Source organism: Sedimenticola hydrogenitrophicus, assembly GCF_025175675.1.
GTDB classification, from domain to species: domain Bacteria; phylum Pseudomonadota; class Gammaproteobacteria; order Chromatiales; family Chromatiaceae; genus Sedimenticola; species Sedimenticola hydrogenitrophicus.
On the sequence record NZ_JANIOA010000026.1, the window covers coordinates 1 to 56608 of the forward strand.

The following is a 56608-nucleotide window of genomic DNA, read 5'->3' on the forward strand; positions in this document are numbered from 1 at the left end:
ATCTACTTATCCACATAATTAGCTTCCCCGTAGTACATTTATTGAAACCATACCTAGGGATATAACTAGAATCCCAGCTCCTACCGATACCAGGAACTGTCCTCCGGCTATGAGTGCAGCTCCAGATACAGCAGCGATCATTGCTGATTTCGTCACTCGCTTATTGGTAATCATAAATCTGTGCGTTTTAATCATTCTGCTACCTCAGTTTATGCAGTATTAGTGACGATTGATTCGACGATATCGAAAGCCAATCGTCACAATTTGTTTGCCGGATTCAACAAGATACGCGTTGAGTTTCCTTTCAATACATTTGTATGTGCCTCGACCAATGACGTTATGAATTTTTTTGCGAGACTTCTTATTGAAATACTTGATTACCCCACCATGATGGTCATGTGTTTCCTCTCCGAATTCATAAAGAAGGTCAACAACCACTGGAGGAATAGCCCTTTGGGTTTGGCGAGTGAAAGAGTGTTTTGTGTGGGTCATCTCTATACTGTCCCTGGCTTTTGATTCCTGCGTTCAGACTCTTTAGACTTCATTTGTTTTATGATCTTTCGGAAATGCTTTCTGTACTTCTTGCTTGTTATTTCACTAACAAGGGACTCGAGCCCACCCCACGAGCTTTCATCGAAATAAGTCATACACGCACGAAAAAATTCTTCTGGAGAGTCAGAATGGAATAACGCATCGTTGCCATAAGGGGAACTAAAATAATATCCATTGATTAGTTCGTTATAGAATTTCACACTTTCATCAATGCTCTTTGCACTGTATCCAGTATTGACACGACAAATCTTTTCTTTGGAGCTTAATGAAGAAAATTCAATGAGGCTTTTCTTGGTAGTATTTCTACGCGCCCAAAAATCTGATCCATAGCAATTGTCCGGAATATTTTGGTGATCGATGCGTATTCCATCTATTGATTCGAAGGTTCCAACGTATAAAGTAATGCCGCTTTTCTCTCCGCTTAATTCTTTAAGCAGCGTGTTAAGGCGGCCTACAACGCGTATTTCTTCACTTGCAGAACTAAATTCATTGGCAAGTAATTCAATGAGCTGGATACAATCTGCCGCTCTTTCAGCAACCTCCTGCTCTGGGTCGAAGTCATATCTAAATTCGGGGTTAGTACCTAAAATCAGTTTTCTCAATTCAACAGCGGAGTTTGTGGATTTCAAATTAACGTTTTTGTGAGATGAGCCAGTCACAGGACCTGGAAGGCTCGCTTGATTATGATCTTCATCCTTAATCTTGAGATCCTCAGGCCGCACAGCTAAGCACGTAACTAATTTTTCGAAATTTTTTGTTGATGGTCCCGACCTACCTACTTCCCAGTCTATATAGCAAGTTCGAGTAACTCCGACTTCATCAGCCAATTCTTCTTGGCTTAGGCTTTTGGAGTTTCTTAACTCTTTCAGTTTGTTTTGAATCAGCTTTATACCTTGTGGCCTTGCCATTTTTGTCTCCTATTCCATCGGCAAATATATTATTTGCCAATTAAATAACTAATAAAAGTTAATTAAACATAATATATACTATAAATAACGTTAATTAAACTGATAATCAGCCTATATTTTATTATAGATGTTTTAAATCAGAAATTGCTCAAGGATAACTGAGTCAGCTGGGGGGGGTTGAGGCTTCGCCGCGAAAATCTTCTCCTGCTTTGGCTTCAGACTCATTTCATATTGGACAAGGCTCGGGCTTGATAATCCACAAATCCCAGTGATATATTAAACATGCATATGTGTATCTTAGACATGGTTAGTAATATCTAATAGTACATTAAAGATATTTACAGCATAAATAATGAGTATTCCCCTATGATTACCTCCGCGCAGATGAAAGCGGCACGCGCCCTGTTGGGCATGGACCAGAAGAAGCTGGCCCAGGCGTGCGGCCTCTCGGTACCCACCATCCAGCGGATGGAAGCGAGCCAGGGCAATGTCCGCGGCAATGTCGAGTCGCTGGTCAAGGTGATCGATGCACTGGAGGCGGCGGGGGCGATATTGATTTCCGAAGGCATGGTCAGTGACACCGGCGGGCGCGGTGTACGTCTCAAATTCTGAATCGGGATGCCGGTGCTATGAGTGAGTTCTCTTCCACCCTGCTGACAGCCGTTTCCTTCGGCCTGCTGTTCGCCGCGGCTCTGGCTTCCATGCTGGTCGGGCGCCGGCGTTTGTGGATTACCTGGCTGGTGTTTCCGCTGATGGGTTTCGCCGGGCTGGCGGCCCTGCTGGCGGCGGGCGTCGTGCTGCTGGGCAATCCGGGGTTCAACGGCACGCTGCCGCTCGGCCTGCCCTGGCTGCCCTGGCATCTGCGCATGGACGGTCTGTCGGCTTTTTTCCTGGCGCTGATCGGCATCGGCACCATCACCAGCAGCCTGTTCGGTCCCGGCTATGTGCGGGAGTATCTGCGTGGCCCCTATCCGCTGGGACTGTTGGGGTTGATGACCTCGCTGTTCATCATCGGCATGCAGCTGGTGGTGCTGGCCGACGATGCGTTCTTCTTCATGATCGCCTGGGAGCTGATGTCGGTCTCCAGTTATTTCCTGGTGGCCTACCAGCACCATCAGCCGGCCAATCGCCGGGCCGCCTTTCTCTACCTGCTGATGGCGCAGATAGGCGCGGTGCTGATACTGCTCAGTTTTGGCATCTTCGCTTCGTTTGGCGGCGCCTTCACCTTCGACGCGTTTCGCGCCATTCAATTGGCGCCGATCTGGGCCAGCGTCGCCTTCGGCCTCGGTCTGCTCGGTTTCGGCATGAAGGCCGGCATGTTCCCGGTGCACGCCTGGCTGCCGGAGGCGCATCCGGTGGCCCCGTCGCATATCTCGGCGTTGATGTCGGGGGTGATGCTGAAGGTGGCGATCTACGGTTTCGTGCGCCTGACCTTTGACCTGATCGGCACCCTGTACTGGAGCTGGGGGGTGGTGTTGCTGATCGTCGGCAGCGTCACCGCCCTGTTCGGGGTGCTCTACGCACTGATGCAGAACGATGTCAAACGGCTGCTCGCCTACTCCTCGGTGGAGAATATCGGCATCATCTTCATCGGCCTGGGGCTGGCGGTGCTATTCATCGGCGCCGGTTATCCCAAGCTGGGGTCACTGGGGCTGATCGCCGCGCTCTATCACGCGCTCAGTCATGCCCTGTTCAAGAGCCTGCTGTTCCTGGGTGCCGGCACCATTCTGCAACAGACGCATGAGCATGACATGGGCAAGATGGGCGGGTTGATCCGGCGCATGCCCTGGACGGCGCTGTTTTTCCTCATCGGCTGTATCAGTATCTCGGCGCTACCGCCGTTCACCGGCTTTGTCTCGGAGTGGCTCACCTTCCAGACCGCGCTGCAGGCTACCATCCTGGAGAGCGGCGTGCTGCGCGCGGTGGTGCCGATCACCGCGGCGATGCTGGCGCTGACCGGGGCCCTGGCGGCCACCTGCTTCGTCAAGCTGTACGGCATCGTGTTTCTTGGCCAGCCCCGCTCGCGGCGGGTCAAGCACGCCCGCGAGGGCACCTCCGGCATGTTGTGGGCTCAGGGCTTGCTGGCCGGGTTGTGCCTGCTCTTCGGCATCCTCGGGGCGCCGACGGTGGCGATCCTGAGCCGCGTGGTGGCGGGACTGACCGGCAGCCATGTCACCTCGGCGACCGCCCACGGCTGGCTCTGGCTGACGCCGGTGGCGCCGGAGGTGGCCAGCTACAGCGGGCCGATGGTGCTGTTCGGCGTCACCCTGGCCCTGCTCGCCTGGGGTGCGGTTTATCTGCTGCTGTGCAAACACCGGCGCCTGAAACCGATCCAGCGCGGACCGGCCTGGGGCTGTGGATTCGGTCGGCTCACCCCCAACATGCAGTACACCGGCACCGCGTTTGTGATGCCGATCCAGCAGATCTTCCGGCCGGTCTGGCGGGTGCAGGAAGAGCAGCAACGTGAGCTGTCCACGGAACTGCGCAGTCATCCCACGCAACTGGGCTACCAGCTGCAGATCGAGGACATTACCTGGCGCTGGCTCTACCAGCCGGTGATGAAACTGATCCAGGCCAGCGCCCGCAAGGTCGGCCTGCTGCAGACCGGTAATCTCCGGCACTATCTTACCTATTCATTCGTGACCCTGGTGGTGTTGTTATGGTTGATTTCCTGAACCCTGCCGACTGGGTATTCGTCTGGCTGCAGACGGCACTGTTCGTGCTCCTGGCGCCGCTGTTCTCGGGCTGGATCAAGTGGCTCAAGTGCCTGCTGCAGAACCGCCGCCCGCCGTCGTTGCTGCAGCCCTACCGGGATCTGCTGCGGCTGGTGCGCAAGGACGTGCTGCTGGCGGACAACGCCTCGGTGCTGTTCCGCGGTGCCCCCTACATCATCTGCGGCTGCACGGTGCTGGCCGCCTCGGTGGTGCCGCTGCTGATCCTGCACCAGCCGATCAGCGCCATGGCCGATGTGATCGTGCTGGTCGGCCTGTTCGCCCTGGCGCGGTTTTTCCTGGCGCTGGCGGGTATGGATGTGGGTACGGCCTTCGGCGGCATGGGCTCCTCCCGGGAGATGACCGTTTCCGCCCTGGCCGAGCCGGCCATGCTGATGGTGGTGTTTACCCTCTCCATGGTGGCCTCCAGCACCAACCTCTCGACCCTGGTCGAGCACGGGCTGCAGCAGCAGTCGGTATTGCGCCCCTCCATCCTGTTCGCGCTGATTGCCCTGATCATGGTCGCGATCGCGGAAAACGCCCGCATACCGGTCGACAACCCCGCCACCCATCTGGAGCTGACCATGATCCACGAGGCGATGATCCTCGAATACAGTGGCCGGCATCTGGCCATGATGGAGCTGGCCTCGCAGCTCAAACTGACCACCTACGCGGTGTTGATTATTGATCTGTTTTTCCCCTGGGGTATCGCCCAGAGCGCCTCCGCTGCCGGTCTCGGAGTGGCCGCGGTGGCGATCGCGGTGAAGCTGTCGCTGCTGGGATTGCTGTTGGCCCTGGGTGAGACGGCGGTGGCCAAGATGCGGCTGTTCAAGGTCCCCACCTTCCTGGCGATGAGTTTCGCGCTGGCGATGATCGGCATGTTGAGCTTTGTCATCCTGGAGTCCTCGAAATGAGCGGCTTTCTCGACACCTATTCCCATCTGACGCTCACCGAACAGGCGATCCTGACCCTGGCCGCCATGGTCCTGGTCTCATCTTTCGCCCTGCTGGCCCAGTCCCGGGTGGTGGCCACGATCAGGCTGTTCGCCCTGCAGGGCTTTCTGCTGGTGGTGGTCACCGCGCTGGTGGCGCTCGACACCCGCGAGTACCACCTGTTCTATTCCGCCGGGCTGACGCTGCTGCTCAAGGTCTGGTTCGTGCCCTGGCTGCTGACCCGCCAGGCGCGACGGCTCGGTATCCTGCGCGACCTCGACAGCCTGCTGCGACCCGGGGTGGTGCTGATCGCGGCGGGGGCGCTGGTGATCTTCTGCTACAGCGTCGCGCTGCCGATCCAGCGTTTTGCCGAATCGATCACCCGCGATGCCATCGCCATCAGTCTGGCGGTGGTCTTGCTGTCGATGTTGATGCTGATCACCCGGCGCAAGGCGATCACCCAGGTGGTCGGCTTCATGTCGATGGAGAACGGCCTCTTTTTTGGCGCCGTGACCGCCACCCAGGGCATGCCGATGGTGGTGGAACTGGGGGTCGCCTTTGACGTGCTGATCGCCGCCGTGGTGTTCGGCGTCTTCTTCTTCCATATCCGTGACAGCATCGAGTCCCTGGACGTGGACATGCTCAACCAGCTGACGGAGGTGGACGAATGAGTGCGCTGTTCTGGACGCTGCTCACGCCGCTGGCCGGCGGCCTGCTGCTGGCGCTGATCCCCGGGACCCGGCTGGCGGCGCGGCTGAATATCCTGATCAGCCTGGCCGGCTTCCTGTTCTCGATCTGGCTGGCCAATGCGGTACTCCGTCAGGGGGCGCTGGACAATCAATATTTCTATATCGATGCCTTCAACGTCTACCTGGTGGCACTGACCAATCTGGTCAGTTTCACCACCTCGGTCTTCTCCCGCACCTACATGCTGCACGAGTTCGAGATCGGCCGGGTCTCGGAACGCCAGATGCGCCTCTATCACGCCAGCTTCCAGGCCTTCATGTTCACCATGCTGCTGGCGCTGACGACCAATAATCTCGGCGTGCTCTGGGTGGCCCTGGAAGGCGCGACCCTGGCCACGGTGCTGCTGGTGAGTCTCTACCGCACCCCGGCCTCGGTGGAGGCGGCCTGGAAGTACTTCATCCTCTGCGGTGTCGGTATCGCCCAGGCGCTGTTCGGTACCGTGCTGATCTACCTGGCGGCCGCCAAGGTGGTGGATGGGCCGGATCAGGCGCTGCTGTGGAGTTCCCTGATCCGCCACGCCACGGAGCTGGAACCCACGGTGATGGGCATCGCCTTTGTCTTTCTGCTGGTCGGCTATGGCACCAAGATCGGCCTGGTGCCGCTGCACAACTGGCTTCCCGACGCCCATTCGGAGGGTCCGACACCGATGTCCGCGGTACTCTCGGGGTTGCTGCTCAACGTCGCGCTCTACGCCGTGATCAGGGTCAAGGTGCTGGTGGACGGGGCTCTCGCGGGGGGTGGCGAGCATGCCCCCCACTTGGCGGGCTATCTGATGATGAGTTTCGGCCTGCTGTCGTTTATCGTCGCCGGCCTGTTCCTGCATCGCCAGCGCGATATCAAACGCCTGTTCAGCTACTCCTCCATCGAGCACATGGGGCTGATGACCTTCGCCTTCGGGCTGGGCGGCCCGCTGGCCACCTTCGGGGCCTTGCTGCACATGACGGTGCACTCGTTGACCAAGTCCGCGATTTTCATCACCGTCGGCCAGGCCAGCCAGCTCTCGGGCACCCAGTCCATCGACCACATCCGCGGCGTGATCCAGACCCAGCCGGCGGTAGGCTGGGGATTGCTGATCGGCACCCTGGCGATTGCCGGTTTTCCGCCGTTCGGCGTGTTCACCAGCGAGTTCCTGCTGCTCAGCGCCACCATGCAGAGCCTGCCCTGGCTGACCATACCCCTGCTGGTCGGTCTCGGGATCGCCTTTGCCGGCCTGTTTCGCCACCTCCATCCCATGGTCTTCGGCAACCGGCCGGAGGGCCTGATGCCGATCAAGGCCACCGTCTGGCCGGTGGTGCTGCATCTGGCCCTGGTGTTGTGGCTGGGCCTCTCGATTCCCGATTTTCTGGCGCACTGGTTTGACCAGGCGACCATCCTGATTTCAGGGAGCGGACTGTTATGAGCGAAGCCTGGCTGAACGAGATACAACAGCAGTTCGCGGCGGCGGGCATCGAAACGGTCGATCACCACCCGGCGCGTCTGTTGCCGGCCCGGCAACTTGAGATCGCGCCGCACGCCTGGGCTCCCGCCACGGCACTCTGCAAGCAGTGCGCCATGCGCTGGGCCGCCTTCTGGGTGCGCGAGGCCGGGGCGGGGATTGAGGCCTTCAGCTGCCTGGAGAAGGGCGGCGGCTACCTGATCCTGTCGACCCGCCTGGGGGAACAGCAACCGCTGGAGTCGATCGCCCACCTCTATCCGGCGGCCGACCGGCCGCAGCGGCATGCCCACGACCTGTTCGGCATTGCGTTCGAGGGGCAGTGCGACAGCCGCCGCTGGACCCGTCACCAGGCATGGCGGGAGGACGAATTCCCCCTACGCGGCGACGGGCAGGCCGCCGAACCCCCGGCCCCGACGCCGCCGGACGACAGCTATCCCTTCATCCAGGCCAGCGGCAGCGCGGTCTACGAGATTGCCGTGGGGCCGGTGCATGCCGGCATCATCGAGCCCGGCCATTTCCGCTTTCAGGCCGTGGGCGAGACGGTGATCAATCTGGAAAAGCATCTGGGTTATGTCCACAAGGGAATCGAAAAACTGGCGCGGGGACGCGACCTGGACGGATTGGCCCGCCTCGCCGGCCGGGTCTCCGGCGATTCCACCGTGGCCCACAGCTGGGCGGCCTGCCAGGCGGCGGAGCGGGCGCTGGCGGTCGAGCCCCCGCCCCGGGCCCAGCTGCTGCGTGCCATCATGGCGGAACGGGAACGGGTGGCCAACCACCTGGGCGACATCGGCGCCATCTGCAATGACGTGGGCTTTGCCTTCCCCCACTATCAACTGAGCCGCCTGAAGGAGCGGCTGGTGCGGGATAACGCCCTGCTGTTCGGCCATCGCCTGATGATGGACCGGATCGTTCCCGGCGGGGTTGCAATCGACATCGACAGTCAGGGGGCGGATCACCTGTTTGCCTGCACCCAGGAGCTGGAATCCGAGGTGGCCAAGCTGATCGAGATCATCGAGCGCTCGGAGTCCCTGGAGGACCGGCTGATGACCACCGGGCGGCTGACCCCGGAGTGGGCCGCCGAGCTGGGCTGCCTGGGTTATGTGGGGCGTGCCTCCGGGTGTGATTTCGATGTCCGCCGGGATGCCCCCTACGCCCCCTACCACCGCGTGACGGTGGCGGTGCCGGGGTACCGCGCTGGCGATGTGGCGGCCAGGGCCAAGATCCGCGCCGACGAGATCGGCATCTCCCTGGGGTTGATGCGGCGTTTTGTCGAGTTGCTGGAGCCGGGCGAACACCGGCTACCGATGCCCCGGGGCCGCGGCGGCGAGGGCTTGGGCATTGTCGATGGCTGGCGTGGCGAGATCATCAGCTACCTGGCGCTGGACACCGACGGGCGGGTGGAACGCTTCTTCCCGCGCGACCCGAGCTGGCTCAACTGGCCGGCGCTGGAGCAGCTGATCCAGGGCAACATCGTCCCCGACTTTCCGGTTTGCAATAAATCGATCAACGGCTCCTACGCGGGGCAGGATCTATAGTGTTCCGTCAACGTGATAATTGCGAGTTCAGTGAGCTTGTCAGCGTTCATGGCAAGGCGCGCCTCGCCGGCAATGGTCGGCTTCCCTTGGCAAGAGGCGCAACGCCGTCCATGGACGCTGACAAGCTCACCCTTCGGGCGTCCCTGTGGCGTCCCGCAGCCGCGTTGCAGCGCTTGACAAGGGAACCAACCATTGCCTGCGCACTGCGCCTTGCTGCGCAACGCCACAGGGACGCTGAATCCGTAATTATCACGTTGACGGAGCACTAATCATGTTGGGTATGTTTAATAAGATTTTCCGCACCGGGCTGGTCACGGAGGAGCCGGCAACCGACGCGGAGATCGAGCAACTGGCCCCGGAGCTGAAACGGATGGTCGACAAGCAGTTTCGCGGCAGCCTGGCGATCCGCATGGTGGACGCCGGCTCCTGCAACGGCTGCGAACTGGAGATTCACGCCCTCAACAACCCCTACTACGCCATCGAACGCTATGGCGTGCACTTCGTCGCCTCGCCCCGCCATGCCGATGCACTGCTGGTGACCGGCCCGGTGTCGCGTCACATGGAGGCGGCGCTGATCGCCACCTACGAGGCGATGGCCAAACCGTGTTACGTCATCGCCAGCGGCGATTGCGCCTGCAACGGTGGCGAGTTCGGGGTCAATTACGCTTCCTGCGGAGCGGTCGAAAATGTACTGCCGGTTGATCTGAAGATCCCCGGCTGCCCCCCTTCGCCGGCCCAGTTGATCCGCGGGCTGTTAATCCTGATGGGACAACGGGAACCGGTGCAGCGCTAATCCTGATACCGCGGCCGGCGTGATTCACGTCACACTTATGGCAATCAGCGGTATATACTGTGCCCCTGCGTTCTTTCCGTCGACGGGTCAAAAACTACCAGTCGCTCGCTAAACGCTTGATTTACAAGCAATAAACAATCAGTAGTGATTGTTTCCGTTCAGGATCAACCGTATGCCAGACCAGACCCAGGACAGCCTCTATTCGGATATCTTTTTTGCCCGGCAACCGATCTTCGACCGTGGCGGTTCGATCTGGGGATACGAGTTGTTGTATCGCAAGAGCGCCGACTGCCGCACGGCGCAGATAGACGACTACGACCTGGCCACCGCCTGTGTCGCCACCGCCGGCCTGGTCTGCCCCGACACCGATTTCAAGCCCTCCAAGCGGATCTTCATCAACTACACCGAAAAACTGTTGCTTAACGGCGCCCCCAAGGGCCTGCCCCCCGGGGTGACCGTGGTCGAGGTGCTGGAATCGGTGACCGCCAGCCCCGAGGTAATCAAGGCGATTATCGAATTGAAACAGGAGGGCTACCTGATCGCCATTGACGATTTCCGCGGTGAAGCCAGCCTGTCGCTGTTGATGGAGTATGCCGATATCATCAAGATCGACCTGCTGGGTCTGGAGTTGGAGCAGATCGCCGCGCTGGTCGCACTGGTGCCGGATCGGGTGCTCACCCTGGCGGAGAAGGTCGAAGACCCGGCCCAAGTCCCCCATCTGCAGGAGATGGGGTTCGATCTGTTTCAGGGCTACTATTTTGCCCATCCCCAGACCATTTCCGGCAAGAAGCTGTCGGCCACCAGTTTCTCCAAGCTCAAGACCCTGACGTTACTGGAACAGCAAAATGCCACCCCCCAGGACTACACCCGGCTGATCGAACGCGATCCCAGTATCGCCTTCCGACTGCTGCGACTGCTCAATTCGGCGGCTTTCTGCTTTTCGGTGAAGATTAAATCGATCCAACACGCCATCTCCCTGCTGGGGATGATGCGACTCAAATACTGGCTGCGGATGGTGGTGTTGTCGGATGTGGGGGCCCGCCAGGTCACCCCGGAGCTGTATCGCATGTCCATCGTGCGGGCACGTTTCTTCGAGCGGTTGCTCGCCGAAGACCCGGAGCGCAAAGCGCTGGAGTCGGACAGCCTGTTCCTGTTCGGCCTGCTGTCGCTGCTGGATGTGATGCTGGATGTCGGCATGGACCAGTTGCTGCCGATTCTGTCGTTGCAAGAACCGCTGGCCCGGGGACTGGAATCCGGCCAGGGGCATTTCGGTCATTATTTGAAGCTGGCAATCGCCATTGAAACGGCCGACAGCGAGGCGATCAGCCGCCAGGCCCAGGTGTTGCGGATCGAGGAACACCTGATCTCAGGCGTCTGGCGCGAAGCGATGCTGTGGGGCAATGAGGTCGAGCAACAGACCGAGGTCTAGGCGGATAGCGTTTGTGAAGCCGCGAATGAACGCGAATGAACGCACATAGCGTAGCTTATCCTGATCGAGGAGTAGCGGCTTTATCCAGCCACGGCACTTGCCGGCGATGTAGGATGCCGGTGAGGCACGAACCGCATCAGGCCATACCGCAAATGATGCGGTTCGCAAGCTCACCGGCATCCTACACCTGTTATTTCTATCTTGGGCATTGTGGTTTGTAGTCCGTAGATGTAAGCCTTGGATTTCAATGGGCGTATCCGCGTTCATTTGCGTTTATTCGCGGCTAAAAATATAAAGAATAGACTCAATTATAAATCACCAGATGAGCCACAAAAATAATCTGGTAAATAAAGCTGTAGTTCACTTGGAGGAAAACAACACATGAGAACCATCATCATCGGTGCGGTACTGCTCGCCCTGAGCCTGAATCTCGCGGCGCAGGAATATACTCCCGCCCAAAACCCCGTCGGCCCCGAAAGCTGGTGGTGGGATGAGCAGTGGTGGGAGGAAGGTCAGATCCCCAATCCCGATAACCACCCGGTGCGGGTCGAATGGAGCGAATACCCCAGCGGCGATGTCACGGTCCCCGCCCTGGTCGCCCGCCCGGATGACGACCGGCCCTATCCCGCCGTGCTCTACCAACACGGGCGGCGCGGCCTGGATGAACTGGTGCAGCGCCAGGTCAAGCGCATCGCCGCGCGCGGCTTCGTGGTGTTGGCGCCGGACGTCTACAGCGCCCACTTCATCGAGAAGCTGCCGATCGAGCACGATTATGTTGTGGAACAGGATGTGAGCCTCGGCCTCGACCAGCTGCTGGCGCGCCCCGACGTCTCCACCCGCCGGGCCTGTCTGGTGTCGCACACCCGCGGCGGCTACATGACCCTGAAAGCAGCCACCACCCACAAGCGACAGTCGGATGCGGCCGCCTGCTATGTCGCCTGGTATCCCCACTTGCAGGATCCCAACGCCCCGGAACCGATGCAGGTCTATCGCTACGCACCGGAGATCGACCAATTGCTGTTGCCGACCATGATCTTCATCGGCGAGCAGGAGCAGTACCAGCGCCGCCGCAGTATTGAAACGGCCGTCACCTCGATGCAGGCGGCGGGACGCCAGGTACAGCTTGTTGTCTATCCGGGTGTCGGTCGCGGGTTCGATTTCCGCCCGCCCCATGTACGCACCCTGGCCGATGACCTGGCTTCTCAGGACGCCGTGCAACGGGCGGCGCGGTTCATGCGCCGGACGCTCAAAACATACGCCAAGTAACTGTATTTCAATACTTTTTATTGAAAGCAACCCGAACCCACTGAATTTTTTCAGCCACCGTGGTTCTATATTTATATGGACGGGGCGGCCTATTATGACTGCCCCCTGCGATTTGGACACCCGGACATAATCGGGTTAGAGATAGGCAGCGGAGGAGGTCTTTATGTTTCGACTCAGCATGATTTTGCTTTTGACGACGGCACTTGTGGGACTCGGCCCGAGCGCCTGCTCGACAAAAGAGGTGGTCGGCGGGGCGGCGATTGGCGGCGCAGCCTATGAATACTCGAACAAGCGCGCCATGGACGAACTCAAGGAGGACTACCAGTCCGGACGCATCAGCAACGACGAGTATCAGCGGCGTAAAAACGAGATCGAGGGGCGCTCAGTAATCTACTGAATCTACTGACAATAGCCCGCAACAACACCCGTCCAGGGTTACGACAGCGTGAAGCCGCTGCCATCCGAACCTGAACTGTCCGGTTAGCCGCGACAACGGGAACGGGGCAGCGGTGGTGCGCCGCTTTAATTGCCCGCTGACTGGCGACGGAGTGGCCGACACCACCGGAAGATTCCGTTACGAAAGCCGTATCCAGGAGTGTGCCATGCAACGGGGATATGATGTGGTGATCGCCGGCGGGTCACTGACCGTGCGGCTCGGGCGAGGCAGGCAGGATACCGGTCCGCCTGGCCGCTTCCACCAGATGGCTGTACATCAATTCGGCGGCGCTGTCGGCATCGCCGCGGATCATGGCGTTGAGGATCTGCCCATGCTCCTGCCAGACCTTGATCGACATGCCCGGATGGCGCAGGACCTCGCCCATGGCGCGGCGCAGGTGCAGCCAGTATAGGCGCATCGTCTCGCTGATGATCTGATTGCCGGACAGGTCATAGATGAAGGAGTGGAAATCCATGTCCGCCTGCAGGCAGGCCCCGGCATCGCCGGCCATCGCCCTGTTGCGGCCATGCTCCACCAGCGACTGGCCCTGCACGATCAATTGCGGCGTGAGCCTGCGGGTGGCCAGGCGCACCGCGAGCGGTTCCACCGCCGAGCGGAACTCGTAGATTTCGCGGAAAAACGACGCACCGACCTCGCTTACCATCAACCCGCGTTTCCCGGTCTGCACCAGAAAACCCTGTGCCTTGAGCAACACCAGCGCATGGGTCACCGGTTGCCGCGACACATCGAGCCGCGCCGCAATGTCTTCCTGGGTCAGCCTCTCGCCGGGTTTGAACATGCCGTTGCAAATCGCGTCGAGGATCACCTCATAGGTCTGATCGACCAGGTTTTTGGCGGGTTTTAGCGATTCCAATTCCGATCTCCCATACTGAGACAGCATACAAACATTTCCAGTAACTACTCACCCGGTCTGTAAGTGATTGGCCTGCCTTGTTGGCCGATCTTGATGGCGCCTCGAATCCGGCCCCGTTTTCAGATTCAAGCCTGCCCTTGTTTGAGCGAAGCGAGTTTGGGCAGGCGCTGAAAATGGGGCCTGATTCGAGGAGATAAGCCATCGTGTGAGGCCGGCAAGGCAGGCCAATCACTCCGTGAGCATTGGCGAGGAGTGGTACATGAATGTACCCGTTTACGGACCTGAGGATGGCATGCGCCTACCGGCTTATCCACCCTACATCCATACCCCGTGAGTAGTTACCATTCCCATATTTATTGGCACATTGACAGAGTAGCAACTGATTCCTATTCTGTATACTGAATTCAGTACTCTGTATTCGCTTATGGAGGAGAAGGGACATGACTGAAACAGGGCCGATCCGGATGCTGTTGGCAAAGGTGGGGCTGGACGGACATGACCGGGGCGTGAAAGTGGTCGCCCGGGCACTCCGGGATGCCGGGATGGACGTGATCTATTCGGGCCTGCACCGCACCCCCGAGGAGGTGGTCACCGCCGCGGTGCAGGAGGATGTGGACGTGTTGGGCGTCAGCCTGCTTTCGGGCACGCAGCTGACGGTGTTTCCCAGGATCTTCGCCCTGCTCGGCCAGTACGGGGCAGGGGATATGATCGTCGTGGCCGGCGGGGTGATGCCCGATGAGGATGTGGCCGCCATCAAGGCGATGGGGGTACGCGCCGTGCTGCTGCAGGACACCCCGCCCGAAACCATTGTCACCACGTTGCGCCGGCTGGTGGCCGAGCGCGGCGCACGCTGAGGGTGGTCGCCATGGAATCCTGGTCTTTCCCGCCCGCCTACAATGCCTCCTATCTCCCCCCGGAGAACAGCCGCTACTGGTTCCCCCGGCGCGAGACCATGCCCGCCGCCGAGCGCGAGGTGGCGATCCTCGGGCGGCTGCAACAGGTGTGCCGCTACGCCTGGGAGCACGCGCCCTTCTACCGCCGCCTGTGGGACGAGGCCGGGTTTCACCCCGACCATCTGCGCAGCCTGGAGGATTTCGAAACCCGGGTCCCGGTGGTCACCAAGCAGGACCTGCGGGAATCGCAGGCCACCCACCCGCCCTTCGGCGATTACCTCTGCATCCCCGATTCCGGGATATTCCATATCCACGGCACCAGCGGCACCACCGGGCGCCCCACCACGTTCGCCATCGGCCGCGCCGACTGGCAGGCGATCGCCAATGCCCATGCACGGGTCATGTGGGCGATGGGGGTGCGCCCGGGCGATACGCTCTGCATCGCCGCGATCTTCAGCCTCTACATGGGTAGCTGGGGTGCCCTGGCGGGCGCGGAGCGGTTGGGCGCGAAGGCGTTTCCGTTCGGTGCCGGGGCGGCTGGCATGACCGCCCGTTGCGCGCAATGGCTCGATGCGCTGAAGCCGACCGGTTTTTACGGCACACCCACCTATGCCTTGCATCTGGCGCAGACGGCCAGTGACGAGGGACTGGACCCGCGCGACTTCGGTCTGCGCTACATGATCTTCTCCGGCGAGCCCGGGGCCTCCATCCCCAGCGTGCGCCAGCGGCTCGAAGCACTGTACGGCGCCAGGGTGTTCGATTCTGGATCGATGGCGGAGATAACGCCCTGGATGAATGTCGCCGGGTCGGCGGAAACAGCGGGGATGCTCTGCTGGCAGGATGTGGTCTATACCGAGGTCTGCGACCCGAAATCCCTGACCCGGGTCCCCTATGGCCAGCGCGGCACCCCGGTCTATACCCACCTCGAACGCACCTCGCAACCCATGATCCGTCTGCTGTCGGGTGACCTGACGCAGTGGGTCGATGGGGAGACCCCCTGTGGCCGCACCTACCCGCATCTGCCGAACGGCATTTTCGGCCGCATCGACGACATGTTCACGATCCGCGGTGAAAACGTCTATCCGAGCGAGATCGATGCGGCGCTCAATGAGACGCCGGGGTACGGCGGCGAACATCGCATCATCATCACCCGCGATGCCACCATGGACGAGCTGTTGCTGCAGGTCGAATATGCCGGCGACATCGCCGCCGATCCCGCCGGGGCCGAGGCATTCCGCCAGGATGTGGCACGTCGGGTGCGGAAACTCCTGGGGCTGCGTACCCTCTCCGAGGTGATGCCGCAGGGCTCGCTGCCACGCACCGATTTCAAGGCCCGTCGGGTGATCGACGACCGCGCCATGTTCCACGAGGTGCGGACCCAGGCCGGGACGGGAAGCGCCCCATGAGCTACATCCCCTCGGACACCCTGGCGGAGCGTGCCGCCAGGGGAGAGTTGCAGGCCGTCGGGCGGCTGATCTCCCGCGCCGAGGCGGGCGTGCCCGAGGTGCGCCCCACCCTCGCCGCCATCTACCGGCGCACCGGCGCGGCGCATGTCATCGGCATTACCGGGGTCGCGGGCAGCGGCAAGTCGACGCTGGTGGCCGGGCTTGCCCTGCGCCTGCGCCAGGCCGGCGACAAGGTGGGGATTGTGGCAATCGACCCATCAAGCCCCTATTCGGGCGGATCGATCCTGGGCGACCGCATCCGCATGAGCGAACTCGCCGCCGACCCCGGCATCTTCATCCGCTCCATGGCCACCCGTGGCGCGCTGGGGGGCATGGCACGCGCCACCCTCGAGGCGGTGGATATCCTCGATCTGGCGGGCTTCGATGCGATCATCATCGAAACCGTCGGGGTCGGTCAGGACGAGGTGGAGATCGCCCGCGCCTCGCATACCACTATCGTGGTGTCGGCTCCGGGACTGGGGGACGGGATCCAGGCGATCAAGGCCGGCACGCTGGAGATCGCCGATATCCACGTCGTCTCGAAATGCGACCGCAGCGATGCCGACCGCACCCTGATGGATCTCAAGCAGATGCTGATGCTGGGCCACGCCGCGGCCGCCTCCACCGACTGGCAAGTCCCGGTCATCGGCGTCAGCGCCTATTCCGGCGAGGGGATCGACGCACTGGTCACGGCCATCACACGGCATCGCGCCGTGGCCTTGCGGAGTGCGGCAGGCCAGACGCGACGCCTGGCGATCGCCGATTTTCGGCTGCGGAAAACCGCTGAAAACCTGCTGGCCGAACGCTTCGCGGCAGTAGCGGCCGAGGGTGCCCCGCCGCTGGCACGCCGGCTTGCCGATCGCGATGCGGACCCTTATACCCTGGCACGGGAACTCGTCGCCAACCTCCTTGCGTGGGAATCCAAACATGAATGAGCGTCACCACACTCCGAACATCTCCGCCCAGGCCGCCGCGCAGATCCGCCGCGAGGTGGAGCAGTGGGAGGCCGACGAGGTCAGCCGGTTCACGGCGCGCCGCCCCGAGCGAAAAGAGCGGTTTTTCACCCTGGGCGACTTCCCGGTCAAACGCGTCTACACCGCCGCCGATCTGGCCGGTACGCAGCTCGAGGTGATCGGCCTGCCGGGTCGCTACCCGTTCACCCGTGGCCCCTACCCGACCATGTACCGCTCGCGGCCCTGGACCATGCGCCAGATCGCCGGATTCGGTACCGGTGAGGATACCAACCGGCGCTTCAAATACCTGATCGCACAGGGGCAGACCGGCATCTCCACCGATTTCGATATGCCGACCCTGATGGGCTATGACAGCGACCACCCGATGAGCGAGGGGGAGGTGGGCCGCGAAGGCGTGGCGATCGACACCCTCGCCGACATGGAGGCGCTGTTCGACGGCATCGATCTTGAACACATCTCGGTCTCCATGACCATCAATCCCACGGCCTGGATCCTGCTGGCCATGTATATCGTGCTGGCCGAAAAGCGCGGTTATGACCTCAACAAGCTGTCCGGCACCGTGCAGGCCGATATCCTCAAGGAGTACATGGCGCAGAAGGAGTACATCTTCCCGATCGCGCCCTCGGTGCGCATCGTGCGCGACTGCATCACCTACTGCGCCGGGCATCTGGCGCGTTATAACCCGATCAACATCTCCGGCTACCACATCTCCGAGGCCGGCGCCTCGCCGCTGCAGGAGGCGGCCTTCACCCTGGCCAATCTCATCGTCTATGTCGAGGAGGTGCTGGAGACCGGCCTGGAGATCGACGAGTTCGCCCCGCGACTGGCGTTCTTCTTCGTCTGCCAGGCCGATTTCTTCGAGGAGATCGCCAAGTTCCGCGCGCTCCGGCGCTGCTACGCCAGGATCATGAAGGAGCGCTTCGGCGCACAAAACCCGGAGTCCATGCGCCTGCGTTTTCACTGCCAGACGGCGGCCGCCTCGCTGACCAAGCCGCAATACATGGTCAATGTCGTGCGCACCTCGCTGCAGGCGTTGGCGGCCGTGCTGGGGGGCTGCCAGTCGCTGCACACCAACGGTTATGACGAGGCCTTCGCCATACCGACCGAGGAGGCGATGCGCCTGGCACTGCGCACCCAGCAGGTGATCGCGGAGGAGTCCAACGTCACCCAGGTCATCGACCCGCTGGGCGGCAGCTACTACCTGGAGACACTGACCAACGACTACGAAAGGGGGATATTCGAGATCCTGGCCGAAGTCGAGGAGCGCGGCGGCACCCTGCGGCTCATCCAGGAGGGGTGGTTCCAGCGCCAGATCGCCGACTTCGCCTATGAAACCGCCCTGCGCAAGCAGTCGGGAGAGAAACCGGTGATCGGGATAAACCGCTTTGTCGACGACACGCCCGATCCGCAAATCCACACCCACCCCTACGATCAGAGCACCGCCGACCGGCAGATTGCCCGCACCCGCCGGGTACGCGCTCAACGTGACCAGGCCAAGGTCGACCGGCTGCTGGCACAGCTGGTGGAAACAGCCAAGGATCCCTCGGTCAATATCCTGCCGGTGACGATCGAGCTGGTCCGGGCGGGGGCGACCATGGGCGATATTGTCGAGACCCTGAAAGCCGTCTGGGGTACCTATCGGGAGACCCCGGTGTTCTAAGGGCTCGCGCAAGAACAAGTTCCGGTATTCGATTGCCCCTGGCCCCCCGCTGGCGGCGTTACGCTTTTGCCAAGGGAATGGCCATTGCCTGCAAAGCGTGCCTTGCCGGCGTGGCCCAGTGGTGCCCTCGGTAGTACGGAATTATTTTTGCGCGAACCCTGAGTATTTGCCTTTTAATCTAGGAAGTGGCTCTAAATAATGATAATTTCATTACCATATGCCCTCTTAATACGGGTTCTATAGGTAATTTGGCTAATGAAGATAGACCGCATAGACCGACACATTCTTCGCGAGCTTCAGGAGCATGGGCGCCTGCCCATCGTGGAGTTGGCCAACCGGGTAAACCTCACCAAGACACCTTGTGCACAACGCGTGCGGCGACTCGAGGAGGCCGGCATCATCCGCGGCTATCGTGCCGACCTGGACCCGAATCAGCTCGGCGCCGGTCATGTACTGGTTGTGTTGGTGACGCTGGACAAGACCAGCGACGATGCGCTCGAACGCTTCAACAAGGCAGTACGCCTTATCCCGGAAGTGCAAAGCTGTTATATGGTGGCGGGAAATTTCGACTATCTGTTAAAGGTCAGGACCCACGACATCGCACACTACCGTGCCGTGTTGGGCCACCAGATCGGCAAGTTGCCCAATGTCCATCAAACGCACTCCTTCGTCGCCATGGAAGTTGTGAAGGACGAAGTGACCGTGCCGGTTCCGACCGTTAGCTTCGTGTAGTCGAAAAGGGTGAAAATACAGGACCCTGGATTTACCCAATATTGCAGAGAAACACTACTGGAATGCACCGCTACTGAAGTCCGGCATCGCACCCTGCAGCAGGCCCGCCCCCGGGCCGATATCGCGACAAGGTGCCGCTCCAGGTCGATTTTTACAATCACCGGGTAAACTCACCAAGTCGGACGCCCGCAAGTAACGCACCCACTCCACAAGCTTCTGTTACATTTGCAAATGCACACCACGGCGCGCCGACACCGTCATCATTTTTCACAGCTCCGTTGGACCAGCTGGGATTATGTCATTCATCGCCGTGAACACTTGTTTGGCATTAGCGCCATATCCCATGAATTCAAGCAGCTCGCCACCGCCTTTGCCAAAACCAAATCCTAGCACCCTATCCTCTGGACCCGGGCCGTCCAAACGCCCACCTTTCGCCGCAAATCGGCACTGATCCGGTGCGGCCAGGGCGCAGCCCGGCATGCAAATCCCACAGTGCCCCTGGTCTTTGCCTTGTGATAGGATACGGAGGGGAAACAAGCTGCTATCAATTCTACTCAACAGACTGACACATAATGATAAAGAACATGTCGATGTTGGCACTGGGCGGTGCCTTTGCTATCTTGCTGATCGGTACCTTCGGCCTGGCTTATGCCCAGCCCGCCGAACTGGATATCGCCACCCAGGAGAAGATCATCCAGGAGTTGGAGCCACGCATCGAGGCGCTGAAGAGCGACCCGAAGCAACTGGCGCGGGTCATTGAAGAGGGGCGCAACAGGACCGTGCTCTGCCGCACCTGCCACGGCAAGGACGGTGCCGCGGTGAAGGAGCTGGTGCCGAACCTGGCCGGCCAGAACCCGGTGTATATCGTGGATCAGTTTCAGCGCTTCGGCGACGGGCGCCGTTACGACTACCTGATGAGCGGGCTGGCCAAGAGTTTCAGCGACGAGGACAAGATCAAGGTCGCCCTCTACTACTCAAACCTGGAGCCCAAGGTGTCCGGTGGCGGTGATCCCGCACTGCTGCCCGAGGGGGAGCGACTATTCAATTCCATCTGCAGCGAATGCCATGGTACGGACGGACATGGCGAGAAGGGCTACGCCCGTCTCGCGGGTCAGCGTACCGACTATGTCCTGAAGATGCTTCAGGAGTTCCGTGACCGTACCGGTCGGCGCAGCAACCCCTGGATGACGGCGGTCGCCATCCGCCTGAGCGAACCGCAGATGAAGGCGGTCGCAACCTACGTCGCCAATCTCAAATAGCTGTCGCCACCCACCGCCCGATCCGGGCGAGTGGGAGTGGATAGCTTCGGAGATCAGGGCTCGCTTTCATCGCTGCTGTGCAGCGGGTAGCTGCGCTCCAGCTGATACACCGCCCCTTCCGGTCGGGTATCGCTGGAGAAAAGCACAAACTCCCGAACCCGGATGGGCCCCGGATCAAGCCGCTCCCCCTGCGCCAGGAAGCGTTCGATCTTGACCCTGGACACGCCCGGCTTGCAGCGCGCCAGGGTGATATGGGGATGGAACTCCCTGGCCTCTGCCTGAAAACCCGCCTGCTGCAACGCCGCGGACAATCGCTTCTGCAATAGCGTCAGTTCTTCGCTGGGCTCCACTCCCGCCCAGAGCACGCCTCCCCTGGCGGGGTGGAGCCGCCCCAGCCCCTTGATCTGAAGTGAAAATTCCCGGGTCTGGACACTGCGGACGGCCTGATGCACCCGTTCGATATCCGCCACCCCGATAAAACACAGGGTCAGGTGCAGCCCCTCCCTGCTCAGCGGACGCAGGCCGACGCCCGGCTTTGGCTGAAAGGCAAGTAAGACCTCCTTGATCGCGTCCGGGATATCCAATGCCAGAAATAGTCGTTTCATGTCGACAGAGACTCGTCAGATTCAAGAGCCCAACATCATGGCGCATACGCGTGAAAACCCGTTGGGGTTCGCAGGCTCACCCCAACCTACGGGCTTGGCATTCTAACCCTGGGCATCGTGAATTGTAGCGCGTAGGTTGGGGTGAGTGGAGCGAACCCCAACGGGCCATCCTGTTTAGAACCCGATGCAGGGTTTCTCACCGCAACGGGGCTACACTTCCCGTTGAGGTAACGGTTTTTACGCCGCCGCAACACCGAATCGCTTGAGGAGGACCCATGCGCGTCCATTCCAGGTCATCGCCTGCCCGCTTCGCCGCGCGGGTCCTAAGCCTGCTACTGCTTGCACTACTGACGGGCTGTGCCACAGCACCGCCGACCGGCGATGCGACCGGCGCCTCCCCGCCCAGCTGTCTGCAGCTGTTTGTGGATAACGACCGATTGATCGACCGCGCCGACCGGCGCGACCAGGGGGTCACCCGGGTTCCCGGCTTCCCCTACCTGCGCAGCGACCGCTTCCTGGCCTCCTTCCGTAACGAGGTCGCGGGTAGCGATCAGCTGGAGCGCTGGACCTATCACCTGGCGGCACTGGATGGTGTCGCCCGCCGCCTGGAGATCAACAACCTGCCCGATCCCGCCCTCCGCCGGGAAGCCCAGTCACAGCTGCCGCGGCTGGAGCGCTGCCGGGAACAGCTGCGCCAGGCACTGCTGACGGACCCGGAATCGCTGCGCCGGCTGCGCACCGCCAGCGCGGTGGCGGACGACTATGTGATGAGCTGGCGGGTGTTCGGCCTCTATCCCGTCACCGCCCCGATTGTGTCGCTGCGTATCGCCAACTGGCACCAGGACACCGCGGCACGTTTCGCCCTGCCGTTGGACCGGCTGGTGGTGACCGGCAGGCTGACACGCTGGTCGACGCGCCGGCCCGAAAGCGTCCCCGGCGCGACACCGGAGAGGGACCATGACGCCCTGGGGATCCCCCAATTGAGCGAGGCGACGATACAGCGCCTGTTCGTCCGCCACGCCCCGGTGTGGGAGGTCGATGTGGCGAGCAATGCCGACCACATCGGCACGCTGGAATGGGGTGATGAGGCCACGGTGGATACCCGCCGCGCCAGTGAATACCGGCTGATCAGCTATACCCGCTTCCAGGGCCGAATACTGCCGCAACTCAACTACCTGATCTGGTTCCCGTCGCGCCCCAGTCGCGACATCTATGGCGGGCGCTTCGACGGCCTGCACTGGCGAGTCACCCTGGGGCCGGACGGCACACCCTTGCTGTATGACAGCATCCATCACTGCGGCTGCTACTACATGGCCTTTCCGACGGCCCAATTACGGCCCCGGCCGGACCGCCAACCCTTTACCGAGCCAGCGCTGATGCCGCAGCCGGCGCCCCCTGGCCCCCTGGTGCTTCGCATCGCCCCGGTCACCCACTATATCGAACGGCTCTATCCTCTGGAGGGCGGGCCGAACGCTCTGGGCATGACGCAACAACCCTATGACCGGCTGCGCTCCCTGCCGGCGGAGGAGGGCCATCGCAGCCTGTTCGCCGATTATGGCCTGGTAGCGGGCAGTGAACGGCCGGAACGGTTCATCCTCTGGCCTATGGGCATCCGCTCGCCCGGGGCCATGCGCCAGGCCGGCCGCCACGCCATCGCCTTCGTCGGGCGGCGCCATTTCGATGATCCGTTCCTGATACCCACGCTGTTCGAGGCGGCCGGGGATTGGGCGTCAGGACAGCGCTAGCGACCCACCCCGAACTCGCGAACTTGGTCAGAACTTGCTCTGCAGCACCATCAGGCTGCCCTTGTGCTGCATATTCACCCGGCCGAGAAAGCTCATGCCCAGCAGCACCCGGTGCGGGCTGTTGCCCTCCACCACGACCGCCTCGACCTGCTGCAACGTCAGTTCCCCCACCTGCACCTGATCCAGGGTCACGGCATAGGCGCGGGCAAAACCGGAGGCGGTGCGCACCCCGGTCTTCTCCCCCTTGATCCGGTAGGGGATGCCCAGGCGTTTCGCTTCCGTTTCACTCATGGCGACGCTGGTGGCGCCGGTGTCCACCAGCATATCCACCATGCGGCCGTTGATGCTGCCCACGGTGTTGTAGGAGCCCTTGGTGTCGGCCCAGATCTTCACCTCAGCCATCTGTCGCTGGGCGAAGTTACCGCCGACCTGGGAACCCAGACCGTAGCGTTCGCGCCGGCCATCCATCTCGATCACCGCCCCGTTGGCGTCCGCCGAGACCAGCAACACCCCTTCCGGGCTGCGCTGCCCGGCCCGCAGCAGTCGCTGCTGGCCGTCGATCTGCAGCATCGCCTTGTCGGCAAACAGCGCCATCACCCGCACCTTCTCCACCGCCAGGAGAGCGGTCGATGCAAGCAGGCAGCCCAGCAGGAGACTGGCCAGGGGGAGTTGTCGGATCACTCTGTATCGGATCATCGGATGCTCTCTCTATCGCAATGGCGCGGGGCCGATCTGCTTCCGCCCGTTGAATGTTTATCAAGTCGGCGCCCTCCGGGTGCCCCAGGGCTGCCCTTTACCCATAAGTGGGTCGGACTGCATCCAGGCGTAGGATGGGTGGAGCGCCTCCATGAACTCTCCGCCGGCTTCCGCTCCGGCGCGCAACCCATCGTGCACCTGCATCCGCATCCGAAGATGGGTTACGGCGCGCCCGACCGCCGCGAATAGCCGTCAATAAGGGTGCCGCGCCTCCACCCATCCTACACGCGTGTTCATCGGCATTTGTGGGTAAAGGGTAGCCCTATGGAGTGGGCCGTGCCCGCGGATGGTCAGCGCCCTTAGGGCTCGCGCAAGAATAATTCCGCAGTACCGAGGGCGTCACTGGGCCATGTCGGCAAGGCACGCTTTGCAGGCAATGGCTGTTCCCTTGCCAAAAAGCGTAACGCCGCCGACGTGGTCCAGTGGCGCGCGAATACCGGAACTTATCTTTGCGCGAGCCCTTAGCCTAGCAGATAAACCGCCAGCTGGATGAGAACGAAACCGTAGATCCCGGCCAGCACGTCATCCAGCATGATCCCCAGCCCGCCGGAGACCTGCCGGTCCAGCAGGCCGATAGGCCAGGGCTTGAGGATATCGAAAAAACGGAACAGGCAGAAGCCGGCCAGCAGCCAGTACCAGCCCGGCGGGGCCATCCACAGCGTAATCAGCAAGCCGACCCACTCGTCCCAGACGATACCGCCGTGGTCATGCACCCCGAGATCCCGCGAGGTACGACCACACAGCCAGATGCCAAGCAGGAACAGCAGCAACACCAGCAGCAGGTACGGCAGCGGGGCCAACGGCTGCAGCAGCAGGTAGAGCGGCACCGCCGCCAGGGTGCCGAAGGTGCCGGGTGCCTTGGGCGCCGCGCCGGAGCCGAGGCCGAAGGCCAGCAGATGGACCGGATTGCGCCAGTCGGGCCGGGGCTCAGGGGTTGCGGAAATGGTCATACCCTCCGCGGGCGACAGCGATGGGATTGCCCGCGGCATCGAGGCAGTGGATAGCGCCGCCGGCCTCGATGCGGCCGATCAGGCTGAGCGGGAGATCCAGGGTCTGTCCCACCGCCTCGACCGCCGCCTGCCGGTCGGCGGGGACTATGAGGCAGAGTTCGTAATCGTCCCCGGCGGCGAGCGGCATCGACCAGTCCGCGGTTGCCCGCACATAGGCCGCTAGCGCTGCGGAGAGGGGGATGGCCGCTTGTTGGAGCGTCGCGCCCACGTTGCTGTGTTCGCAGATATGCCCCAGGTCGGCGAGCAGGCCATCGGAGATGTCGATGGCGCCGCGGGCCAAGTCGCGCAGCGCCAGGGCCTCGGCAAGCCGGGGTTCGGGCCGCTCCAGCCGCCGCTGCAGCGCCGCCAGATGTTCCCCGGCATCGTAACCGCCCTGCAGGGCGAGCAGCGCCAGCCCGGCATCGCCCAGGGTGCCGGTCACGTAGATCAGGTCGCCCGGCCGCGCCGCATCGCGCCGCAACGCCCGGCCCGGCTCGACAAAGCCGTGCACCTGAACCGTGATACTCAAGGGGCCGCGGGTGGTGTCGCCCCCCACCAGCTGTACCTGATAACGGGCGGCCAGCCGGCCAAAGCCGCGGCAGAACGCCTCGATCCACGCCTCGTCCACCCGCGGTAAGGTCAGCGCCAGGGTGACCCAGGCCGGCGCTGCCCCCATCGCCGCCAGGTCGCTGAGATTGACCGCCAGCGCCTTGTGTCCCAGGGATTCGGCGTCCACACCAGGCAGGAAATGGGTCCCCTCCACCAGGCTGTCGATGCTGACCGCCAGCTGTTGTCCCGGCGGGACCTGCAGCAGGGCGCAGTCATCCCCCACGCCCAGCGGCACATCTGAACGGCGCGCGCCGAGGCGGGAGAAGTAGTGCTCGATCAGTTGGAATTCGGAGGCCGGCATGATGTTGTTGGCGATACCCTGTGTCCCGTCGGCGCGTAGGATGTGGTGAGGCACGAACCGCATCGAATCGGTAACCCCGCGAACGATGCGGTTCGCAAGCTCACCAGCATCCTACCAGCAATTCTGAATTTGGCGAGGTTTAGCCTCGGCATCTCTTGGCAAGGATTCATTTTTAGCCGCGAATGAACGCAAAAGAACGCAAATGAACGCAAATAAATTTACCATAATCCCCTCCAGTGGTTTGGTGGGCACCGGAGAGGTGAGGCATTACAGACGACTTAATTGATACCAGGCCTAACGGGCGAGACCCTGGAGAACCACGGATTCACACAGATAAACACGGATTCAGAATTCTGCTCGCCTATCCGTGTGAATCTGTGTCCATCCGTGGTTCCTTATTCACCGGGCCGGGATAACTAAACGGCTATTGAAAGCCCTACTTGGTGTATAGGGCGGGCCGGGCCCGCCGGTTACTTCTTCAGCTCGCCCGAACGCAGCTGACGCGCCAGCTTGTCCAGCACGCCGTTGACATACTTGTGACCCTGCTCGGCGCCGAACACCTTGGAGAGCTCGATCGACTCGTTGATGATCACCTTGTAGGGGACCTCCAACTGGTAGCGCAGTTCGAAGGCGCCGAGGCGCAGGATCGCCCGCTCAACCGGATCGACGCTCTCGATGGAACGGTCGAGATAGGGCCCCAGCAATTCATCCAGCTCATCCAGGTGGGCCGGTACGCCGTGCAACAGGGCCTCGAAGTAGGCCAGTTCAAAACTCCCCGGCTTGCGATCGGCCACAAACTGATTGCGGATATCCTTGATATCCTGCCCCGCGACCTGCCACTGGTAGATGGCCTGTACCGCGTTGTGCCGGGCCTGGCTTCGTTTTTTGCTCATTCAGTCGATGCTCATTCAGTCGAGCTGGCGCAGGACGTTGACCATCTCGATGGCGGACATGGCTGCTTCCGCTCCCTTGTTGCCGGCCTTGGTGCCGGCCCGCTCGATCGCCTGCTCGATGGTATCCACCGTGAGTACGCCGAAGGCGATCGGCAACTGGTGTTTGAGGGTCACCTGGGCCATGCCCTTGACGCACTCGCCGGCAACAAAGTCGAAGTGCGGGGTGCCGCCACGGATCACCGCGCCCAGGGCGACGATGGCGTCATAACCGCCCTTGGCCGCCAGCCGTTCCAGCACCAGCGGCATCTCGAAGGCGCCGGGTACCCGCACCACGGTGATATCGGCGTCACTGGCACCGTGACGCTTCAGGGTGTCGATCGCCCCGTTCAGCAGACTCTCGACGACAAAACTGTTGAAGCGTGCCACCACCAGGCAGAAACGCGCGTTTTGTATCGTCAGCGAACCCTCTATGGTTTTTATAGCCATCTCTTCATACGACCTTTTAGTGCGGGAAGCTTCCCGATTGGATTATGCAACAGGGCAAAATGACCCGGCCTATTCACAAGCCACATACTCGACAATCTCCAGGTCGAAGCCGGAGATGGCGTACAGGCTCTTCGGCGCGCTCAGCACGCGCATCTTCTGCACCCCCAGGTCGCACAGGATCTGCGCGCCGATACCGTAGGTGCGCAGATGGCGCTTGCTATCCCCGGCCGGCATGCTCTTCTCCCTGTCGTGGTAATGGAAATCGCGCATGCGCTGGATCATGTCCCGGGTGGTGTCGTGATTGCGCAGCACCACGATGATACCCGAACCCGCCTTGGCGATCTGTTTCATGGCGTTCTTCAACGGCCAGCTGCAACCGGCATGGCTGGTCGAGAACAGGTCGCACAGGGTGTTCTGCATGTGTACCCGCACCAGCACCGGCTGGCCCGGGTCCACCTCGCCCATCACCAGGGCCAGATGCAGTTCGGGATCGACACAATCCTGATAGGCCACCAGGCGGAAATCGCCGTACTCGGTCGGCAGGGTGCACTCGCTGACCCGTTCGATGGTCTTTTCATTACTGACCCGGTAATGGATCAGGTCGGCGATGGTGCCGATCTTCAGGTCGTGCTGCTCGGCAAACTTCTCCAGGTCGGGCCGGCGCGCCATGCTGCCGTCCTCGTTGAGGATCTCGACAATCGCCGCCGCCGGGCTGAAACCGGCCAGCCGGGCCAGGTCGCAACCGGCCTCGGTGTGTCCGGCGCGCACCAGCACGCCGCCGGGCTGGGCCATCAGCGGGAAGATGTGGCCGGGCTGCACCAGGTCCTGGGGCATCGCCGCCTCCTTCACCGCCGCCAGCACCGTGGTGGCGCGATCCGCCGCGGAGATGCCGGTGGTGACTCCCTCGGCCGCCTCGATGGAGACGGTGAAGTTGGTGGCGTGCTGGGACTCGTTGATCCCCACCATCAGCGGCAGCCGTAACTGCTGGCAGCGCTCCTTGGTCAGGGTCAGGCAGATCAGTCCGCGCCCGAATCGGGCCATGAAGTTGATCGCCTCGGGCGTCACCGCCTCGGCTGCCATCAGCAGGTCGCCCTCGTTCTCGCGATCCTCATCGTCCATGATGATCACCATCTTGCCCTGGCGCAGATCCTCGATAATCTCTTCTGTCGTATTAAAAGCCATAATTACTACCGTGCCTCAAAGCACCGAAAACAGCGGAAAAGTGTAACAAAGCCGGGGGAATCTCCCAAGACATTAAAAATCTGATCGGCGGATGCGCTGAGCTTATGCCCTCCTCACCCCCGTAAATGGTACATCCTGGTACCACGCCTCATATAGGGTCTGCTCCCCATTTGCGAGGCGTCAGCCCGTAGGTTGGGGTGAGGAACGAACCCCAACATCATGGCGCACACGCATGAAACCCCGTTGGGGTTCACAGGCTCACCCCAACCTACGGCCTGGCCATCAAGTCCACCTGTGCATTCCAGGCCATGACGAAACCCGGGAGCCGCTTATCCCAACCCATCCACGGCCGTCAAACGGTGGGTATGCATTCCCACGCGGAGCGTGGAACGAGGGGATGATCGCAGCGCCCTCAGGGGTCGGAGTCAAGCCACGGCAAGGAAGCATGGTAAATGGAAGCAACCCGGGCGGCTTGACTCCGACCCCAGACTTTCGCGGGAACGGTCTCCAATTAGCGCAAAAACCCCCGCTCCGCCAGCAACGCCATCGTCACACCGGATTCGGGCGTGGCCGGCTGCGCCGCCCGCTCGCCCAGCAGCAACCGCTCCAGGTAGCGCGCCACCAGGTCCACCTCCAGGTTGACCCGGCTACCCGGGCGGTAGTCGGCGGTGATGGTCTCCTGCCGGGTGTGGGGGACGATATTCAGATCGAAGCGGTGGCCATCCACCGCGTTCACCGTGAGGCTGGCGCCGTCGACGCAGATCGAGCCCTTTTGGGCGATATAGCGGGCCAGTGCCGGCGGCGCCTCCACCAGCAAGCGGATCGAGCGCGCCTCTTCGCGCCGCTCCAGGATGGTCCCCACCCCGTCCACGTGGCCGCTCACCAGGTGGCCGCCCAGCGGGGTGCTCAGGGTCAGCGCCTTCTCCAGGTTGACCCGGCTGCCCACCGCCAGCTCGGACAGGGTGCTCAGCGCCAGGGTCTCGCGCGACACGTCGGCCAGGTAACCGTCGCCGGTCAGTTCGACCACCGTCAGGCAGACGCCGTTGGTGGCGATGCTGTCGCCGAGCCGCACATCGGCCAGGGGCAACCGGCCAACGCGAATCGCCAGGCGCAGATCACCGCCGCGGAGTTCGCGACCGGCCAGGGTACCGACGGCCTGGATAATGCCTGTAAACATCAGCTCTCCACCTTGATGGCTCGTGTGGGTTTCACCCGGATGCGCAGATCGGGCCCGACCATGCGCAGATCCTCGATCTCCAGGGCGATGCGGTCTTTCATTTCGGTCAGGGCCGGCAGATTGAGCAGCCCCCGGGCATCGCTGCCCATCAGGATCGGCGCCGCATAGATGGTCAGTTCGTCCACCACCCCGGCCGCCACCGCCGCCCCGGCCAGGGTGGGACCGGATTCGATCAGCACCTCGTTGATGCCGCGCTGGGCCAGCGTCTCCATCAGCCGCTCCAGGTCGATCCCCAAGCCGCGACGCGGCAGTTGGATCACCTCGGCCCCAGCCGCCTCCAGCGCCTGCCTTCTGCTCTCATCATCGGTCACGCTGATCACCAGGGTCGGCCCCGGCAGGCTCAGCATCCGCGCAGTGGGGGACAGCTGCAGATCGGGATCCAGCACCACCCGCAGCGGCTGCGGCAGGTAGTCGTCCGAGACCACCCCCGGCAGTTCGGCGGCACGCAGGCGCACGTTCATCGAGGGGTCATCGGCCCGTACCGTGCCGATGCCGGTGACGATGGCATCGCTGCGCGCGCGCAGCCGCTGCACATCCAGCCGCGCCGCCTCGCTGGTTATCCACTTGCTCTCGCCGCTGGCCATGGCGGTACGCCCGTCCAGGCTCATCGCCAGCTTGCAGCGCACAAAGGGCCGACCGCGACTCATGCGGGCGATGAAACCGGGATTGAGGGCCTGCGCCTGGGCCGTCATCACCCCCTGATCGACCCGGATGCCGGCCGCCTGCAGCTGGGCGATGCCCTGGCCGGCCACCCGTGGATTGGGGTCGGTCATGGCCACCACCACCCGCACCACGCCGGCTTCGATCAGGCCGTCGCTACAGGGCGGGGTGCGACCGTGATGACAGCAGGGTTCCAGGGTCACGTAGGCAGTGGCGCCGCGTGCCCGCTCCCCGGCTTCGGCCAGGGCGTTGCGTTCGGCGTGGGGTTCGCCGGCGCGGTGGTGAAAACCCTCGCCGACGATCACGCCGTCACGCACCAGCACGCAGCCGACCCGGGGATTGGGATGGGTGGTGTAAAGACCCTGTTCGGCCAGGCGGATGGCCCGGGCCATGTAGTAGTGGTCTTCAGCCGTCATCGTCTTTGTTGCCGTTGAGCAGGTCCAGCTGATCGCGGCGCACGTCCGGCGGCAGCTGCTTCTCCAGCCGTTCGATCTCCTCGCGGAAGGCGTTCACGTCCTCGAAACTGCGATACACCGAGGCGAAGCGCACATAGGCCACCTGGTCCAGGGCCCGCAGCTCCTCCATCACCCACTCGCCGATCTGCCGCGATGGCACCTCGCGCTCGCCATGGGCCAGCAGCTTGCGACGAATGTGGCCGATCGCCTCCTCCACCTGCTCGGCGCTGACCGGGCGTTTCTCCAGGGCACGGGACATGCCGGAGGCGAGCTTGCGGCCATCGAACGGGACCCGGCTGCCATCCTGCTTGATCAGCATCGGCAGGGTCAGTTCCGCCGTTTCGTAGGTGGTGAAGCGCTCCTTGCAGATGGCGCATTCGCGCCGTCGACGCACCTGGTCCCCATCCCCGAACAGTCGGGAATCCACCACCTTGGTATCCTGGGCACCGCAGAAAGGGCATCGCATGATTTAACCTGATCTTTCCAGAAAGCGCATGAAAAACTTGGCCCTGGGCCATTGATCCCAGATTTGCCCGGTTGCGTAGGGTGGGTTAGCGACGCACAGGCACCCCACTTCCAGACCACGACAATACCCGGGCGCCGCGTAACCCACCATTTTTTCAATCCATCTCAACCTGCCAAACGGTGGGTTACGGCGCGCGCACGGTGCAATGCAACCGGCCACCCGCTGCGCAGGGCGCGCCTAACCCACCCTACATCCCATCGGCTCCACTTCACAATGACAGCGGAGCGTTCACCCTTGGTCCGGGCGCATGCTTACCGATAGACCGGATGCCGCTTGCACAGATCCAGCACCTGGGCCTTGACCCGGTCGATGGCCGCCTGGTCGCCGCGGGCATCGATCACGTCGCACATCCAGCCCGCCAGGGTCCTGGCCTCGGCCTCGCCGACGCCGCGGGTGGTCAGAGCCGGGGTACCGACACGGATGCCGCTGGTGACGAAGGGCGACTGCGGATCGTTGGGCACGGCGTTCTTGTTGACCGTGATATTGGCCTCCCCCAGCCAGGCATCCACATCCTTGCCGGTGAGGCCGGCCTGGATGAAGCTGACCAGGAACAGGTGGTCGTTGGTGCCGCCGGAGACCACGTCGTAGCCGCGTTCGATGAACACGCTGGCCATCGCCTGGGCATTGTCGATCACCTGCTGCTGATAGGCCTTGAACTCCGGCTCCATCGCCTCTTTGAAGGCCACCGCCTTGGCGGCGATCACGTGCATCAGTGGACCGCCCTGGGTGCCGGGGAAGACCAGCGAGTTGAGCTTCTTCTCGATCTCCGGGTTGGCCTTGGCCAGGATCAGGCCGCCGCGCGGACCGCGCAGGGTCTTGTGAGTGGTGGTGGCGGTGACATCGGCGATCTGCACCGGACTCGGGTAGAGGCCGGCGGCGATCAGACCGGCGACATGGGCCATGTCGACAAACAGATAGGCGCCCACCTCATCGGCGATGGCACGGAAGCGCTGCCAGTCGACCACCCGCGAGTAGGCGGAGAAGCCGGCCACGATCATTTTCGGCTTGTGCTCACGGGCCAGGCGCTCCACCTCGGCGTAGTCGATCTCGCCGGTGGCCGCATCGAGTCCGTACTGGACGGCGTTGTACAGCTTGCCGGAGAAGTTGGGCTTGGCGCCGTGGGTCAGGTGGCCGCCGTGGGCCAGGCTCATGCCCAGCACGGTGTCGCCCGGCTCACACAGGGCCATGTAGACGGCGGCATTGGCCTGGGAACCGGAGTGCGGCTGGACGTTGGCGTAGTCGGCGCCGAACAGCGCCTTGGCGCGGTCGATGGCCAGCTGCTCGGCGATATCCACATACTCGCAGCCACCGTAGTAGCGCTTGCCGGGATAGCCTTCGGCATACTTGTTGGTCAGCACGCTGCCCTGGGCCTGCATCACCCGCGGGCTGGTGTAATTTTCCGAGGCGATCAGCTCTATATGCTCCTCCTGCCGGGTCTCCTCCGCCTGGATCGCCGCCCAGAGCTCGTCATCATAACCACCGATCTGCATATCTTTACTGAACATGTCAGCCATCTCCGCCGGGAAAAAATGGGATATTTTAACACCAAGCGGGCAGAGCGTCGCTATCCGCTTGAAAGAATCCGCTCCCGGTTGCGAAAAATCCGCTTATGACACCGAACGGCTCAGGGATGGGGAATTATGGACGCTAAGGGGTTGATCACCCGGGATACCGGACTTGGTACTTTCAGAACCGGTCTGAAAATCAACAACTAAGGAGAACGTCCCCGATGCGAATTATTGCCACCTTTGCCTGCCTGAGCCTGTTGTTCGCCGCACCCTCGGCCTACACCGCCGGGTCGGATAACCAGGAACTGCAGGGCCTGGTCGACCAGCTGCGCGAACTGACCGAGCGGGCCCGCCAGCAGCGGGCGGCCGATCGCTGGCTGCTGAACGAACTGGAGGAACTGGTCAGCCGCCACGACTGGCCCTGGCGCAATGAACTGCTGAGCGAGGACTTCGCGGACGGCGACTATGACCAGAATCCCCGCTGGCAGGTGCACTCCGGCCGCTTCTGGGTGGACAGCCGGCTGGGGCTGCGTTCGCGCAGTGAGGCGGCCAGCGACCCGGCGCAACCACCGAAAAAAGCGGAACAGAAGCAGGACCTGGGCAAGGCGTTGCTGGGGGCCCTGCTGCAGGATGCGCTACGTGGCGACAACGACAGCCGAGGCCGGGAAGAGCGCCGCGAGGAATCCCGCGAACAGCCCCACCAACCGGCCGAGATCCGCTTGCCATTGCCGGTCCCCCCGGTCTTCGACCTGCAGATCGAGCTATCCGCGCACAATCCACCGAGCGAGGCCGGGCAGATCGAGTTCAGTCTCGACCAGGGGGAACTGGGTGATACCGGCTACCGGCTGGTGCTGATGCTGGGCGAGCGCGGTAGCCTTGAGCTGCTGAGCCGGCTCAACGGCCGCACCCGGGTGATCGAACGCCTGGAACTGGATAATATAGGCGACGGTCGGACCCACGCCATCGAATGGCGCCGCGGCCCCAACGGCCGGATCGAACTGCTCCTGGACGAGCAGCCCCTGCTCCAGGTCAGCGACCACTCCTTCCGCCACCCCTTCAGCCAACTCGCCATCCGCAACCAGGTGGGGGACTTCGCCATCGGCAGCATCCGCCTGTACGGCAACTAAGGGGCGTTGTCAGGGTGACCGACCACGCAGAACCGGCAATCACCCCATGGTGCAAGCCCATCACGGCTTGCGTTGTCGGCAGGGAAGGCGATATAAATTTAATTCGCGACAGATCCGGAGAGTCAGATAGATGATCATGAAAGGCGTACGGACCGTGGTATACGGACTGCTGATCCTGCTGTGCCAGCTGCCGCTGGCCCAGGCCGCCACGCAGATCAACCTGGCGGAGGCGATCAATATCGCCGGGCGCCAGCGTATGCTCAGCCAGCGCATCGTCAAGTCCTACCTGCAGATGGGACAGGATGTCCGCTACCGGGTAGCCAAGGGCCACCTCAAGGGGTCGATCATCCTGTTCGAACAGCAGCTCAACATGCTCAAGGGGTTCAGCCAGGACCCGGAGACCCAGCGTGGACTCGCCCTGGTGGAGCAGCTCTGGAAACCGGTCAAGGCCATCGCCAGCGGTCCGGTACAGCGGGAGAAGGCCGAGGAGCTGAGGGCCAATGCCGAACAGCTGCTGGCGGCCGCCCACCAGGTGGTGCTGATCCTGACCGACCAGTCCGGCACCCAGCAGGGCCACCTGGTCAATATCGCCGGCCGCCAGCGCATGCTCAGCCAACGCATGGGCAACCTCTACATGCTGATGAGCTGGAAGTTCGACGATGAGCTCTACCGCCAGGACTACCAGGCCGCCACCGAGCAGTTCGACAACGCCCTGCAAGAGCTGAGCTATGCCAACGAGAACACCCCGGAGATCGGCCGGATCCTCGACCAGGTGAGACAGAACTGGGGCCTGTACAAGTTGAGCAACCGCATGGGCGAGGGCGAGTTCGTGCCGGGGCTGGCGGTGCGCATGCTGGACAAGATCCTGCTGCAGATGAACGAGGTGACCGGGCTCTACGCCGCCCTGCCCCGGTAGCCGGCACCGCGGCCGGATTCGACCACGCCCGCCGTCCCCTGCCGGGCCAGACCTACTCGAACACCCCGCGGTCGAGCCTCTCCAGCAGCTCCGCCGTCACCTCATCCCGGCGCAGGATCCTAACCCCGCGGTGATCGCGCAGGAACTCCTCGGCGTCCTCCCGCGTCTCCAGCGGGATCAGCTCGTGCCCCATCGGACCGAGCACGTCCGAGCCGATCACGTACCAGGCCGACCCGGCATCGATGCGGCCCAGGGTGTAGTACTCGGTCACACCGATGGTGTCGATCTCCTCGCTGCGGTGTCCCGGCGCCCAACGCGCCAGGTCCAGCAGATACTTGAACAGGTCCTTGGCGCCGTCGAAATGGTGCAGGTGACCGTCGCGATAGCGCACGCTGGCCACCCAGGCCGGATACTTGGCGACGAACATGCCGCACACCGGGCAGGTGTCGTCCGCCCGGGGCGGCGCTATCTCCACCGGCCCCGACAGCACGGGCGGCACACCCAGCAGCAGGAGCACGCTTACCAGAATTTTCGACGTCTGCTTCAAGACACTTCCCCACTTACCGGTTGGCGCGGCAGCCGGTCACAACCGGCCGCCGCGGGCGCACTGCTTCAGCCGCCACTCTTTTTCATCTGCATCATCTTCCTGACCTTCTCTGCCCGGCGCTTGCGGATCATCAACGTATCCTGCGCCATGCCAAGGTAGGCCGCCTTCAGCCCTTCGTCGAACGAGGCCAACTCCCCACCCTGCTCCGCCTGGGCCGCCCGCGCCGCCTCCGCCGAAGCGAATGCCATCTTGCTACTCGCAGTCATGGTGCCCTTGAGTTTTGAGCCGAGCAGATAAGTCGCCGCATCCACATTGACCAACGGTTTGACTTTTTCGGCCGCACCAAAATCCGCGGCATAGATCGCCTTGGGACCGCGATCGAGATTGAGCGACAGGCTGATGGCCAGGCAGTGGATGGAGCAGGTGCCGTCCACCAGGTCGTCGTCATACTGCACCAGGTGGCGGCTGTGCTGCCACTGGGTGCGGTTCATGCCGCAGTAGGGACAGGCGGGATACTTCTCCAGTTCGTTCTCCAGCGGAGCGGCGTCCGGTGCCCGCTTCGGGATAAACTGCAGCGGCGTGCCGTCCCCCTGACACGCCTCGCCGGACGCTTTCACCCAACCTTTGCCCGGCACCATGGCGCCGACACCGGGACCGGCAACCACCGGCCCCGCCAGGCTGCCGAGACCGGCCACCGCCAGCAGTTTCAACACGCCACGTCGATCCAGCATCTTCTCTTCACACATTACGTCTCTCCCTATCAATCGCTAACTCTGCGGTGTTATCTGACAACGCCGGACCCAAACCGCAGGTCGGACCGGCCCTTGATACGTTTACATCAGACTCCTGATGAGTCGTTCCAGCTGATCCGGGGACGCGCCACCCAGCATCCGCGCATGCAATCGGCCACGCCGGTCGAGGAGATAGATAACCGGCAGCGCCGAGACGCCGTAGCGCCTGGACATTTCGCCACCGCTATCGAGCAATACCGGGTAACTGATATCCAGACCCGCCAGGTAGGCGCGGACCGTTTCACGGGGCTGCTGCAGATTAATGGCTAGGACCTCCAGCCCCCGGTCTCGGTAGCGCCGATAGAGCGGCTCGGATTCCTGCAGCTCCTCCCGGCAGAGCGCACACCAGTCGGCCCAGAAGTGGATCAGCAGCACGCGCCCCCGATAGGCCACCGGAAACTGCACGCCCCCTCCCGCGAACCGCACCAGATCGACCGCGGGCACCTCCTGTCCGATAGCCAGTGGTTGGTCCGTGGCATCACAGGCGGTCAGCAACAGCGGCAACAGCAGCCACGACAACCAGCGCGTCACCACCACACCCCCTGCATCACCAGGGGCGAGCTGTAGACGAACCAGCCGGCCGCCAGATAGAACAGCAGGAACATGCCCAGCGAGCGGCGCACCAGCCGGCTCGCGCCGTCCGCCACCGCCGCGTCCAGGCTGGGGATGTGCCGCCAGGGCGCCACCACCGCCACCCCCAGAGCCCAGGCGGTGGCGGCGAACAGCGGGATATAGAGCAGATAGCCGGCAAAGCCGTGCCCGGACTTGAGGATGCAGAACGGGCAGTGATGCTCGGGGTGGGCGTAGATGTAGGGGGAGATCACCGACACGATGGCCGCCAGGGCGATGCCGAACGCCAGCAGCGCCAGCAGGCCGAACAGCGGACCGCCGCGGCGGGTGCGCTGGAAGCGCAGGCCGGCGGCGAGCACCAGCACCCCGGACAGCGCCAGGCCCCACACCGCCAGCGCCGGGGAGAGCGCGGCCACCTCCCCGGCCACGCCCCGGGCATTGGCGGAGAACAGCGAGCCGCAACAGGAGGTGATGACATCCGGGCGCAGTTCCAGGAAATAACGCAGCTGCAGCCCAGTCTCCACTGCCACAAGGGGTACGATAAGCAACAGCAGGCGATACTTGAGGCGGACCAGCGGGTAGTCATAGCCGCGGTTGTCCAGCGCGTTCAGGATCAGCCAGCTGGCGCCGCTGAAGAAAATGGCGATCTTCAGCAGCAGCGTCGGCCAACCCCAGGCATTGACGTTCAGCACCCCGGTGGCGCACATGGCACCGACGAACTGACCCGACATCGCCTCGGCGTTGTAGACGAACAGCAGCAGCGACACCAGCTCGGCGGCGAACGCCCAGGCCAACAGGGTGGAGATCAGGTAGGTGCGCCGCTCCAGCCGGAGTTGCCGTTCGCTGCCGCTGCTGATATCCCAGTGGCGCAGCAGCTGAATGGCGAAACCGGCGGCGAGCAGCAGCATCGACAGCACCACGCCGGAGACCAGGATCAGCACCATGGTTGCCGGGTTGAGCAGCATGGTCAGCCTCCCACCACCTGACCGTCGCACAGCTCGATCACCCGCTCCACCACCGGTGAGTCGAACACCACCGGGTCGTGGCTGGTGATCAGCACCGTCCGGCCGGACTCGCGCAGCCGGCGGATCTGTTCCATGAAGTCGCGGGAGAGCCGGGTGTCAAGGTTGGCGGTCGGCTCGTCGGCGATCAGGATCCGCGGATCGTTGATCAGGGCGCGGCAGATGGCGACCCGCTGTGCCTCGCCGCCGGACAGCCACTGCACCGGGTTGCGCGCCTTGTGCGCCAGGCCGAAGCGGTCCAGCAGCGCGCTCGCCGTGGCGGTGAGTTGCCGGTGGTCGGGCGCCAGGGGATAGGCCGGCAGCATGATGTTCTCCAGCACGCTCAGGCCGCTGATCAGGTTGAACTGCTGGAAGATGAAGCCGAAGGTGTGACGGCGGATATCGGTGAGAAAGCGCTCCGGCAGGCCGGAGAGCAGGCGCTCGCCCAGGTGAATACGTCCCGCGGTGGGCCGCGACAGGCAGCCGATCATGGAGAGCAGGGTGCTCTTGCCCGATCCGCTGGCCCCCTTGAGACAGGTGACCCGGTTCGGCTCGATGCTCAGGGAGACGCCGCGGATCGCCTCGTGGGCGTTGGGGCGCCCCTGGTTGAACACCTTGTGTACATTCTCCAGGACGATGCGCATGGGCCTACCTCATCACCGCGTCGGGATCGGTCACCGACACCTGCCAGATCGGAATGATGGTGGCCACCACGTAGGGAAACACGCTGAAGAAAAACAGCGTGGCGACCTGCAGTCCATCGATCACCGGGGTGAGGCGGAAGGCGGGGTAGAGCACCGCCCAGCCCTTCAGCACCGGTTCGAACAGGCTGGCGGAGGCGTGGAACACATGCAGATAGGCCAGCAGGTAGCCGAGCAGGAACGCCATCAGGGAGAGGATGGCACCCTCCCAGAACTTCATCCGCAGCACATCGCCGGTCTCCCAGCCGACCGCCTTGAGGATGCCGATCTCGCGTCGCTCCTCCGCGCTCAGGCCCGAGGCCTTGTCCCAGGCGAAGATGACAAACGCCAGGATCGCGCCCAGCAGCAGCACGAACAGGATCCCCTGGCGCCAGGAGAAGATGGAGTCGTAGGTGCGCAGGATCTCCTCGCGCAGGATCGGCCGGGTGTCCGGCAGGCGCAGGGTGAGCTTCTCGGCGATCTTCGCCAGCTCCAGGGGGTTGCTCACCGACAGCACGATATCGGTGTACCAGCCCTCGGCCACGCCCTGGCTGACCCGGAAGGCACGTTCCGACATCAGCACCAGGTCGGCGCTGAACAGCTCCGTATCGCTCGCCAGCAGCTCCCTGACCCGGAAACTGTAGGCCTCCCCGTCGTGGGCGCGGAAGGTGAGGTAGTCCCCCGGGCCGATGCCCCGGGTGCGGGCGATGGCGCTGCCGATGATCACCTCGCTATCCGCCAGCCGCCGCTCCGGCGCCACCATCAGGGTGTAGTTGGCCCGCACCGCCGGGTCGTAGAAATAGCCCCACAGCCGCCCCTTGCGGGCGGTCACCCCGCGCAGGCGCCCGATCTTTCGCAGATAATCCGCCGGGATCAGGGCATGGCGGCCGGCCTCGATGCGCTGCAGGATGATCTCCGGCGACGCCTGCAGCACCTGCCCCATCTCCCGCTTCAGGGCATGCGTGAACAGCATCACCGAGGCGAGCATGAAGACGATCAGGCTGTAGACCAGCAGCAGGCCCAGGTTCTTGCCCTTGCGCCGCAGCAGCGAGGCGATGATGAAATCCAGCAGGTAGCGCTGGTGCCGCAGCCATCCCATCACTCGCCCCTCCCGTGAGTCGCCGGGCGTGGCGGTGCCAGCAGCGATCCGCTGGGGAAGTGTTCCAGCGCCATCGGATGATCCTGGAAGGCCGAGTGCAGATCAGCCTGGGAGAGGTGCCGGGTGTAGCGGGCCTCGGTAAACAGCGCCGGATCACTCAGGCCCAGCTCGCTCACCAGCCTGCGGACAGGGTCGAGCCGCTCCGCCGCCGCCTGCGGGGAGCGCGTGCTGCCGGCCAGCGTCCACAGGAACAGCCCCGCCAACAGGGCGAGGAGCGACAGGAGAGGATCTGACTTACGCATAGAGGGAGGTTCGGTGGCCGCATCAACACAGGTAGAGGGTTAATCTACCGGCTGGCGAAACCGCTGAACATTGATAACCGTCAATCGTTTCTGATAACCATCAATTAGATAAATATAGAGTTTTTGATCGTGTGATATGCCACAGGGGGGCGCTTCAATCAGGTCTTATGACCTGTTTTTGTGGCGGTCGCGGCGGGTTGAGAAAACGGTGGGTTACGCGGCGCCCGGGTATTGTCGTGGTCTGGAAGTGGGGTGCCTATGCGCCGCTAACCCACCCTACTAACTCGGATTTTATTGGGTTACGGTGCTACAAGCTCGCCCGACCGGCTACGCATCCGCGATCCGGGAGTCGTAATCAACCCGCCTCGCGCAGGCGTTCCCGGCGGGATTGCTCCTCGACCCGTGCCGCGTTGATTTCATCCAGTACGGCAACCACATCGGCGACCTGCTCGGACGCCTCGAAGCGGCCGGTGAGCGGCACCTCCGGGTGTAACCGGCCATTTTCGTACAGTGCCCAGATCTCTTTGGCGTACTGGCTCTCCAGCAAGTCTGGGGCATACTGGGCATAGTAGCCGGTGATGCTGTTTACATCCCGTTCCAGCATCGCCTGGGCGTTGTTGTTGGCCGCCGCGTTCACCGCCTGCGGAAGGTCGATAATCACCGGACCGGACGCATCCACCAGGACATTGAATTCGGACAGGTCACCGTGTACCAGTCCGGCACAGAGCATGCGCACCACGAAGCGCATGATGATCGCATGGCCCTCCCGTGCCTGCTCCGCGGACATCGACAGATCGTTCAGGCGCGGCGCCACCTGCCCCTTGTGATCGGTTATCAGTTCCATCAGCAGGACGCCGTCAAAGCAGCCAAAGGGTTGCGGGACACGTACCCCGGCACGCGCCAGGCAGTAGAGCGCATCCACCTCGGCACTCTGCCAGATCCGCTCTTGTTCATCGCGGCCGAACCGGGAGCCCTTCTCCATCGCCCGGGCGCGGCGGCTATTGCGCACCTTGCGGCCCTCCTGGTATTGCGCCGCCTGCTTGAAGCTGCGTTTGTCCGCCTCCTTGTATACCTTGGCACAACGGGTTTCGCCACCGCATCGCACCACATAGACGGCGGCCTCCTTGCCGCTCATCAGCGGGCGGATCACCTCATCCACCAGGCCGTCGTCGACCAAGGGCTGGATTCTTTTAGGAATTTTCATGGCGCCCTTATACGCCGATTGCGCAGCGGATGGAATAGAGCCGGCGGTCTGGACAGAACGGCGGTCGGCGGTACGGGCGGCAAACGGAGCGCGGATCGCCACGCCCCGCCATCCTTGGGAAGAAACCACCCGGGATCAGCGCCCCGCGGCTTCCCCGACCAGCTCCCGGGGGATATCCGCATCCGCGACAAGGGTGGGCTCCTCGGTTCCCAGCACCACCTGTTCATCCACCAGGCACCCGGTGACGCCCTGGATCGACGGAATCTCATACATGATCCTGCGCAACAGCCCCTCCAGGACGGCCCGCAGTCCGCGCGCCCCGGTGCCGCGTTCGATCGCCTGGCGGGCGATCAGGCGCAACGCTTCCGGGGAAAACTCCAGCGCGACCCCCTCGTACTCGAACAGCCGCTGGTACTGGCGGATCAGGGCGTTGCGCGGTTCGGTGAGAATCCGCAACAGCGCCGCCTCATCCAGGTCGTGCAGTGCGGTGATGACGGGAAAGCGGCCGATGAACTCGGGGATCAGGCCGAAATGGCGCAGATCGTCCGGCTGTACCTGCTCGAACAGGCACGCCGGGTCATAATCCGCGCCGGCGGCCGCGGGTTCGGCATGGAAACCGATCCCCCCGCCACCGCTGCCCAGGCGTTTCTCCAGCAAGCCCTCCATCCCGGCAAAGGCGCCGCCGGCGATGAACAGGATATGGCGGGTATCCAGCAGCAGATCGCCCCCCTGCCCCTTCGCACCCTTGGCACTCAGCTTGACCCGGGCGCCTTCCACCAGTTTCAGCAACGCCTGCTGTACCCCCTCGCCGGAGACGTCGCGGGTACCGTGGGATGACTCGCCGGCGCGCGCCAGCTTGTCGATCTCGTCGATGTAGACGATCCCCCACTCCGCCAGCTCCAGGTTACCCTCGGCGCTGTCCACCAGGCGCGCCAGGATACTCTCCACGTCATCCCCCACATAGCCCGCCTGGGTCAGGGTGGTGGCATCGGCAATCACGATGGGGACGCCGACGATACGCGCCAGGGTACTGGCCAGCAGGGTCTTGCCGGTGCCGGAGGGGCCGAGCAGCAGGATGTTGGATTTTTCGATCTCCACATCCGGATTGCAGACCGGCATCTTCGGGCCCGCCTGCTCCATGCTCAGCCGTTTGAAATGGTTATAGACCGCGACCGCCAGGGTCTCCTTGGCCAGATCCTGACCGATGATATAGCGATCCAGTTGCGCCTTGAGTTCGACCGGCTTGAGCAGGTTCTGCAACGGCTTGGCGGCCGCCCGCTTGCGTCCCCAGCTGCCGACCACCTGGGAGGCCAGGCGGACGCACTCCTCGCAGATGTGCCCCTCTTCACCGGCGATCAGCGGAAGGTCCGGACTCTGTTCCTGACCACAGAATGAACAGTGCGCTTTTAGCTGGCTCACGGGCTTCACCTCTCCGGGCAGCAGTGACGCTGCCATGTTTGAATGCGGGCAGGTAACTACTCACCCGGTCAGTAAGCGATTGGCCTGCCTTGTTGGCCGATCTTGATGGCGCCTCGAATCCGGCCCTTTTTTCAGATTCAAGCCTGCCCTTGTTTGAGCGAAGCGAGTTTGGGCAGGCGCTGAAAATGGGGCCGGATTCGAGGAGACAAGCCATCATGTGAGGCCGGCAAGGCAGGCCAATCACCCATGCGTAGTTACCGGGCATGGTTGAATTTGACTCATGACCGGGCATACCGGTCCCCGGATAGCGGCCTCGGCGCGGGCGTTTCGCTCAAGGGGGCAGGGTCCCGCTCCGGCAGGGCGGCCAGCCACGCCTTCTGACGGTTGCGCCGCTGGCGCTCCTGGAGCAGCTGGCGAATCCGCGCCTGCGCCCGGGCCAGCGGCATACGCTTGCCCGGCTTGATCTTTTCACACAGCAGGATATGAAGACCCATCTCCGTCTCGATAATCGGGCTGATCTCCCGCGCCTGCATACTGAACAGCATGGCGTCCAGTTCGGCATAGAGCTGCCCCGGCCTGACATCACCCAGCGCGCCCCCCTGCATGGCGGTCGGGCACTCGGAGTAGCGCTTGGCGAAATCGTGGAACCGGTTCACCCGCCCGGACAACTTCTCGACCAGCTGCTCCATCCGGGCGCAGGCCGCGGCGCGGGTATTTTCCGGGAAGTCGGGATTCACGGTGATCAGGATATGCCGTGCCACCCGCTGTTCCGGAGCCTCGAAGCGTTCCCGATGCATCTCGTAGAACAGGCCGACATCGATGTCGCTGACCCCGGGGCTGGCGGCGGCGACCCGTTGCAGAGTTGCGTCGAACAGCAGCTCGCGATGCAGGGCGCGACGCAATCCGGCCTCGTCCAGGCCATTGACCCCCAGGTCCTGGAGATACTCCTCCCGGCTGGCATAGCGCGACAACAACTGCTCCAGCGAGGCGTCCAGCTGCGCCTCGGAAATAACCAGTCCCCGGGCCTCGTCCGCCGCCAGCACCCGTGACTCCAGGTCAAAGCTCCTGGCCGCCTGGTCATGCACCTGGCGATACTCCTCCGGCGCCAGTTGCGCCAGGTTCCTGCCGAAACCGTGCAAGGCGTTGCGCAGCAGATGGTAGCTGAACTCGGAGCCGCTATCGGGTTGCCTGTCGGAACCGCTCATCAGGCCTCCTCGGGTTCGCCCGGCGGAAAGTCGAGCGCACACTCCGGAACCTGCAGGGTGCGGCCACTGAAACGGACATGATAGGCCGGGCCGTTCTCCTGCTCGCGCAGGACCTTTTCCACTTCGCCGCAATCACCGGGGCGGGCAATCACCTCACCCTGAATGGCCAGCGGCATGCGCGGCGTGACCTTGTCCCTGAATTCGAAACGGGTCGGCACCCAGGGATCGCTGGCCAGCTGCAACTCCGGCTCCCGGCAACCCACCATGCATTGACTGTCGATGAAATCCACCGAGTAGATGATCTGATCCTGCAGGAAGGTACCGACATCACGCACATAACCGACACTGCCACGGCGCACCAACAGGCGGCCGGTCGGCTCGCCGGGATAGGTGCCGTCATTGCGCACGTTGCGGATCACCCGCACCGCCTCGCCATATTCAAATCTTGGTCGCATGCGCGGCTCCCTGTTTAAACAGTTCGCTCAGCGGCACCTCCACGCTGAACGGTTCTTGCATACGAAAGACCTTGAACACCTTTTCGGTGCGGGCGTCCGAGGCGACAAAATCGTTATAGGCGCTGTCGAGCAGGCCGGCGTAAAGGGCGCGGCGCGCCACCTCGCTCTCGGGCATCTCATCCAGGTCATCGAGGTAGTCGTGAAAGCGCTGCAGAATGTGCAGCCGGTTGACCTGTACCACCGCCGGGTCGTAAGCCACACCCAAGTACTCCAGAAACTCCTCCGCACTGCTGAGCTCTTCCAGGTCCAGATCAAATTCGCTGTCACTCATCTTCTATCTCCCGATTGAAATTCAATATGCCGTCAGGTCGCACTCAGGTGGGTCCGGGGCGCCCGTCTCCCCAGTGCATCACGCGCGATGCTGAGCAGGCTTTTGGCACCCAGGCGGTCCCGGCTGTCCAGTTCCGCCACCTTCTCCAGACGCTCGATGGCCGAGTCGTAGCGGCCCAGCCGGAACTCCAGATAACCGGCCCCCTTCAGCGCCAGCATGTAAAAGCGAATCAGGGCCATGGAGATCATCACCCCGCTGCCGATGCGCAGCTCGGTGATCTCACGCCAGTTGTCCGGCAGTTCGAGCCGTTTCGCGAACACCGCCAGCACCCGCTCGGCCACCATCAGGGCCTCTTCCAGACGGTGCTGGTAATAGAAATAACGGTACAGCGCCACCAGCACCATCGGGTGTTCCGGCTCCAGAAAGTAGGCCCGCATCAGCGACCGCTCGGCGCGGCCCTCGGCATACTGTTCGGCGGCGCAATCCAGACACCGGCTCGCCTCATCCGTAAGCGGCTCGTCGAAGTAGAGGTCCCCGGCTTCAAAATCCTGCATATCCATAATCATCTCCTTTTGCCCTCGCCCGCCGTTTCGCAGACCTGGTTCGCATCACACTCGTCACACCCCTGTGCCGGCCGGGCATCCGCCAGCAGGGCATCATGCATGCCCACCTGCCGCTCCAGGCGGCCGATGCGCTCCAACAGGCAGTTGACGGCATCGGCCACCGGATCGGGAATGATATGGTGATCCAGATCGATGCCCCGGCTGGGGGCCACCCGCTTCGGGCCGACCACCTTGCCGGGAATACCGACCACCGTCCGCCCCTCCGGTACCGAGGCGATCACCACCGAGTTGGCGCCGACGCGCGCCTGGCGGCCGATATGGATGGGCCCGAGAATCTTGGCCCCCGCACCGACCACCACCTGGTCGCCCAGGGTGGGGTGACGCTTGCCCCGGCTCCAGGAGACACCCCCCAGGGTGACCCCGTGATAGAGGGTCACATCGTCCCCCACCTCGGCGGTCTCGCCGATCACCACGCCGGCCCCGTGATCGATAAAGAACCGCCGGCCGATGGTGGCGCCCGGATGGATATCGACACCGGTCCAGATGCGCCCCACGTAGCTGATCAGCCGCGGCAGGTAGCGCCAGCCGCGCCGCCACAGGCGATGGGCGATGCGGTAGAGCATGATGGCGTGCACCCCCGGATAGGTGGTGATGATCTCCAGGCGGGTGCGGGCCGCCGGGTCGCGTTCAAAGACGCAGGCGATATCCTCGCCGATGCTGCGCCAGACCGAGTCTCCGCGCGTCCACGGCATCGCCGGGTTGATCAGTTCGCTGCTGTTCATTGTGGCCGCCGCTCCTTGTGGGCCTGATTGACGTCGAAATAGAACTGGCGCAGTTCCTGATCCGCCGGTGGCCGCTTGTGCAGGACGGTGTAGCGCCTGACCAGCAGCAGCAGGGACTCCGCCTGCTGGCGGGTCAGGTGGATGCTCATATCGGCGTAGGCCTGGATCACCGCGTGGCTGCCGGAGTGCTTGCCCAGCACAATCTGGTGCTCGCGCCCCAGTTCGGCCGGATCGATCCCCTGGTAGTTGCGCCGGTCCTTGATCAGGCCATCCACATGGATACCCGCCTCGTGGGTGAAGACACCGGCCCCTACCAGGCTCTTGTGCCAGCCGACACTGCGCCCGGAGGCCAGCTCCACCAGTTGCGAGACGGCGGAAAAGTGCGCCATGTCGATCTCCTGGCCCTGCGCGTAAAAGCGTCGCAACCCCATCACCACCTCTTCCAGGGGGGCATTGCCGGCCCGCTCGCCCAGGCCGTGCACCGTGGTGTTGACATGCGTCGCCCCGCCGCGGATCGCCGCCAGGGTATTGGCCGTGGCCAGACCGATATCATCATGGGCATGCATCTCGATCTCCAGGTCGCAGATGCGCCGCAGATCGGCCATGGTTTCGCACACCTGGAACGGCTCCATGATGCCCAGGGTATCGGCAAAGCGGAACCGGGCCGCGCCGGCCTGCTCGGCCACCTCCACCACCTGCCAGAGGAACTCGGGATCGGCACGCGAGGCGTCCTCACCACCGACGCATACTTCCAGGCCCAGCTCCTGCGCCTCGCCGGTGCAACGGACGATCTGCTGCAGCAGCCATGCTCGACTGCGCCCAAGCTTGTGGTAGATCTGTTGATCGGAGACCGGGATGGAGAGATCGACCCGCCGCACCCCCAGGTCACGGCACTCGGCGATGTCCTGGCTGTGCATCCGGCACCACACCATCAGCTGCGCATGCAGCACCACCTCGGCGACCGCGCGGATGGAATCGCGCTCCTCATGCCCCATGGCCGGAATGCCCACCTCAAGTTCGGGCACGCCCAGTTCATCCAATGCACAGGCGATGGCCAGTTTCTCCTCCAGGGTGAAGGCAACGCCGGCAGACTGCTCGCCATCCCGCAGGGTGGTGTCGTTGATCGTGATCTTCGCTGTCTGTGTATGCATGGATCTCTCCTCTACCAGGAGCTAGTGCAAACAGTGTGCCAGACGAAATACCCCCACTTTTTCAACAAGATAGTTTTGTCTGAAACAGCAATTTATGTAGGGTTTGGGGCGATTGTCGCAAACCGGACAAGGGCGCTTTCCACCAGGGGGGTTGCCCCTACGACCATCCCGGCCTTCCGTTCATTGACCCGTGCGCCGGATTCTGTGCGACCCACCGTAGGGGCAGGCCCCTGTGCCTGCCCGCTCCAAAGCCGCTCCCGGCCATGCCTGGCGCACACAAAAAAATGCCGCAACGGGGTTGCGGCAAAAGATGGGGTTCGGGTCAACCGCCGTGTTACCCGGTCACATTCGGGTGCACGATCTTTGTTATCAGGCGTATGTTGGTGCAAATTCCTGCCCGGGTTCGTCGGCCGGCGCATCGCCATTCCAGTAGGGGGAGAGCTTGCGCAGCCGCTCGACAATCAGTGGCACCGCCGCCGGCAGTGACGACCATCACGGCTTCGCCACCACGTTCCGCTATGAGTGGTGACTGTACCAAATCGGTAACACCCATAAATGTTTAAAATCCAGACCGCGCAGAACGCAGCCAACACCAGCCAGCTCTCGCACCACTTGTTGTAGACCTTTGTAATCTCGGAGAACGGCTTGAGATTGATCAGAAACACGCCGATCTGCGTCGCGCTGGACAGCCATGATGGTTACTGGCATAGTCCTTAACGAAGTCCGCAGGATGTATCCAATTAGCCCCGTGCAGCCATTCCATATTCTCCTTATCGATGACCATGCCATGTTTCGTACAGGATTACGGATGATCCTGGAAATGGAAATGACGCAGATGGCGGTTTCCGAGGCCGAGTCGTTGGCGGAAACATTTGACATGTCTGCGGCGCCCGACTTGATTCTGCTCGATATCCAGCTGCCGGGTCTGAACGGTCTCGAGGCGATGGCTTCACTCAAACAGCGCTGGCCCGGGTCTGCGATTATCGTCGTATCGGCTCTGCATGCTACCAGTAATGTCGAATTGGCTTACGAGCAAGGTGCTGCCGCTTTTATTTCCAAAACAGAACCTTCAGCCAACATCGTCAGGATTATTGAGCAGATACGGGGTGGGCAAGCTTCCGATATATCTGAAAAACAAAAAACCACAACCCGGAAAGAAAGGCCGCGCCTGACGCCTCATCAATGTGATGTGCTTGAACTATTGTGCCGGGGGCATCCCAATAAAGTGATTGCCCGCAAATTGGATCTTTCGGAAAACACGGTTCGTTGGCATGTGCAGGCTTTATTGGAAATACTGGATGCCAGTTGCCGCTCTGAGGCGATTTTTTTGGCCTGTAGCAAGGGCCTGATTCTATAATGCAACTTTCTGAGTCACGCATACTTTCGGAACAACTCAAACTCTCTTTCAGGCATATCATCAATTCGGCAGCCCCTCCTCCCTTGGTGGCCGTACTGATGGTGTGGGCACTTTCCGATCAGAGTAATCTACAGGCACTCATAATCTGGTGCGCAGCCACGCTCTTATCCGGTTTTGCCTATATCTATGAAGCCCGAAAACAGTTAGCGACAAATATTCCCCCGGAAAATGCCCGGCATGTGTTGAAGCGACTGATCATTGTCAATATCGTGTCCGGCGCCTGCTGGGGAGGACTGCCTTTAGCGGCATTTGCCCCTGCAGATGCGGCCAGCAGTATTCTGGTTGTTACTGTGATTACCGGGGTGGCAGCTAACGCGATGGCGACTCTGGCGCCTGTGTTTTCTGCCTACGCGGCATTTGTTCTTTTTGAAATGGCGGGCCTGATCTGGGTGTTACTCATGGTCGGCGAAACGGCCTACACCGCTCTCGCTATAGTGGGCGCATTGTATCTGGTCAGTTTACTTGGCATGGCAAGTAATGGCGCAAAAACAACTCGATCAACAATCATTTTACGTTTTGAAAATAGTGATCTGGTTGAGCGGCTGAAACAGGAAAAGGCATCGACACTGGCCGCCTATCGTGAGGCCGAGCAAGCAAATCAAGACAAGTCCCGCTTTCTGGCAGCGGCCAGCCATGACCTGCGCCAACCGGTTCATGCCCAAGGGCTGTTTATGGATGTACTCGTTCGAAGCGGCTTGGCTGGCACCCAGCAAGATCTGCTGAACAGGATTCGGGGTTCCTGGCGGGCGTCCACCGAGATGCTCGACGCTTTGCTGGACATTTCGCGTATCGAAGCCGGTGTGGTCGAACCGCAACAACGTGTTTTTCATCTGCACCCCCTGCTGACTAAACTGGAAATCGAATTCGGGCCACAGGCCGATCGTAAAGGGTTGGTATATCGCTGCCGTGAAACGATGCTGGCAGTGGAATCCGACCCGGTGCTGGTTGAACTGATGTTGCGCAACCTGATAGCGAACGCGATCCGTTATACCGAACAAGGCGGCATCTTGATCGGCTGCCGCAAACGAAACGACAAGGTGCTACTCGAAGTTTGGGATACCGGTATCGGCATGGCGCCCGAGCAACAACGCGATATCTTTCAGGAGTTCTATCAGGTCGGCAACAGCGAACGGGACCGGCGCAAGGGGCTGGGGTTGGCCATTACCGATGGCCTGGCGCAAGTGCTTGAACACCCGTTATCGCTGGCGTCCAGACTGGGGCTTGGCAGTGTTTTCCGGCTGGCCTTGCCGCTGACGGACAAACCGGTTGTCATTGAAAGTGTTGACCAACAGCCCATTCAATCAAGGCGGCTGGGTTTGAGTGTGCTGGTCATTGACGATGATGAAGCCGTACTGGCTGGCATGCAGCAATTACTCAGCGCGTGGGACTGTGACAGCAAAGCCGCCGACTCACTTGCGCACGCCTTGCATCTGACAGAAACCTGGCAGCCGGATCTTGTCATCAGCGACTACCGCCTGCGTGAGCAGAAAACAGGCGCAGACGTAATTAAGCAGTTGCGCGACCGGCTGGGGCGAAACCTGCCGGCTATCCTCATCACCGGCGACACCGCTCCCGCGCGAATACGCGAGGCTGAGGCCAGCGGCATACCCCTGCTACACAAACCGGTGGCCGCCAACCAGCTTTATCAGCGAATTATCGCTTTGACGCCTTCCACTAAACTAATTGGTTAGAGCATCAACCCCTAGGTGTCGGAGTCAAACCAGCCACCCGCCGTGCGATCAGCTCACCCAACCGAGCCTGGTTTGACTCCGACACCTTACCGAGGTTCTATGCAACAAAAATCCGCCACCCCGTCCAAATGGACGGCATGAATAAAAAAGCCGGAGTGCTACCGTAGAGCGCTTTGTTTAGCAGATTTGCGGTGGCAAAGCATGAATCGAATCTACAGGGTTGTCTGGAGTGTCAGTCGTCAGACATGGATGGTTGTGGGTGAATTGACCAAGGGGCTTGGCAAGCGCAAAAACACCGTCACCTCTTCAGCTTCAAGCCATTTGCAAAAATCTGCATTACTCCTCGCTGTATTGCTATGCGGCGCAACCCCGGTCTGGGCCGACGTGGACATCGACGGCGGTACCACCGAGACGGTGATCGGCACCGGTGGCGGCACGCAGACGAGTCCGTGGAATATTGGTGGTGCCTCTCCCTACTTTCTCTATGTCGGCAAAACTGGCACAGGAACATTGACCATTTCCAATGGCGGCACCGTCAACAGCGCGCACACGTCGGTCGGCCATGCAACAGGATCGAGCGGCGACGTGACCGTCACCGGTAACGACTCCAATCTGACCTCCACGACCTACGGCTTTTGGGTCGGCAATTATGGCACCGGCACACTCACGATTGAGGGCGGCGGCGTTGTCGCGGGCGATTACATCTATATCGGACCGCAAACGGGCGCAAACGGAACCGTCACCGTCACCGGCGCGGGGTCCACCGTAACGCTTACCGGTGGGGCGCCCCTCCTTATCGGCTCTAACGGAAACGGCGAATTGACCATCGCAGATGGCGCCACTGTCACTACCCCTAACGTCACTGACATCGCCAGAACTGGTGCCGGTTCCACCGGCACACTGAACGTCGGCGCGGCATCGGGGGATGCGGCGGTCGCGGCGGGCACGCTCAATAGCCCGAGCGTAGTGTTCGGCGCCGGCACGGGCAAGATCGTCTTCAACCACACCAATAGCGGCTACACGTTCTCATCCGCCATTTCCGGCAACGGCACGATCGATCATCTCGCAGGCGAGACGACCCAATCGGGCAACTCATCCAGTTTCACGGGCACGACCACCGTTTCCGGCGGCACCCTGCTGGTGAACGGCGCCATCGCCAACTCGACCATCACCATGAACACCGGCGGCACGCTCGGCGGTAGCGGCACCCTGGGCGACGTGACCGTCAACACCGGCGGCACGCTGGCGCCGGGCAACTCCCCCGGCATCCTCGCCGTAAACAGCCTGACGCTCAACGCCGGTTCGGTCACGCAGATGGAGATCGACGGGCCGACCCCGGGCACCGGGCACGACCAGATCAACGTCACCAACACCGCGACGCTTGACGGCACGCTGGACCTGAACTTCGGCTTCGTCCCGGTAGACGGCGACCGCTTCAACCTGATCAACGCCGGCGACTTCGTGCTCAACGGCGACGCCACGACCGGCTTCGCCACCATCACCGATAACCTGGGCGCGGCCCTGCTCGCTACTCCTGTTATAGACCCGACGACGTTTGACATCCTGATCGAGCTCGCCCAGCAGAGCTTTGTCACCTCCGCAGGGGGGGCGCTCACACCCAATCAGGGGCAGGTAGCGGCCAGCCTCGATACCTTTGCCACCTCCGGCCAGGCCGCCGACCTGATTGGCGCCTTGAATCTGTTGTCCGCCGCGGCCCTGCCCGGCGCCTTCGACAGCCTCTCCGGCGTGCAACACAGCCACGCGCAGACCCTGGCTATCCGGGCCAGCCAGCAGTTCCAGAGGCTGTTGTCCGGGCGCCTGGGCGGGAACCCGTTGACCCTGGCCGATCGCGGCAACCTCATATTCGCTGCTAATGATGGCGGCATGGTCAGCGATGCCGGCACGAGCGGCCTCAATGCGGGCGACGCGCTGGCCCCTGGGCGCGACTGGTGGCTGCGGGGCTTTGGTGGCTTCGGTGATATCGACGACACTGCCAACGCCAGCGGCGCCGATTACCACGACAGCGGCGTGGCGGTCGGGGCCGACCTGGAACTGCGGGACGACCTGACCGTCGGCGCCGCCTTCGGCTACACCCGCACCGATGCCGACACCGCCGGGGGCAAACTCGACGTGGACAGCTATCAGGGGGCGCTCTATGGCGGTTGGGCAAACGCCGGCAATTACCTCAAAGGCTCGGCCGGCGTCGGCTATCACGATACGGACGCGAACCGGCGCGTGGCCTTCGGCGGTTTCAATAACACCGCCAAGGCCGATTACGCCGGCTGGACCGCCACCGCGACAGCCGAGGGCGGCAAGGCGTTCGACCTCGCCGGCCGCGCCACGCTGACACCCTTCCTGGGGCTGGACTACACTCATCTGCGGCGCGAGGGCTTCACCGAGCAGGGCGCGGGCGGGGCCAACCTCACGCTCGATACCGAGCACCAGGACTCGCTGCGCTCAGTGGTGGGCGTGCGATTGCACCAGACCTTCAAAACCGTGCGCGGGACAAAAATCACGTCGGCCGTCGAGGCCGCCTGGGTGCACGAATACCTGGACGATAATGCCGCCATCGATGCCGGCTTCGCCGCCGCTCCGGCGTCGGCCTTTCGCATCGACGGGCCGGAGCTCGACCGCAACCGCGCCCGTGTAGGCGCCGGACTGACGGTGCAACTTGCGGACCGCGCCCGTCTGCATATCGCCTACACCGGCGAGGCCGCCGGGAGTGACGACCATCACGGCTTCGCCACCACGTTCCGCTATGAGTGGTGACTGTATAGGAGGAAAAGGGGGCGTGGGGAATTAAAAGCATTCCCTCCAATAATCCTCTAGCCGCCTCCTGAATTCGGTGGTACTCGTTGGTTTGAGACCGCCGACGACCACCTGACCAGGAAACGACAATGACACTGTTTTGCGGAATAGACCTTCATGCCAACAACGATGACCTGCTACTCAAGCGGCTACTGACAAATGCACACCCAACGCGTGCATCAGCCGGTGGATTGTGTCCCACTTAGGTTGCACCTGGCCATTGATCACTTTGTACAGGCTTTCGCGGTTGAGCCCAGCCGCTTGGGCAACCTGCGCGACTCCCTTGTGTTTGATGGCATGACCCAACGCCACAACAAACACGGCAGGATCATCATCTTCGTAGGCGTCGGTCAGGTACTGAGACAGCTCGTCCTCGGCCAGCAGGTGATCAAAAGGATTGTATTCTGTCAGTTTGGACATGGGTCAAGCCTCCAATTCGTTCAATATCCGTTGCGCACGGGCAATGTCGCGTGACTGACTGGATTTGTTACCGCCGCACAACAAGATAATCAGTTCGCCATCACGGATCGTAAAGTACAGCCGGTAGCCGGGGCCTGCGAAAATTCTCATTTCGCTTACACCCTGTCCCACAGGCTTAACGTCTCCAAGATTGCCAGCGGCGGCCCGGTCCAGTCTCTGAGCGATAGCCCTCGCGGCTTGGCGATCGCGAATGCGAGTCAACCAGTGATTGAAGTCATCGGTGGAAACGATGTGATAGCGCATGTGCACATTGTAGCCCGCGAGCTACAAATGGGCAAGATAACTCAATAAACTGAGTTCGGAGTCAGAGTAACGATGAGTTCAAGGGCGATCGTCGCAAACCGGACAAGGGCGCATTCCACCAGGGGTCGGAGTCAAATGGGCTCGATATCATACGGCCGACCAGCCTCATACGCCCCATTTGACTCCGACCCCGGCCTGGTGGCCCTGACCCATCGGCCACCGGCCGACCGGGCAACCACGGAGGGTTGCCCCTACGACCATCCCGGCCTTCCGTTCATTGACCCGTGCGCCGGATTCTGTGCGACCCGCCGTAGGGGCAGGCCCCTGTGCCTGCCCGCTCCAAAGCCGCTCCCGGCCATGCCTGGCGCACACAAAAAAATGCCGCAACGGGGTTGCGGCAAAAGATGGGGTTCGGGTCAACCGCCGTGTTACCCGGTCACATTCGGGTGCACGATCTTTGTTATCAGGCGTATGTTGGTGCAAATTCCTGCCCGGGTTCGTCGGCCGGCGCATCGCCATTCCAGTAGGGGGAGAGCTTGCGCAGCCGCTGGACAATCAGTGGCATCGCCGCAATCACCCGCTCGACCTCCTCCATGGTGTTATAGCGGGAGAAGGAGAAGCGCACCGAGCCGTGGGCCGCGGTAAACGGGATATCCATGGCGCGCATCACATGCGACGGCTCCAGCGAGCCGGAGGTGCAGGCGGAACCGCTGGAAGCGGCGATGCCCATCTTGTTGAGCAGCAGCAGGATGGCCTCGCCCTCGATAAACTCGAAGGCGATATTGCAGGTATTCGGCAAGCGGTTTTCCGGATCGCCGGTGACGAAGCAGTGGGAGACCTGTTCGATGATCCCCTGCTCCAGGCGGTCGCGCATCGAGCGCACGACACGCTCCTCGTAGGCCAGCGCCTCGCCGGCCATCTCGCAGGCTTTGCCCAGCGCGACGATGGAGGCGGCGTTTTCGGTGCCGGCACGCCGCCCCCGCTCCTGGTGGCCGCCGCGCAGCAGCGGCCGGAAACGCACACCACGGCGCAGGTAGAGCACCCCGATCCCCTTGGGGGCATGCAGCTTGTGGCCCGACAGCGACAGCATGTCGATACAGCTCTCCTGCAGGTTGATGGGCAGCTTGCCCACCGCCTGCACCGCGTCGGTATGAAACATCACCCCGGCGGCGCGGGCCATCTCGGCCATCTCTTCCACCGGGAACAGGGTCCCGCTCTCATTGTTGGCCCACATAATGGAGACCACGGCCACCTGGTCCGACAGCAGCCGGGCGTACTCCTGCAGATCCAGCCGCCCGCGCTTGTCCACCTTCAGGTAGTGCACGGTATAACCGTCCTTCTCCAGGTACTGGCAGAGCGTGAGTATCGCCGGGTGCTCCACCACGCTGGTGATGATCTCGCGGCGTTCCGGCTGCGCCTTGAGCGCGGAGAGGATCGCGGTGGAGTCGGATTCGGTGCCGCAGGAGGTGAAGATGATCTCCGAGTCATGCTCCGCCCCGAGCAGCGCCTGCACCTGTTTGCGCGCCACCTTCAACGCCCGCCCCACCTGGTTGCCGAACTGGTGCAACGAGGAGGGATTGCCGAACTGCTCGGTGAAATAAGGCAGCATCGCCTCCACCACCTCGGGGGCCACCATGGTGGTGGCGTTGTTGTCCAGATAGATACCCTTGTCCATGCCTCAGCCCCCCACGGTCGCGCGGCAGGCCAGCTCTTCCGCCGGCAGCACCAGGATGAATTCGCTCAGGCCCTCCGCCAGATGCTGCTGGATGCCCCCCAGAGTGGTGGCCGCCATTTGGCAGCCGGAGCAGGCACCGGTCATCTTGACATAGATGTGGCGCCCGTCGACCTCCACCAGCTCCACGTCGCCGTGGTCACGTTGCAGGTTGGGACGGATCTCATCCAGCAACTCCTCGATGCGCCGGATGCGCTGCAGGTTGGTCAGGCCGGTGCGGGGCTGGCGGGCCTCTGCCGCCACCGCGTTGATCACCAACTGCTCGCCCTGCTCGGCCAACACCCGGCCCAGTATCTCTTCGATACCCTCGTGACAGGAGGAGCAACCGCCGCCCGCCTTGGTGTAGTTGGTCACCGCTTCCACGCTGCGCAGGCCGTTGGCGCGTATCGTCTCCTCGATCATCACCGCATCGATGGCGAAGCATTTGCAGATCAGGGCGCCCTCTTCGTGGTCGTCCTTCCACTCTTCACCACGGTAGTTGGCGACCGCCGCCTGCAGCGCCTCGCGCCCCATCACCGAGCAGTGCATTTTCTCTGGCGGCAGGCCGTCGAGATAGTCGGCGATATCCTGGTTGCTCACCTTCAGCGCTTCGCTCAGGGTCATACCCTTGATGATCTCGGTCAGCGCCGAACTGGAGGCGATGGCCGAACCGCAACCGAAGGTCTGGAATCCCGCCTCCAGGATAGTCTCCGTCTCCGGGTCGACCTTGAGGGTCAGGCGCAGGGCATCACCGCAGGAGAGTGAGCCGACCTCGCCCACCCCATTAGCCGCCTCGACCGCGCCGGCGTTACGTGGATTGAAAAAATGTTCCTGAACTGTTTCCGAATAGTCCCACATGACGGTTCTCCCGGTGCATCACGCTGAAAATGAGTTGCCGCAGCCGCAGCTGGCACTGGCATTGGGGTTCACGAACTTGAAGCCGCTCCCCTCCATGCTGTCGACAAAATCGACCGTCACGCCCTGCAGCAGCGGCGCACTGTGGGGATCGACAAAGATCTTCAACCCGCCCACTTCGACAACGGTATCCTCGGACAGGGCAGACGCTTCCAGGGCCAGGCCGTACTGCATGCCCGAACAGCCGCCCCCGGTGACGGAGATCCGCAGCCCCGCGACCGGGGCATCCGAACCTTTGATAAAACGGCCCACGGCCTTCTGGGCACTTTCAGTGAGTGTCAACATGGCTAACTCCCGTGACAAATGTGTTTGGTTACGCTTCACCAGACAGGGTGCAAGGGCTGTGCCATGCGCTTGCGAAAATTGTTATCCGTTGAATTTTCTGTTTTTTTTGCTGTACCTAGCGCCTGAAAAACTTGTCGCGATTACGACAATGCACAACAGATTGAAGGGTGTGGGATAAGGATGGATTGCCGTTTGGCGAGTCAGGGATCGGTGGGTTACGCGGCGCCCAGGCATCATCATGGACTGGAAGTGAAGTGCCCGTGCGCCGCTAACCCACCCTACAAATCGCGTAAGGATGTAGTAGTTGTAAAGGTGTCGGAGTCAAACCAGGCTCGGTCGGGTGACTTGATCGCACGGCGGGTGGCTGGTTTGACTCCGACAC

Annotated in this window: 55 protein-coding genes; 22 read left to right on the forward strand and 33 right to left on the reverse strand. The window is 62.4% G+C overall.

From position 1 onward, the window contains the following. Window positions 1–494 precede the first annotated feature (494 nt). The gene (locus NPX02_RS14070; protein WP_260294383.1) at window positions 495–1460 is read right to left on the reverse strand and encodes a helix-turn-helix transcriptional regulator; all 966 of its coding nucleotides are present in this window, start codon (window positions 1458–1460) and stop codon (window positions 495–497) included. 366 nt (window positions 1461–1826) lie between these two features. Between NPX02_RS14070 and NPX02_RS14075 the strand changes: the two genes are divergently transcribed. The 10 genes from NPX02_RS14075 to NPX02_RS14120 all read left to right on the forward strand — a co-directional run bounded on the left by NPX02_RS14075 (window position 1827) and on the right by NPX02_RS14120 (window position 12705). Then, window positions 1827–2072, forward strand: a complete 246-nt coding sequence (locus NPX02_RS14075; RefSeq protein ID WP_260294384.1) for a helix-turn-helix domain-containing protein — start codon at window positions 1827–1829, stop codon at window positions 2070–2072. A gap of 17 nt (window positions 2073–2089) precedes the next feature. After that, window positions 2090–4135 (forward strand): hydrogenase 4 subunit B, encoded by a 2046-nt coding sequence (hyfB, locus tag NPX02_RS14080; protein ID WP_260294385.1) that lies wholly within the window; start codon window positions 2090–2092, stop codon window positions 4133–4135. Next, window positions 4120–5085, forward strand: a complete 966-nt coding sequence (locus NPX02_RS14085; protein ID WP_260294386.1) for a respiratory chain complex I subunit 1 family protein — start codon at window positions 4120–4122, stop codon at window positions 5083–5085. Before hyfB ends, NPX02_RS14085 begins: the two co-directional genes overlap by 16 nt. Continuing rightward, a complete protein-coding gene (locus NPX02_RS14090; protein WP_260294387.1) occupies window positions 5082–5774 on the forward strand; it encodes a formate hydrogenlyase in 693 nt (230 codons plus the stop codon). The genes NPX02_RS14085 and NPX02_RS14090 overlap by 4 nt, the downstream gene beginning before the upstream one ends. After that, window positions 5771–7249 (forward strand): hydrogenase 4 subunit F, encoded by a 1479-nt coding sequence (locus tag NPX02_RS14095; RefSeq protein WP_260294388.1) that lies wholly within the window; start codon window positions 5771–5773, stop codon window positions 7247–7249. The genes NPX02_RS14090 and NPX02_RS14095 overlap by 4 nt, the downstream gene beginning before the upstream one ends. Next, on the forward strand, window positions 7246–8820 hold the full coding sequence (locus NPX02_RS14100) for a hydrogenase large subunit (protein WP_260294389.1): 1575 nt from the start codon (window positions 7246–7248) through the stop codon (window positions 8818–8820). Before NPX02_RS14095 ends, NPX02_RS14100 begins: the two co-directional genes overlap by 4 nt. A 280-nt stretch (window positions 8821–9100) precedes the next feature. Then, window positions 9101–9613 carry an NADH-quinone oxidoreductase subunit B family protein gene (locus NPX02_RS14105; protein WP_418067340.1) on the forward strand — a complete coding sequence of 171 codons (513 nt, stop codon included), beginning with the start codon at window positions 9101–9103 and terminating at the stop codon, window positions 9611–9613. Between the two features lie 172 nt (window positions 9614–9785). Next, window positions 9786–11042: an EAL and HDOD domain-containing protein gene (locus tag NPX02_RS14110; RefSeq protein ID WP_260294391.1), complete on the forward strand. Its 1257-nt coding sequence runs from the start codon at window positions 9786–9788 to the stop codon at window positions 11040–11042. 381 nt (window positions 11043–11423) lie between these two features. Continuing rightward, window positions 11424–12308: a dienelactone hydrolase family protein gene (locus tag NPX02_RS14115; protein WP_260294392.1), complete on the forward strand. Its 885-nt coding sequence runs from the start codon at window positions 11424–11426 to the stop codon at window positions 12306–12308. Window positions 12309–12498: 190 nt separating this feature from the next. Continuing rightward, the gene (locus tag NPX02_RS14120) at window positions 12499–12705 is read left to right on the forward strand and encodes an SHOCT domain-containing protein (protein WP_260294393.1); all 207 of its coding nucleotides are present in this window, start codon (window positions 12499–12501) and stop codon (window positions 12703–12705) included. A gap of 241 nt (window positions 12706–12946) precedes the next feature. Here NPX02_RS14120 and NPX02_RS14125 read toward each other — a convergent pair whose 3' ends face one another. After that, complete coding sequence (locus NPX02_RS14125; RefSeq protein WP_260294394.1) at window positions 12947–13618, reverse strand: GntR family transcriptional regulator; 672 nt, start codon at window positions 13616–13618, stop codon at window positions 12947–12949. Window positions 13619–14058: 440 nt separating this feature from the next. On the opposite strand from NPX02_RS14125, the gene NPX02_RS14130 reads away from it, so the two are divergent. The 6 genes from NPX02_RS14130 (at window position 14059) to NPX02_RS14155 (ending at window position 20581) form a co-directional block, all read left to right on the forward strand. Beyond that, window positions 14059–14472, forward strand: a complete 414-nt coding sequence (locus tag NPX02_RS14130) for a cobalamin B12-binding domain-containing protein (protein ID WP_260294395.1) — start codon at window positions 14059–14061, stop codon at window positions 14470–14472. A gap of 11 nt (window positions 14473–14483) precedes the next feature. Beyond that, the gene (locus tag NPX02_RS14135; RefSeq protein ID WP_260294396.1) at window positions 14484–15917 is read left to right on the forward strand and encodes a phenylacetate--CoA ligase family protein; all 1434 of its coding nucleotides are present in this window, start codon (window positions 14484–14486) and stop codon (window positions 15915–15917) included. Further along, window positions 15914–16891: a methylmalonyl Co-A mutase-associated GTPase MeaB gene (gene meaB / locus NPX02_RS14140; protein WP_260294397.1), complete on the forward strand. Its 978-nt coding sequence runs from the start codon at window positions 15914–15916 to the stop codon at window positions 16889–16891. The genes NPX02_RS14135 and meaB overlap by 4 nt, the downstream gene beginning before the upstream one ends. Further along, entirely contained in the window at window positions 16884–18590 is a 1707-nt protein-coding gene (locus tag NPX02_RS14145; RefSeq protein WP_260294398.1) for a methylmalonyl-CoA mutase family protein, read from the forward strand. The genes meaB and NPX02_RS14145 overlap by 8 nt, the downstream gene beginning before the upstream one ends. Before the next feature lie 255 nt (window positions 18591–18845). Continuing rightward, entirely contained in the window at window positions 18846–19322 is a 477-nt protein-coding gene (locus NPX02_RS14150; protein WP_305792887.1) for an Lrp/AsnC family transcriptional regulator, read from the forward strand. A gap of 584 nt (window positions 19323–19906) precedes the next feature. After that, window positions 19907–20581: a c-type cytochrome gene (locus NPX02_RS14155; protein WP_260294399.1), complete on the forward strand. Its 675-nt coding sequence runs from the start codon at window positions 19907–19909 to the stop codon at window positions 20579–20581. A 53-nt stretch (window positions 20582–20634) separates the two neighbouring features. Here NPX02_RS14155 and thpR read toward each other — a convergent pair whose 3' ends face one another. Beyond that, window positions 20635–21186, reverse strand: coding sequence for an RNA 2',3'-cyclic phosphodiesterase (gene thpR, locus NPX02_RS14160; protein WP_260294400.1), 552 nt, complete (start codon window positions 21184–21186; stop codon window positions 20635–20637). A gap of 275 nt (window positions 21187–21461) precedes the next feature. Between thpR and NPX02_RS14165 the strand changes: the two genes are divergently transcribed. Continuing rightward, complete coding sequence (locus NPX02_RS14165) at window positions 21462–22931, forward strand: hypothetical protein (RefSeq protein ID WP_260294401.1); 1470 nt, start codon at window positions 21462–21464, stop codon at window positions 22929–22931. A 27-nt stretch (window positions 22932–22958) separates the two neighbouring features. Here NPX02_RS14165 and NPX02_RS14170 read toward each other — a convergent pair whose 3' ends face one another. The 10 genes from NPX02_RS14170 to glyA form a co-directional block, all read right to left on the reverse strand. After that, window positions 22959–23627, reverse strand: a complete 669-nt coding sequence (locus NPX02_RS14170; RefSeq protein ID WP_260294402.1) for a retropepsin-like aspartic protease family protein — start codon at window positions 23625–23627, stop codon at window positions 22959–22961. A 521-nt stretch (window positions 23628–24148) separates the two neighbouring features. Continuing rightward, window positions 24149–24637 carry a phosphatidylglycerophosphatase A family protein gene (locus NPX02_RS14175; protein ID WP_260294403.1) on the reverse strand — a complete coding sequence of 163 codons (489 nt, stop codon included), beginning with the start codon at window positions 24635–24637 and terminating at the stop codon, window positions 24149–24151. Next, complete coding sequence (gene thiL, locus NPX02_RS14180) at window positions 24615–25649, reverse strand: thiamine-phosphate kinase (protein ID WP_335342573.1); 1035 nt, start codon at window positions 25647–25649, stop codon at window positions 24615–24617. Before thiL ends, NPX02_RS14175 begins: the two co-directional genes overlap by 23 nt. Before the next feature lie 407 nt (window positions 25650–26056). Further along, the gene (gene nusB, locus NPX02_RS14185; protein ID WP_260294404.1) at window positions 26057–26479 is read right to left on the reverse strand and encodes a transcription antitermination factor NusB; all 423 of its coding nucleotides are present in this window, start codon (window positions 26477–26479) and stop codon (window positions 26057–26059) included. Window positions 26480–26494: 15 nt separating this feature from the next. Then, the gene (gene ribH, locus NPX02_RS14190; RefSeq protein WP_260294405.1) at window positions 26495–26965 is read right to left on the reverse strand and encodes a 6,7-dimethyl-8-ribityllumazine synthase; all 471 of its coding nucleotides are present in this window, start codon (window positions 26963–26965) and stop codon (window positions 26495–26497) included. A gap of 69 nt (window positions 26966–27034) precedes the next feature. Further along, a complete protein-coding gene (ribBA, locus tag NPX02_RS14195; RefSeq protein ID WP_260294406.1) occupies window positions 27035–28147 on the reverse strand; it encodes a bifunctional 3,4-dihydroxy-2-butanone-4-phosphate synthase/GTP cyclohydrolase II in 1113 nt (370 codons plus the stop codon). Between the two features lie 511 nt (window positions 28148–28658). Beyond that, entirely contained in the window at window positions 28659–29324 is a 666-nt protein-coding gene (locus NPX02_RS14200) for a riboflavin synthase (protein WP_260294408.1), read from the reverse strand. Continuing rightward, window positions 29324–30460, reverse strand: coding sequence for a bifunctional diaminohydroxyphosphoribosylaminopyrimidine deaminase/5-amino-6-(5-phosphoribosylamino)uracil reductase RibD (gene ribD / locus NPX02_RS14205; RefSeq protein ID WP_260294409.1), 1137 nt, complete (start codon window positions 30458–30460; stop codon window positions 29324–29326). The genes NPX02_RS14200 and ribD overlap by 1 nt, the downstream gene beginning before the upstream one ends. After that, window positions 30450–30965: a transcriptional regulator NrdR gene (nrdR, locus tag NPX02_RS14210; RefSeq protein WP_260294410.1), complete on the reverse strand. Its 516-nt coding sequence runs from the start codon at window positions 30963–30965 to the stop codon at window positions 30450–30452. The genes ribD and nrdR overlap by 11 nt, the downstream gene beginning before the upstream one ends. Window positions 30966–31276: 311 nt before the next feature. Next, on the reverse strand, window positions 31277–32530 hold the full coding sequence (gene glyA / locus NPX02_RS14215; RefSeq protein ID WP_260294411.1) for a serine hydroxymethyltransferase: 1254 nt from the start codon (window positions 32528–32530) through the stop codon (window positions 31277–31279). A gap of 224 nt (window positions 32531–32754) precedes the next feature. Between glyA and NPX02_RS14220 the strand changes: the two genes are divergently transcribed. Together NPX02_RS14220 and NPX02_RS14225 are read left to right on the forward strand one after the other, a co-directional pair. Continuing rightward, window positions 32755–33660 (forward strand): hypothetical protein, encoded by a 906-nt coding sequence (locus NPX02_RS14220; RefSeq protein ID WP_260294413.1) that lies wholly within the window; start codon window positions 32755–32757, stop codon window positions 33658–33660. A gap of 130 nt (window positions 33661–33790) precedes the next feature. Beyond that, a complete protein-coding gene (locus NPX02_RS14225; RefSeq protein ID WP_260294414.1) occupies window positions 33791–34576 on the forward strand; it encodes a type IV pili methyl-accepting chemotaxis transducer N-terminal domain-containing protein in 786 nt (261 codons plus the stop codon). Between the two features lie 52 nt (window positions 34577–34628). Here NPX02_RS14225 and NPX02_RS14230 read toward each other — a convergent pair whose 3' ends face one another. The 15 genes from NPX02_RS14230 to nifV form a co-directional block, all read right to left on the reverse strand. Next, window positions 34629–35123 carry a nitrous oxide reductase accessory protein NosL gene (locus NPX02_RS14230; RefSeq protein WP_335342574.1) on the reverse strand — a complete coding sequence of 165 codons (495 nt, stop codon included), beginning with the start codon at window positions 35121–35123 and terminating at the stop codon, window positions 34629–34631. 65 nt (window positions 35124–35188) lie between these two features. Beyond that, window positions 35189–35869, reverse strand: coding sequence for a nitrous oxide reductase accessory protein NosL (locus NPX02_RS14235; RefSeq protein ID WP_260294415.1), 681 nt, complete (start codon window positions 35867–35869; stop codon window positions 35189–35191). A gap of 87 nt (window positions 35870–35956) precedes the next feature. Next, a complete protein-coding gene (locus NPX02_RS14240; protein WP_260294416.1) occupies window positions 35957–36445 on the reverse strand; it encodes a TlpA family protein disulfide reductase in 489 nt (162 codons plus the stop codon). Next, window positions 36442–37449, reverse strand: a complete 1008-nt coding sequence (locus NPX02_RS14245) for a hypothetical protein (RefSeq protein ID WP_260294417.1) — start codon at window positions 37447–37449, stop codon at window positions 36442–36444. The genes NPX02_RS14240 and NPX02_RS14245 overlap by 4 nt, the downstream gene beginning before the upstream one ends. Before the next feature lie 2 nt (window positions 37450–37451). After that, window positions 37452–38129 (reverse strand): ABC transporter ATP-binding protein, encoded by a 678-nt coding sequence (locus tag NPX02_RS14250; RefSeq protein WP_260294418.1) that lies wholly within the window; start codon window positions 38127–38129, stop codon window positions 37452–37454. 4 nt (window positions 38130–38133) lie between these two features. Further along, window positions 38134–39264 carry an ABC transporter permease gene (locus NPX02_RS14255; protein WP_305792889.1) on the reverse strand — a complete coding sequence of 377 codons (1131 nt, stop codon included), beginning with the start codon at window positions 39262–39264 and terminating at the stop codon, window positions 38134–38136. Further along, complete coding sequence (locus NPX02_RS14260; RefSeq protein ID WP_260294420.1) at window positions 39264–39566, reverse strand: hypothetical protein; 303 nt, start codon at window positions 39564–39566, stop codon at window positions 39264–39266. The genes NPX02_RS14255 and NPX02_RS14260 overlap by 1 nt, the downstream gene beginning before the upstream one ends. 355 nt (window positions 39567–39921) lie before the next feature. Then, window positions 39922–40770, reverse strand: a complete 849-nt coding sequence (locus tag NPX02_RS14265; RefSeq protein WP_260294421.1) for a PA4780 family RIO1-like protein kinase — start codon at window positions 40768–40770, stop codon at window positions 39922–39924. 135 nt (window positions 40771–40905) lie between these two features. Beyond that, window positions 40906–42225, reverse strand: a complete 1320-nt coding sequence (clpX, locus tag NPX02_RS14270) for an ATP-dependent Clp protease ATP-binding subunit ClpX (protein WP_260294422.1) — start codon at window positions 42223–42225, stop codon at window positions 40906–40908. A gap of 242 nt (window positions 42226–42467) precedes the next feature. Further along, window positions 42468–43394, reverse strand: coding sequence for a nitrogen fixation protein NifM (gene nifM / locus NPX02_RS14275; protein WP_260294423.1), 927 nt, complete (start codon window positions 43392–43394; stop codon window positions 42468–42470). Then, on the reverse strand, window positions 43394–43849 hold the full coding sequence (locus tag NPX02_RS14280) for a nitrogen fixation protein NifZ (RefSeq protein WP_260294424.1): 456 nt from the start codon (window positions 43847–43849) through the stop codon (window positions 43394–43396). Before NPX02_RS14280 ends, nifM begins: the two co-directional genes overlap by 1 nt. Beyond that, entirely contained in the window at window positions 43833–44180 is a 348-nt protein-coding gene (gene nifW, locus NPX02_RS14285) for a nitrogenase-stabilizing/protective protein NifW (protein WP_260294425.1), read from the reverse strand. Before nifW ends, NPX02_RS14280 begins: the two co-directional genes overlap by 17 nt. A 32-nt stretch (window positions 44181–44212) precedes the next feature. Further along, a complete protein-coding gene (locus NPX02_RS14290) occupies window positions 44213–44740 on the reverse strand; it encodes a hypothetical protein (RefSeq protein ID WP_260294426.1) in 528 nt (175 codons plus the stop codon). Window positions 44741–44742: 2 nt separating this feature from the next. After that, on the reverse strand, window positions 44743–45525 hold the full coding sequence (cysE, locus tag NPX02_RS14295) for a serine O-acetyltransferase (RefSeq protein WP_260294427.1): 783 nt from the start codon (window positions 45523–45525) through the stop codon (window positions 44743–44745). After that, entirely contained in the window at window positions 45522–46676 is a 1155-nt protein-coding gene (gene nifV / locus NPX02_RS14300) for a homocitrate synthase (protein WP_260294428.1), read from the reverse strand. The genes cysE and nifV overlap by 4 nt, the downstream gene beginning before the upstream one ends. A gap of 730 nt (window positions 46677–47406) precedes the next feature. On the opposite strand from nifV, the gene NPX02_RS14305 reads away from it, so the two are divergent. The 3 genes from NPX02_RS14305 (at window position 47407) to NPX02_RS14315 (ending at window position 52553) form a co-directional block, all read left to right on the forward strand. Then, window positions 47407–48033 (forward strand): response regulator, encoded by a 627-nt coding sequence (locus tag NPX02_RS14305; protein WP_260294449.1) that lies wholly within the window; start codon window positions 47407–47409, stop codon window positions 48031–48033. Then, window positions 48033–49784, forward strand: coding sequence for an ATP-binding response regulator (locus NPX02_RS14310; RefSeq protein WP_260294429.1), 1752 nt, complete (start codon window positions 48033–48035; stop codon window positions 49782–49784). Before NPX02_RS14305 ends, NPX02_RS14310 begins: the two co-directional genes overlap by 1 nt. Before the next feature lie 201 nt (window positions 49785–49985). After that, complete coding sequence (locus NPX02_RS14315) at window positions 49986–52553, forward strand: autotransporter domain-containing protein (RefSeq protein WP_260294430.1); 2568 nt, start codon at window positions 49986–49988, stop codon at window positions 52551–52553. Window positions 52554–52733: 180 nt separating this feature from the next. Here the strand turns inward: NPX02_RS14315 and NPX02_RS14320 are convergent, their stop codons facing one another. The 5 genes from NPX02_RS14320 to NPX02_RS14340 all read right to left on the reverse strand — a co-directional run bounded on the left by NPX02_RS14320 (window position 52734) and on the right by NPX02_RS14340 (window position 56226). Further along, entirely contained in the window at window positions 52734–53012 is a 279-nt protein-coding gene (locus NPX02_RS14320) for an addiction module antidote protein (protein ID WP_260294431.1), read from the reverse strand. Between the two features lie 3 nt (window positions 53013–53015). After that, a complete protein-coding gene (locus NPX02_RS14325; RefSeq protein ID WP_260294432.1) occupies window positions 53016–53315 on the reverse strand; it encodes a type II toxin-antitoxin system RelE/ParE family toxin in 300 nt (99 codons plus the stop codon). 463 nt (window positions 53316–53778) lie between these two features. Then, window positions 53779–54990, reverse strand: coding sequence for a cysteine desulfurase NifS (gene nifS / locus NPX02_RS14330; RefSeq protein WP_260294433.1), 1212 nt, complete (start codon window positions 54988–54990; stop codon window positions 53779–53781). 3 nt (window positions 54991–54993) lie between these two features. After that, window positions 54994–55884, reverse strand: coding sequence for a Fe-S cluster assembly protein NifU (gene nifU, locus NPX02_RS14335; RefSeq protein WP_260294434.1), 891 nt, complete (start codon window positions 55882–55884; stop codon window positions 54994–54996). Between the two features lie 18 nt (window positions 55885–55902). Next, a complete protein-coding gene (locus NPX02_RS14340; protein WP_260294435.1) occupies window positions 55903–56226 on the reverse strand; it encodes a HesB/IscA family protein in 324 nt (107 codons plus the stop codon). Window positions 56227–56608 lie beyond the last annotated feature (382 nt).

Bases quoted from the DNA above. Each gene is read 5' to 3' on its own strand.
- ribD (WP_260294409.1), bottom strand. From the start codon at position 30,460: ATGACGGCTGAAGACCACTACTACATGGCCCGGGCCATCCGCCTGGCC.
- NPX02_RS14200 (WP_260294408.1), bottom strand. From the start codon at position 29,324: ATGTTTACAGGCATTATCCAGGCCGTCGGTACCCTGGCCGGTCGCGAA.
- NPX02_RS14315 (WP_260294430.1), top strand. From the start codon at position 49,986: ATGAATCGAATCTACAGGGTTGTCTGGAGTGTCAGTCGTCAGACATGG.
- NPX02_RS14235 (WP_260294415.1), bottom strand. From the start codon at position 35,869: ATGTGTGAAGAGAAGATGCTGGATCGACGTGGCGTGTTGAAACTGCTG.
- NPX02_RS14220 (WP_260294413.1), top strand. From the start codon at position 32,755: ATGCGAATTATTGCCACCTTTGCCTGCCTGAGCCTGTTGTTCGCCGCA.
- clpX (WP_260294422.1), bottom strand. From the start codon at position 42,225: ATGGCAGCGTCACTGCTGCCCGGAGAGGTGAAGCCCGTGAGCCAGCTA.
- NPX02_RS14090 (WP_260294387.1), top strand. From the start codon at position 5,082: ATGAGCGGCTTTCTCGACACCTATTCCCATCTGACGCTCACCGAACAG.
- thpR (WP_260294400.1), bottom strand. From the start codon at position 21,186: ATGAAACGACTATTTCTGGCATTGGATATCCCGGACGCGATCAAGGAG.
- NPX02_RS14085 (WP_260294386.1), top strand. From the start codon at position 4,120: ATGGTTGATTTCCTGAACCCTGCCGACTGGGTATTCGTCTGGCTGCAG.
- NPX02_RS14255 (WP_305792889.1), bottom strand. From the start codon at position 39,264: ATGGGATGGCTGCGGCACCAGCGCTACCTGCTGGATTTCATCATCGCC.
- NPX02_RS14070 (WP_260294383.1), bottom strand. From the start codon at position 1,460: ATGGCAAGGCCACAAGGTATAAAGCTGATTCAAAACAAACTGAAAGAG.
- NPX02_RS14100 (WP_260294389.1), top strand. From the start codon at position 7,246: ATGAGCGAAGCCTGGCTGAACGAGATACAACAGCAGTTCGCGGCGGCG.
- NPX02_RS14155 (WP_260294399.1), top strand. From the start codon at position 19,907: ATGTCGATGTTGGCACTGGGCGGTGCCTTTGCTATCTTGCTGATCGGT.
- ribBA (WP_260294406.1), bottom strand. From the start codon at position 28,147: ATGGCTTTTAATACGACAGAAGAGATTATCGAGGATCTGCGCCAGGGC.
- NPX02_RS14325 (WP_260294432.1), bottom strand. From the start codon at position 53,315: ATGCGCTATCACATCGTTTCCACCGATGACTTCAATCACTGGTTGACT.
- NPX02_RS14075 (WP_260294384.1), top strand. From the start codon at position 1,827: ATGATTACCTCCGCGCAGATGAAAGCGGCACGCGCCCTGTTGGGCATG.
- NPX02_RS14165 (WP_260294401.1), top strand. From the start codon at position 21,462: ATGCGCGTCCATTCCAGGTCATCGCCTGCCCGCTTCGCCGCGCGGGTC.
- nusB (WP_260294404.1), bottom strand. From the start codon at position 26,479: ATGAGCAAAAAACGAAGCCAGGCCCGGCACAACGCGGTACAGGCCATC.
- nifW (WP_260294425.1), bottom strand. From the start codon at position 44,180: ATGAGTGACAGCGAATTTGATCTGGACCTGGAAGAGCTCAGCAGTGCG.
- NPX02_RS14310 (WP_260294429.1), top strand. From the start codon at position 48,033: ATGCAACTTTCTGAGTCACGCATACTTTCGGAACAACTCAAACTCTCT.
- nifV (WP_260294428.1), bottom strand. From the start codon at position 46,676: ATGCATACACAGACAGCGAAGATCACGATCAACGACACCACCCTGCGG.
- NPX02_RS14150 (WP_305792887.1), top strand. From the start codon at position 18,846: ATGAAGATAGACCGCATAGACCGACACATTCTTCGCGAGCTTCAGGAG.
- ribH (WP_260294405.1), bottom strand. From the start codon at position 26,965: ATGGCTATAAAAACCATAGAGGGTTCGCTGACGATACAAAACGCGCGT.
- NPX02_RS14095 (WP_260294388.1), top strand. From the start codon at position 5,771: ATGAGTGCGCTGTTCTGGACGCTGCTCACGCCGCTGGCCGGCGGCCTG.
- NPX02_RS14175 (WP_260294403.1), bottom strand. From the start codon at position 24,637: ATGACCATTTCCGCAACCCCTGAGCCCCGGCCCGACTGGCGCAATCCG.
- meaB (WP_260294397.1), top strand. From the start codon at position 15,914: ATGAGCTACATCCCCTCGGACACCCTGGCGGAGCGTGCCGCCAGGGGA.
- NPX02_RS14320 (WP_260294431.1), bottom strand. From the start codon at position 53,012: ATGTCCAAACTGACAGAATACAATCCTTTTGATCACCTGCTGGCCGAG.
- thiL (WP_335342573.1), bottom strand. From the start codon at position 25,649: ATGCGGTTCGTGCCTCACCACATCCTACGCGCCGACGGGACACAGGGT.
- NPX02_RS14110 (WP_260294391.1), top strand. From the start codon at position 9,786: ATGCCAGACCAGACCCAGGACAGCCTCTATTCGGATATCTTTTTTGCC.
- NPX02_RS14305 (WP_260294449.1), top strand. From the start codon at position 47,407: ATGTATCCAATTAGCCCCGTGCAGCCATTCCATATTCTCCTTATCGAT.
- NPX02_RS14280 (WP_260294424.1), bottom strand. From the start codon at position 43,849: ATGCGACCAAGATTTGAATATGGCGAGGCGGTGCGGGTGATCCGCAAC.
- hyfB (WP_260294385.1), top strand. From the start codon at position 2,090: ATGAGTGAGTTCTCTTCCACCCTGCTGACAGCCGTTTCCTTCGGCCTG.
- nifM (WP_260294423.1), bottom strand. From the start codon at position 43,394: ATGAGCGGTTCCGACAGGCAACCCGATAGCGGCTCCGAGTTCAGCTAC.
- NPX02_RS14135 (WP_260294396.1), top strand. From the start codon at position 14,484: ATGGAATCCTGGTCTTTCCCGCCCGCCTACAATGCCTCCTATCTCCCC.
- nifU (WP_260294434.1), bottom strand. From the start codon at position 55,884: ATGTGGGACTATTCGGAAACAGTTCAGGAACATTTTTTCAATCCACGT.
- NPX02_RS14145 (WP_260294398.1), top strand. From the start codon at position 16,884: ATGAATGAGCGTCACCACACTCCGAACATCTCCGCCCAGGCCGCCGCG.
- NPX02_RS14250 (WP_260294418.1), bottom strand. From the start codon at position 38,129: ATGCGCATCGTCCTGGAGAATGTACACAAGGTGTTCAACCAGGGGCGC.
- NPX02_RS14340 (WP_260294435.1), bottom strand. From the start codon at position 56,226: ATGTTGACACTCACTGAAAGTGCCCAGAAGGCCGTGGGCCGTTTTATC.
- nifS (WP_260294433.1), bottom strand. From the start codon at position 54,990: ATGGACAAGGGTATCTATCTGGACAACAACGCCACCACCATGGTGGCC.
- NPX02_RS14290 (WP_260294426.1), bottom strand. From the start codon at position 44,740: ATGGATATGCAGGATTTTGAAGCCGGGGACCTCTACTTCGACGAGCCG.
- NPX02_RS14260 (WP_260294420.1), bottom strand. From the start codon at position 39,566: ATGCGTAAGTCAGATCCTCTCCTGTCGCTCCTCGCCCTGTTGGCGGGG.
- cysE (WP_260294427.1), bottom strand. From the start codon at position 45,525: ATGAACAGCAGCGAACTGATCAACCCGGCGATGCCGTGGACGCGCGGA.
- NPX02_RS14245 (WP_260294417.1), bottom strand. From the start codon at position 37,449: ATGCTGCTCAACCCGGCAACCATGGTGCTGATCCTGGTCTCCGGCGTG.
- NPX02_RS14130 (WP_260294395.1), top strand. From the start codon at position 14,059: ATGACTGAAACAGGGCCGATCCGGATGCTGTTGGCAAAGGTGGGGCTG.
- NPX02_RS14225 (WP_260294414.1), top strand. From the start codon at position 33,791: ATGATCATGAAAGGCGTACGGACCGTGGTATACGGACTGCTGATCCTG.
- NPX02_RS14115 (WP_260294392.1), top strand. From the start codon at position 11,424: ATGAGAACCATCATCATCGGTGCGGTACTGCTCGCCCTGAGCCTGAAT.
- NPX02_RS14105 (WP_418067340.1), top strand. From the start codon at position 9,101: ATGTTTAATAAGATTTTCCGCACCGGGCTGGTCACGGAGGAGCCGGCA.
- NPX02_RS14170 (WP_260294402.1), bottom strand. From the start codon at position 23,627: ATGATCCGATACAGAGTGATCCGACAACTCCCCCTGGCCAGTCTCCTG.
- nrdR (WP_260294410.1), bottom strand. From the start codon at position 30,965: ATGCGATGCCCTTTCTGCGGTGCCCAGGATACCAAGGTGGTGGATTCC.
- NPX02_RS14265 (WP_260294421.1), bottom strand. From the start codon at position 40,770: ATGAAAATTCCTAAAAGAATCCAGCCCTTGGTCGACGACGGCCTGGTG.
- glyA (WP_260294411.1), bottom strand. From the start codon at position 32,530: ATGTTCAGTAAAGATATGCAGATCGGTGGTTATGATGACGAGCTCTGG.